The organism is Arthrobacter sp. Y3224055 (assembly GCF_059090825.1).
Genome location: NZ_JBNHGB010000005.1, coordinates 340,874 through 383,664 on the forward strand (window position 1 = coordinate 340,874; position 42,791 = coordinate 383,664).

Below are 42,791 nucleotides of genomic sequence, written 5' to 3' on the forward strand. Positions count from 1 at the left end.
CAACAGGGCCGCAGCGTCGGCGCCGTCTGCCCGGGGATCAAGGGTCACGGTGGTTCCGGCGGGCACGGTCACCGCCTGCTTCTCCCCCAGTCTGCCCTTCGGATCCACCGGCGTGATGTCCACCCGGGCGTCCCCCGACGGCGCGCTGAAGGCCATGCGGGAGCTGACACCGCCCGGCACGACCGCCAGATGATTGCTGCCGAGGCGGCCGGTCGCGGGTGACCATCCGAAGTCCACCGGTTCGCCCGCCTCGGTTCCCCTGCTGACCCGCGCGGCGGCAGCGATGGACACGTCGGCGCTGATTTCGACGGCATACGTGCCGGCCGGCAACGACTCCAGCGGCACCCTGGTGACGCTCCCGGCCGCCGCGGTGACGACGCCGCCGCCCGGGAGGCTGACCGGGCCGTCGGAACCGAAGACGCGCACTTCCAGGACCGCGTCGGTCACGCCGGGCACCGCCACGTCCAGCGCCGGCGCCGCGTCCTCATAACCGTCCTGGTCCCGGATGGCCCGTGCCGGTTTCTGGTCCTGGACGGTGATTCCCGTGACCACCTGCCGCGTGCCGGCCGGGGCCGACGCCTGCAGCAACTCGACGCCGCCGGGGGTCAGCTGGCGCAGGATGCTTTGCTGGATGAAGCCGGTCACCGGGCCGCCGGAGGACTGTACGCGCACGGCCAGGGATTCCTGGTTTGCGGCCACTCCCGCCAGCACGATGGAGCGTGACTCCCCGGGAGCGACCAGCAGCCCGCGGGTGCCGGCAGCCTGGACCTGCCCCTCGGACGAGACCAGTTCGAGGTCTACCGAGGAGGGTGTCTGGGAACTGTTGTGCAGTTTCAGCACGGACGTGGTTCCCACGGTGGTGGACGCGCCGAGCAGCCAGAAGTCATTGGCCGGTGCCATGCAGTTGGCAGCGGCCAGTCCGCGCAGGTCGCCGTCGGAGGCCCGGTAGGCCATCGCCGCGCCGGCCAGCGCGGTGGTCTCCCCCATCGGGGCGGCCCGCAGCACGGTGGGAGCGGACAGGTCCTGTCCGGACACCACGGACGCCACCATCTTGGTCTCGCCGGATGACTTTTCCGTCGGTTCCGCGATGCGCGCGAGCGGAGTGCCCGCGCCCAGTTCCGTCAGCTCGCTGCCGGGGACATTGCCGCCGAGGTCGCTGAGCACCAGGGCCCGCGCCCTGGTCTGCGCCGTAGTGGAGACCGGGCTGAACTGCGGATCGGTGTCTTCGGCGGCGCTGTCCAGCAGCCGCAGGGGCTCCGGGCAGACCGCGGTGTAGTCTCCGGCCGGAACGGCAGCGGACACGGGCGGCCGCTCGGCGGCCGCGCCCGGCACGTCCGCCAGGCTGCCGGCGGCTACCGCGGCTCCGGTCAGCAGCAGGAGGCCCGCCCCGGAGACGGCGCCCAGCGTCCGCCGGCCGCCGCGCTTCGGCGTGCCGCCGGCGGTGGAACTGCCGGAGCGTGCGGCAGGCTTGCCCGCGGCGGCATCGCGTGCGCGGTCCCGCCGCGCGGCACGCTTGGCGGCCTTGCGGTCGATCGGCTGCACGGGCTCGGCCGCGCTGTCCCGCTCCGGCTGCACGGGCTCGGCCGCGCTGTCCCGCTCCGGCTGCACGGGCTCGGCCGCGCTGTCCCGGTCCGGCTGCACGCCATCAGGTGCGGATGCGGCAGCGGCCGTTGGCCCAATCGCCGCCTCTGTCGCCCGCGGCTCCTCGCCGCGGCCACCCGTCTCGGTCATCGTTGCTGTCCTTTTCCGGCCAGGGCAACTGCGCCGCCGTCGGCCGGGTCTTCGAATGCCGCCCTGCGCAGTTCCGCGGGGCCGGCATCCGCCCCGGTGGTCTTGATGTGGTCGATGCGGCGCGGCACGAACCGCCGCCGGGCCGGGATCGGTATGGCGAGCAGGACGGTCAGTCCGATGGCGAGCACCTGGAGGATGCCGATCCACGGCGACCACGGGCTCGAATAACCGATCTTTACGGTACCCGCTGCTGCCGGCACTTCAAACGCCTGGGCCCAGCCGTCCTGCGAGGATTCCAGCGGCCGGCCGTTCAGGGTGGCGGTCCAGCCCGGGTCCGTCCGCTCGGCCAGGATCAGCCGACGTCCGGGCTCGCCGGCGGGAATCTCCCCGGCCGCCGCGGTCCAGCCGGACGGCACGGTTTGCAGCAGGTCGCCGTTGGCATCGACCAGGCGCACCCGGGCGGTCAGTTGGCCTGCCGCGGTGCCGTCCTTACCGGTCGCTCCGACCACCCGCCAGAGCCATCCGGAGTCGGTGCGTCCCACGGAGGTCAGTCCGGGCACGGCGTCGATCCGGCCGGCAAGCAGTTCGGCCGCCGTATCGGACTCCTGCAGCACCACGAAGTCCACGCCGAGCCTCACCAGGGACGGCCGCGGATCCACGCCGGTGCCCGCAACGATGACCGCCACGGTGTTCCGCAATTCTGCGTCGGCGTCGTCGTCGGAGCGCACCTGGGCTTCGGTGAGCGGACCGGCCAGGGCCCGCGCCGAGTAAATGGCCGAGAGTTGGTCCAGGGTGGTGCCGCTGCCATGCATCACGGCAGCGGTCACCGCGCCGCCGGTTCCCGCCGTCAACACGAGCGCACGGGCCTGTTCCGGCCCGGTCCCGCTGTCCGCAGAGGTGGCCGGCAGCGTGCGGCCGGCCCCGGGCGTTACCTTCAGCTGCGTACCGAAGTCCGTCAGGGTCCGCGCCTCGCTGGACGGTGTGTAGCCGGTGAACTGGGGCACCAGCCAGTGCGCCAGGCTCGCTGCCGGGCCCAGCGCCATCAGGACGGCGGCGGCCACGGCCACGGTGCGCCGCAGGCCCGAGGCCGGGCGCCCGGCTGCGGCAAGGTCGTGCCGCAGCCGGTCCCCGGCGATTAGTGCCGCGCCCAAAAGCAGGAACAGGGCCAGCGAGACAAAGGGACCCGTGAACGGTGTCACCACCGCTCCCGGTGCGACGGCGGTGGCCAGCAGCGATGAACCAAAGGAGGCCGCGAGGGTCAGGAACACGCCGAGCCAGAGCAACCGTGCGCGGCCGGCACCCTTGCCCGTGACCGCCCCGGCCACGGCCAGCGCCAGCACCGGCACGGCGACGACGAGCGCGTAGGCGAGCGCCCACGGACCCTGGGCCAGTTCCTCCAGCATCCCGGCCCCGGCCAGCCCGTCGGCGGGGCCGAAGGCGAGCGGGAAGCCCATCAGCTGCTGCCACAGCGGGGCGGCGTGGAAGGCCAGCGGCAGGCCGGGATCGCCCAGCAGCGCGCGCGGCTGGTCCAGCCCGGCGACGAGCATCGGCAGGGCGAGTGCCAGCGGCGGGATAAGCGCCCACCAGACGGTCTTGGCCCGGCGGCGCAAGGCCAGCATCAGGACGGCGATGAAGACGACGACCACCGGCAGCAGCGCCGGTGCCGACGCCGTGATGCCGGCCAGGCAGAGTCCCGCCGCTGCCGCCGCCGTCCAGGAGGGATTCCCGTTGATCCCGGGCTTGTGCACGGCTTCGTGCGGCAGCAGGGGCCGGTTGGCGTCGGCGCGTTGGACGGCGGAGCCGGTGGCGCGCAGCAGACCGAGCACGGCCCACGGGATCAGCAGGTGGGCGATCAGCGCGCCCAGGCGGCCCGTGCCCAACGCGACCTGGAACGCGGGAACGCTCGCCCAGAACATCGCGGCCCAGAAGCGCAGCCCGCGCCGCTGTGTGAAGGCCCCGGCAGCGAACCATGCGCCGGCGGCGGCCAACGGCATGGCCAGCAGCACCAGCGTCAGGACGGCGGCGGAACCGTTCCCCAAACCCAGCACGGCCAGGACCGCCAGCACGTAGCCAAAGGGGTCGCCGTGCCCGGGGACGCCGGAGCCAAGCGAGATCCACCAACTCGAAGCGTTGTGCCAGATTTCGGCGACGGTGGCCGAGACCGGCAGCAGTCCGCCGCCCACGAGCGCCGGCGCCCCGAAGAAGTCAAACATGCCCACCGTGGAGACGAGGGCCAGCACGACGGCGGCGGCCACCAGTCCCGTACCCACCCAGGTCCGGGCGGGCGCGGCGAGGGCCGCGAAGTCGTCGGATCCGCCGGTGGGCTGGTCGCTGCCGCCGGCATCCGATCCGGAGCCGTCGCCCACGACGCCGACGGCGAGCTCGGGCCGCAGCGACTCGGCCAGTGACCGCCGGTAGGCCCAGACCTCGCGCCTCGGGACCATCAGCGGGCGCACTATGGCCCGCGAGGTCCTGCGCGTCTTGGCGGCCTGCCGCCGGGACGCGAAAAAGCCCGCGGGTCGGAACAAGGCGGCAAGGGTGGCACCCAGCTGCCGCAGCCCGTGCATGGGGTCCTTGGCCACCACCGAGGCCAGGAAGCTGTACAGCCCGCCGAGCAGGGCCCCGATCCACAGGAACGGCACCTGCCACCAGGCCGCATGCTTGAGCCGGAGGTGGATCTGAGCCTTGCGGGCTGCCCTTGCGGTGCCGTGGTCGCCGGTCCGGGCGGCGTGGCGAACCCTCGCGGTGGGGACAACCACCACGCGGTGGCCGGCCAGCCGGTTCCGCCAGCACAGGTCCACGTCGTCACCGGTCCCGGGCAGGGCCGGATCGAACCCGCCCAGCTGGTCGAAGATGTCGCGGCGCACCAGCATGCCGGCGGAGTTGACGGCAAAGAAGTCGCTGCGGCCGTTGTACTGGCCCTGGTCCATCTCGTCGACGTCGATCATGGTCAGCCGTTCGGCCCAGCGGCTCACGGTCAGGCCCACGTCGACCAGCCGGCGCGGGTCGTCCCAGTCCACCTGTTTGCAACCGGCGATGGTTACCGACGGTGCCGTTTCCACGGCGAGCAGCAGTTCCTCGAGCGCATCAGGCTCCGGGGCGGAATCATCGTGGAGCAGCCACAGCCATTCCTGGGCCGGACCGTCGTCCGGGGTGTGCTTGGGCAGCTCGGCCAGCCCCACCCGGACCGCGGCGCCGAACCCGGCGCGGTGGGAAGCCGCGGCCACCGGGCTGCCGGCGGGCAGTTGCGCGCGCAGCAGGTCAGCGGACCCGTCGGACGATCCGGTGTCCACCCCGACGTGGGCATCGGCGGGTCTCGTCTGCCGGGCCAGGGCTGCCAGGGTTTGGGGCAGGCAGGAAGCGCCGTCGTGGGCTACCACAACGGCTGTGACGCGAACTTGCTGCTGAATCAGAGCGCTCTTTTCCGCAGCCGGCGGCGCTCGCGCTCCGACAGGCCTCCCCAAATGCCGAAACGCTCGTCATTGGCCAGCGCGTACTCCAGGCACTGCGAGCGCACCGTGCACGCGCCGCACACCTTCTTCGCGTCGCGGGTGGATCCGCCCTTCTCGGGGAAGAACGCTTCCGGGTCCGTCTGGGCGCACAGGGCATCGGCCTGCCAGCCGAGTTCTCCCTCGTCCTCATAGCCGACGCCGAGGCCCGGCAGCCCGATCCACTGCGGTTTCGGCGCCGGGTCGGCCTCGGCCGGTTCCCGGAGCAGGCGCGGAGCAGTCAGCTCCAATACCTCGGCCCCGGGTCCCTCCGCCAACGCTTCGTGCGCGGCGAGGAAGGCGGTGGCCGCGTCCTCGAGTGTCTGCTGGCTGGATTCGCGGAAGCGTTCTGCCGCCGTCGGATCTGCCGGATCCACATACCAGTCTGCCGGTACGCCGCGCGATCCGTGCGATGCCGAAGCCTGCGCTTCGAGCTCCCGCCGGTGCGCACTACGTTCTGCCTGCCCCATCAGCCCTCCCGGAGTTCCTGTACCAGCATGGTGTTAGATTCATGTGCAGCGCTGGATCTCAGCGCCGGACACAAGCATGCTGTTACACGTTTAATAACTAATTACATGGGTGTAATACGTTCAAGTCAAGCGCCGGCGGGAATCTTAGAGACCCGGCAGCGAAATCCGCGTACGCCACGCGAGGGCCCGCCCCCGTGATGTGCGTCACAAATACCGCGTGCAGGCGTCAGCCGGCCTCCGGCTGGGCCACGAACCCGACATTAAGGAGCACCGTGAGCACCCCCGCCACGATCACCGACCTGCTGGCCCGAATGCGCCCGGGCTCGTCCCCCTGCCTGGTCTGGTACGGCCCGGAGGGCGAACGCATCGAGCTGTCCGGGCGCGTGCTGGACAACTGGGTGGCCAAGACGGCGAACCTGCTGGCCGAGGAACTGGACGCCGCCGAGGGTACGAGCGTGGGTCTTCTGATGGACCCGCACTGGCGGTCGTTGGTCTGGGCGCTGGCCGCGTGGCAGGCCGGCGCCACCGTCCGGCTGGGCGAGGCCGCCCGGAGCGCCGACGTGGTAGTGGCCGCGGATCCGGCCCTTTTGGTGCGGGAAGGCAGCGGACACCAGGTCCTGGTCGCCCTGGGCGCGCTCCAGTTGCGCTGGCCCGGGGAACTGCCCAACGGCGTCCTCGACTACGCGGCCGAGGTCCGCTCCTACGCGGATGAATACCTGGGAATCGATTCCGTGGCGGCAAACGGCTTGGCCCTGGAGGACGACGGCGGAGCGCTGACCTTCGCCCGGCTTTTGGACCGGCCGACAGCGGCCAGGAACCTGCTGGTGCCGGCGCACACCCCCTGGCCGGACGTGCTTCGCGAAGCCCTGGCAACCTGGCAGGGCGGCGGCACGGTCGTGCTGGTGCACCCGGAGGTAGAGGTGACCCAGCGGTTGCTGGACAGCGAACGGGTCACCGTACAACTGTGAACCGGTGATCCGGCCCGGACCCCGCCTAGCCGCGCGCCGTGCCCGATGCCTGGGGGCCGTCGACCTCCGGCGCCGCGTCCGCGGGAGGCTGGTCGGCATTGTCCTCGGGGTGGCGCTCGAAGATCTTGCGGTCCTCGGCAAACTCCGGCTCGGCGTCCAGCTCAACGTTGAACACCAGGAACCGGTAGGCGAAGAAGCGCATCACGGTGGCCAGCACCGTGCCGACGATGCCCGCGAACAGCAGCATGGTCCGGTCCGTCACCTCCAGCGGGTAGCGGGCTATCCAGACGCAGCCTGCGGAGACCACCATGCCGATGACGTTGATGACGATGAACAGCACCAATTCGCGCAACACGTTCGCCTGGCGGCGATGACGGAACGTCCAATAGCGGTTGGCTACCCAGGAGAACAGTGTTGCCACGGAGGCGGAAACGAACCGCGCCTTCACCACGCTGTCGTCCATGGGCCCGTTGATCAGCCACCAGTACACGCCGTTGTCCACGATGAAGGCGATCCCGCCGACCGTGCCGAACTTCGCCACTTCCCGCCAAAAAAGGGAAACAATGGCGCGCAGGCGCTCGGAAATAGTTCGGTTCATGATCGAAGGTGGATCCCTTTCGCTCGGATGCCGGAGCAGAGCCGGCCGACGCACTATTGTATTGCGCCAGTCTGGGCGTTACCTAGGACGTACCCGCCGCGCGAAGTGCAATGCGACTCGTCCGGAGCCTGTTCGGTACCCTGACTAGGTGAGTTTTCCAGTGATCGGCGTAGTGGGCGGCGGCCAGCTTGCCCGAATGATGGCACCCTGTGCGGTAGAGCTCGGCTTTGAACTGCGTGTTCTGGCCGAGGCCGCCGATGTTTCCGCGGTCCCCGCCGTGGCCACGGCTCCCGTGGGCGACTACCGCGACCTGGAGGCGCTGCGGGGGTTCGCGAAGGGCCTGGACGTGATGACCTTCGATCACGAGCACGTCCCTACCGAACATCTGCAGGCCCTGATTGCCGAGGGCGTCAACGTGCAGCCGCATCCTGACGCGTTGATCCATGCGCAGGACAAGCTGGTCATGCGCGCGGTGGTGGACAGGCTGGGGCTGCCAAACCCGGTGTGGGCACCCGTCTCGGGCGTCGACGAGCTGGTTGCCTTCGGCGGCAGGATTGGCTGGCCGGTGGTGCTGAAGACGCCGCGGGGAGGCTACGACGGCAAGGGAGTGCGGATCATCCGCGATGCGGATGCTGCCGCCGAGGCGGCCGACTGGTTCACCGGCGGCGCGCTGCTGGTCGAAGAAAAAGTCGATTTCAGCCGGGAGCTCTCCGCGCTGGTAGCCAGGACTCCGTCCGGCGAAGCACGGGCCTGGCCGGTGGTGCACACCATCCAGGTGGACGGCGTCTGTGACGAAGTGATCGCGCCGGCACAGGACCTGCCGGCGGACGTCGCCGAGGCGGCCCAGCAGGCGGCGCTCCGGCTGGCCGACGAGCTGGGCGTCACCGGCGTGATGGCCGCCGAGTTGTTCGCCACCCCGGGACGCGGAGCAGGCTTCGTGATCAACGAACTGGCCATGCGCCCGCACAACACCGGCCACTGGACCCAGGACGGGTCGGTCACCAGCCAGTTCGAGCAGCACCTGCGGGCCATCCTGGATCTGCCGCTGGGCGATACGTCCCTGCTCGGCGGCGCCGTCGTCATGAAGAACTACCTGGGCGGCGCAAATACCGACCTGTTCTCGGCCTATCCGCGCGCGCTGGCCGCCGAACCGTCCGTCAAGCTGCATGGCTACGGCAAGTCTGTCCGTCCCGGCCGGAAGATCGGCCACGTCAATGTGGTGGGCCGCGACGCGTCCCAGGTGGAGGAACTGCGCCGGCGCGCGGACCGCGTCGCGGCGATTGTCCGCGACGGCGTGGACCCCCAGGAAGGCAAACCATGAGCAACAAGCCGATAGTCGGCGTGGTGATGGGCTCGGATTCCGACTGGCCCGTCATGGAGGCCGCCGCCCGGGCGCTGGAGGAATTCGGCGTCCCCTACGAGGCCGACGTCGTCTCCGCGCACCGCATGCCCGAGGACATGATCGGTTATGGCCGCGACGCTCACTCCCGGGGACTGCGGATCATTATCGCCGGCGCCGGCGGTGCCGCGCACCTGCCCGGCATGCTCGCCTCCGTAACCCCGCTGCCGGTGATCGGGGTGCCGGTGCCCCTGAAGTACCTGGACGGCATGGATTCCCTGCTCTCCATCGTGCAGATGCCCGCCGGGGTGCCGGTGGCCACGGTGTCCATCGGCGGAGCCCGCAATGCCGGGCTGCTGGCCGTGCGGATGCTGGCAGCCGGTGGCGACGAATTGGCCGGGCGGCTGCAGCCGGCCCTGCTCGAGTTCGCGTCCGGCCTGCGCCGGTCCGCCTACGACAAGGGAGCCGCGCTGCGTGAACGCGCCGCAGGCTCCGGCGAGGCCTAGGGCGGTGGGTCCCCAGCCGCCGAGGAAGCCGTCGGGGTCTTCGGCGCGCGGGGTGACCGATCCGGTCCGCTACCCCCAGCACGCTCCGGCGCCGGTGCGCACCAAGCGCGCCTTCGTCCTGCTGCTGCTGACCCTGCTCGTCCCGGGCAGCGCCCAGATCGTGGCAGGGGACCGCCGGCTGGGCCGGCGCGGCCTGGCCGTGACGCTGCTGACCTGGGCGGCCGTTGTGGCCGCGGCCGTCATGGCCCTGGTGAACTGGCCGCTGCTGGTGAACCTGGCCACCGACCGCTGGGGATCGCTGGCCCTCGTTGTGGTGTTGGCGGCGCTGGCGCTGTTCTGGGCGTTCCTGTTCCTGAACACCCTGCGCATCATCAGGCCCAACCTGCTGGCCCCGGGCGCCAAGCCGGCGGTGGCGGTGACGCTGGTTGCCCTGATGGTGCTCACCAGCGGCAGCCTGGGCTACGCCGCCTACCTGCTCAACGTGAGCCGCAACGCCTTCAGCTCCATCTTCGAAACCCGGCCCGCGTTCGACCCGGTGGACGGCCGCTACAATTTCCTGCTCATGGGCGGCGACGCCGGTGCCGGGCGGGTGGGGCTGCGCCCCGACAGCATCCAGGTGGTCAGCGTCGACGCGAAGACCGGCCAGACCGTCATGTTCGGCATCCCGCGCAACTTCCAAAACGCCCCGTTCCCGGCGGACTCGCCGATGCACGAGGTGTATCCGGAAGGCTTCAGCTGCGGTGACGAATGCATCATCAACGCCCTCTACGTCGACGTGGAGCAAAACCACGCCGACCGCTACCCTGATGCCAAGAACCCTGGCGCGGAGGCCATGAAGGACGCCGTGAGCGGGATCCTGGGCATCGAGATCCAGGCGTATGCCCTCGTGGACATGGACGGCTTCGAAGCCCTGGTGGACGCGATGGGCGGCATCACGGTCAAGGCCGGCGGCTGGGTGCCTATTTCCAACAGGACCATCCCCGGCACCAATCAGCATTACCCGCCGAAGGGCTGGATCGCCCCGGGCGTCCAGGAGCTCGACGGCTACCACGCCCTCTGGTACGCCCGCTCCCGCGAATTCGCCACCGACTACGACCGCGTCCAGCGCCAGCAGTGCGTGATGTCGGCGATGGTCAAGCAGCTGGACCCGGCAACGGTGCTGACCCGCTTCCAGCAGTTGGCCGAGGCCGGCGAACAGGTCGTCGAGACGGACATTCCCAGTTCGCAGCTGGGCAGCTTCGTCTCGCTGGCGCTGAAGGCCAAAGACCAGAAGGTGAAGCGGCTGACCATCGGACCGCCGGACTTCGGCACCGCCGCGGAGAATTTCGTCACCTACCCCGACTTCTCGGTGATTCATCCCCGCGTTCAGGAGATGTTCACCCAGGAAGAGCAGACTCGGCAGAAAGATCCCAAGGACGACGGCGGCGGCGCCGGCGGCGACGCCGGCTCCGGTGGCGGAGAAACCACCGCCGGTGAGGGCGGGGCCGGCCCCGCGGACGAGGCTGCACCGGATGCGGCCGACGCCCCGGAGGCGCCGGCGGAGCCCCAGGTCACCGCGGAGTATCTCCAGCAGCTGGCCGAGATCGGCGATACCGCCACGCTCGGCGCCCTGGTGGCCAACAACGGCAAGTGCTCGGTCCCCTGATCCCGGCCCGCTGCCACGCCGGTCCGGCGGCGTCCCCCCGGTGCGCGGCGGGTGCTGCCGGAATGCTGCAACGGCGCGGGGTCTGAGAGGATCGTGGGAACAAGGACGAGGAAGAGGCTTCACATGTATCGGTTGACGAATGTAGTGCGTCCCTATGCCTGGGGCTCGACGACGGCGATTGCCGAGCTGTTCGGGCGGGAACCGTCCGGCGGGCCGGAAGCCGAACTCTGGATCGGCGCGCACCCCGACTCCCCGTCACGGGTGCAGCTGGCCGGAGGCGAACGGCCGCTCGACGAGTTCATCAAGGAGAACCCCGGCGCCGCCCTGGGCGAGACGGTCCTGGGCCTGTTCGGCGCCACGCTGCCTTTCCTGACCAAGGTCCTGGCCGCCGACTCCGCGTTGTCGCTCCAGGTCCATCCCACGCTCGAGCAGGCCCGCGCAGGGTTCGCCGCGGAGAATGCGGCCGGCATCTCCTTCAACGACCCGCAGCGCAGCTACCGGGACGACAACCACAAGCCGGAGATGATCTTCGCGCTCAGCGACTTCCAGGCGCTGTGCGGTTTCCGCCCCCCGCGCGACGCGGCGCGGCTGCTGGCCGGGCTGAAACCACGGCTGGCGGACGCCGGCGCGGCCCTGGATCTCCTGGACGAGGTGCTGGAACTGTTGGGTGGCGGCGACGAGGAAGCGGCCCTCCGCGGTGCCTTCGTGGCGCTGCTGGACGGCGGGGAGCGCTCCACCCGGCTCGCGGCGGACACGGCCCGCCTGCTGGCGGCCACACCGGCCGGCAGCCTGGGCACCGAATATGCAGCGGTCGCCCGCCTGGGCGAACTGTATCCGGGCGACCCCGGCGCGTTGATCTCGCTGCTGCTGAACCTGGTCAAACTCTCCCCCGGCCAGGCACTGTGCCTGCCCGCCGGAAACATCCACGCCTACCTGCAGGGCCTCGGGGTGGAGGTCATGGCGGCCTCGGACAACGTGCTGCGCGGCGGCCTCACCCCGAAGTTCGTCAACTTGCCCGAACTGGTGAAGATTACGAACTTCCGGCCTATCGCCCCGCCCATGGTGGAACCGACCATCACCGATGCCGGCCAGGAACTGTACTGCCCGCCCTTTGCCGAGTTCCAGCTCCAGCGCATCGAACTGGCCGACGGCGGCAGCCCGGTGCCGCTGGCCCAGCACGGCCCCGCGATCGTGCTGGCCGTGTCCGGCAGCGTGCTGCTGGACTCCCCGAAGTCCGACCTGATGCTTGGCCGCGGCGAGGCCGCGTTCATCCCCGACACGGAACAACCGGTGAACGTGCACCCGGCCGGAGACACCGGAACCGGCGCGGTGCTGTTCGCGGTGACCACCTCGGGCGGCACACATGAATTCGATCAACAACGAACGGGAGCAACACTTTGACCGCTTCGATCCTGCAGTCTGCGCCCTGGGCCGACTTTCAACGCAGCCTGGGCAAACAGGTCTTCGAACGCAGCGGTGACGGCTGGAACTTCCTGGCCATCGCGGAGAAGACGCCCCTGGGCCGGTTCCTGTACGTCCCGTACGGCCCGGCCGCGGCAGATAACGCCGCCCTGATCCGCGCGCTGGCCGCCCTGCAGTCCCTGGCCGCGGAACAACGCGCCCATTACGTGCGGATCGAACCGGTCGGCACCGACCTCGGCCAGCGGCCGCAGGCGGCGCTGCAGTCGCTGGGCCTGGTCAAGGCACCGGTGGACGTCCAGCCGAAACTGACCTGGATGCTGGACCTGAGCCAGCCGGAAGAGGATCTGCTGGCCGCCATGCGCAGCACCAGCCGCAACCTGTACCGCAATATCCACAAGAAGGGCGTCACGTTCGATGTCTCCAGCGACCCGGCGGACATCGAAATCCTGCTGGGTTTCCTGCACGACGTCTCCGAGCGCGCGGAGTTCAAGGCCCAGTCCGACGATTACCTGCGGAACGCAGCCCGGACCCTGGTCCCGGCCGGCGCGGCCAAACTGTTCATCGCCCGGTTGGACGGGCAGCCGATCGCGGCCGCGCTGTCCTATGACACGGAGGCCACGCGGGTGTATGCGCACGCCGCGGCGGACGACGCCCACCGCAAGCTCAACGCCGGGATTCCGCTGGTGGTGACCATGATGATGGACGCCCGCGCCGCCGGCATCCGCCACTTCGATATGTGGGGCGTCAGTCCCGAGGACGAGCCCGACCACCCGTGGGCCGGTTTCTCCCGGTTCAAGCGCTCCTTCGGCGGCTACGAGGTCAGCTATCCGGGCAGCTGGGACCTGCCCGTCAACCAGCTCATGTACCGGGCCTACCTGCTCTCGCGCACGGCCCGGGAGTCCGTAACCCCCGCCGTGCACAAGGTCCGCGCCGCGGTGCTGCCGGCCGCCCGCAAGGCGCGCGCCGCCGTCGTGCCGGCCGTGCGCAAGCTGCGCGGCACGCTCCCCCGCTGACCGCCCGCGGATCCGTCCCGGAACGACAAGAGGAAAACCCCGCACCGGCTCGGGCCGGTGCGGGGTTTTCCTTCGCTGCAGGTGGCTAGAGCTTGCGCTCGAAGCGGTCCCACTTGTATTCCTGGTGCTCGCCCTCGACGAAGCGGATGGTGCCGGACTTGGACCGCATCACGATCGACTGCGTGAGGACCTTGTGGTTCTTGTAGCGGACGCCGCGCAGCAGGTCGCCGTCGGTGATGCCGGTGGCCACGAAGAAGCAGTTGTCGCTGGTGACCAGGTCATCGGTGGTCAGCACCCGGTCCAGGTCGTGGCCGGCGTCAATGGCCTTCTGCTTTTCCTCGTCGGTGGTGGGCCAGAGCCGGCCCTGGATCACGCCGCCCAAGGACTTGATGGCGCAGGCCGTCACAATGCCCTCCGGGGTGCCGCCGATGCCCATCAGGACGTCGACGTCGGTGCCCTCGCGGGCGGCCGCGATGCCGCCGGCGACGTCGCCGTCCATGATGAACTTGGTGCGTGCGCCGGCGGCGCGGATCTCCTCGACATACGGCTTGTGCCGGTCGCGGTCCAGGATCATCACGTTGATCTGGTTGATCTTCTTGTTCTTGGCCTTCGCGATCAGGTGCAGGTTCTGCTTGATGGGCAGCCGCAGGTCCACCAGGTCCGCCGCTTCGGGGCCGGTGACCAGCTTCTCCATGTAGAACACGGCCGAGGGGTCGAACATGGTGCCGCGCTCGGAGACCGCGAGCACGGAGAGCGCGTTGTTGATGCCCAGCGCCGTCAGCCGGGTGCCGTCGATCGGATCCACGGCGACGTCGCACTCGGCGCCGGTGCCGTCGCCGACCTTTTCGCCGTTGAACAGCATCGGGGCCTCGTCCTTTTCGCCCTCACCGATGACGACCACCCCGTTGAAGCTGACGGTGGACAGGAACGCGCGCATGGCGTCCACGGCGGCGCCGTCGGCACCGTTCTTGTCCCCGTAGCCGACCCAGTGGCCGCCGGCGATCGCCGCGGCTTCGGTGACGCGCACCAGTTCCAGCGCCAGGTTTCGGTCCGGCTCGTTGTCGCCGACGCGCATGGACGGCGGAAAGTTGGAAAAGGGGTCAGCCTGGGCTTCGTGGGACACTTCGACCTCATCTTCGAGTAGCTCTTCAGACAGCACCGGCTGCGGTGCCGTGATGGATGCATCTGCGGTGCGGACATCTTCCATTGCTTTCGATCATAGTCGTCGCCGCCCCGGGGGCCAGCGCGCGGACCGGCCGGCCCGCCCTCCGTTCCGGCGTCGCGGGCGTGTGCGCGCAGCGGCGGGCATCTGAGATCATGGAACCGTGAGTGAAGCGCGTCCCGAAGAATCGACCGAGTTGCCCGTCAAGCCAGTGCTGACGGCCAAGCAGGCCAACCGCGCGAAGGCTCCGGTGGTCGGCATGCTGATGGCCGTGGGGCTCTCCCTCGCCGTGCTGCTGCCGGTGATGTTCCTGAATCCGGGCAGCAAGCCCGGAGTCTACGAACGTAATATTGACGTCCCGGGGGTCGCCCTGCAGGCCGAGTCCACGGCCGGTTACCTGCCGCTCGCCGTCGACCTCCCGGCGGGCTGGACGTCCAACTACGCCCGGTGGAATACCGGGGGAACCGCGCAGGTGGCGGCGTGGGAAGTCGGCTACATCACGCCGGGCGAAGAGTACATCGGACTGATCCAGACCGACAAAGCCAACCCCACCTGGGTCGGCCAGGCAACCGACAACGCGCCGGTCACCGGCGAGCGCGAAGCGGGTGCCACCTGGGAACTGCGCGACGCCGGCGCGGGCGAGCGCAGCCTCGTGCTGGAGCACGGCGGATTCACCGTCATCCTGACCGGCACCGCGGAGCTGGACGAATTCGATGTCCTGGCCACCGCGATCGTGGAAGACCTGGACAGCGAGTAATCCCGCCCCGACACGGAAACCGGTGCACGGGCAGGGACGCACGAAGCAGTAAGGTTGCTTCGTGCCCACCTCATTGACTCCCGCCCAGGCCTGGCAAAAACTCATCGACGGCAACGCCCGCTTTGTGGCAGGTACGTCAGTCCACCCGAACCAGGACGCCGCCCGGCGCAGTTCGCTGGTCAACGAGCAGCATCCGTTCGCCATCATCTTCGGCTGTTCCGACTCCCGGCTGGCCGCCGAAATCATTTTCGATTTGGGACTCGGCGATGCGTTCGTGGTCCGCACCGCCGGCCACGTCCTCGGTGACGCGGTGATCGGATCGCTCGAGTACGGCGTGGATGTGCTCAACGTTCCGTTGATTGTCATCCTGGGCCACGACAGCTGCGGGGCCGTGACGGCGGCAAAGAACACGATTGACACCGGGGAAATGCCGCGCGGCGGCCTGCGGGACCTCGTGGAACGGATCACCCCGTCGGTGCTGGCCGCCCGGCGTGCCGGCCTCGAGGACCTCAACGACATGGTGATCGAAAACGTCCGGCAGTCCTCCGAACGCCTGCTGGACAGTTCGCGGGCCATCTCGGAGGCGGTCGAGGCCGGCCGCACGGCCGTCGTCGGCGTGGCCTACCGGCTCGCGGACGGCCGCGCCGAGCTCGTCGCAGGGCACGGGGCCCTCTAGCCGCGACCGGGGTCGGACGCCCCGCCCCGGGGGCCGCAGGCCCGCTCGGCGCCGCCTCATCCAAGCCGCCGCCGTGCCGCAACACAATTCGGAACCGGTGCGCCGCAGGCATAAGCTTGGAGCCATGACTTCTGCTGATTCTGCTGAATACCGCATCGAACACGACACCATGGGCGAGGTCCGCGTTCCGGTCAACGCCCTCTACCGTGCGCAGACCCAGCGCGCCGTCGAGAACTTCCCGATCTCCGGCAAGACGCTGGAGCGCGCCCACATCGAGGCCCTGGCCCGGATCAAGAAGGCTGCGGCCACCGCGAACGCCGAACTGGGCGTGCTCGACGGCGAGCTGGCCAAGGCCATCGCCGCGGCGGCGGACGAAGTAGCCACAGGCAAGTACGACGGCGACTTCCCGATCGACGTTTTCCAGACCGGTTCCGGCACCTCGTCGAACATGAACACGAACGAGGTCCTGGCCGAACTGGCCACCCGTGCGCTGCGCGGCGCCGGCAGCGACAAGACGGTTCACCCGAATGACCACGTCAACGCCTCGCAGTCCTCCAACGACGTCTTCCCGACCTCGGTGCACGTGGCCGCCACCTCGGCCTTGATCAACGAGCTGATCCCCGCGCTGGACTACCTGGCCGCTTCCCTGGAGCGCAAGGCCGAGGAGTTCAAGGATGTGGTGAAGTCCGGCCGCACCCACCTGATGGACGCGACGCCGGTCACCCTCGGGCAGGAATTCGGCGGCTACGCCGCCCAGGTGCGCTACGGCATCGAACGCATCGAGGCATCACTGCCGCGCGTGGCCGAGGTTCCGCTGGGCGGCACCGCCGTCGGCACCGGCATCAACACCCCGGCCGGCTTCCCGCAGCGCGTGATCGAACTGCTGGCCGCCGACACCGGCCTGCCGCTGACGGAGGCCCGCAACCACTTCGAGGCCCAGGCCAACCGCGACGGCCTGATCGAGGCCTCCGGGCAGCTGCGCAACATCGCCTACGCGTTCATGAAGATCAACAACGACCTGCGCTGGATGGGTTCGGGCCCGAACACCGGCTTGGGCGAGATCGCCATCCCCGACCTGCAGCCGGGTTCTTCGATCATGCCCGGCAAGGTCAACCCGGTGATCTGCGAGGCGGCGATCATGGTTGCCGCCCAGGTCGTCGGCAACGACACCACCATCGCCCTGTCCTCCACCAACGGCGCCTTTGAGCTGAACGTGGGCATCCCGGTGATGGCCGCCAACCTGCTCGAGTCCATCCGCCTGCTGGCGAACACTTCGCGCGTCATGGCGGACAAGATGATCGACGGGCTGACCGCCAACGTGGAGCGCGCCCGCTTCCTGGCCGAGGCCTCCCCCTCGATCGTGACCCCGCTGAACAAGTTCATCGGCTACGAAAACGCCGCCAAGATCGCCAAGCACTCGGTCCAGGAAGGCCTGACCGTGCGCGAGTCGGTTGTGGCCCTTGGCTTCCTGGAGCGCGGCGAACTGACCGAAGAGCAGCTGGATTCTGCCCTGGACGTGCTCTCGATGACCGTCCCGCCGCAGGCCAAGTAGCCGGCCGGTCCATCGCGGATTCTGAAGGGCGCTCTTGCTTCGGCGGGGGCGCCCTTCAGCGTGTACGGCGCCCCCGGCCGCCGCTCACCCGGGCCGGATCGGCGTCGGGACGGGGCTCTGCAGCCTTTTTTGGCCCCGACCGGCTGAAACGATTGCCTGGAGCTTGAACCGTCGGCCTCCGGGACTAGGATGAGGCGCACACGTCCCCGTGGACGGCGGATGAACGGCCCAGCCAGGGCTGCCTGCCGGCCCGTCGGGGACCCGGTGGAAGAGCGTCCAGGAGGTCTCCGTGATTGGCGATTCGCAGCCCCCGTCCCTGGCGACGGCCGACTATTCCGTGCCCGGGCAGCCGAAGACCACCGGACGCTTTATCGTCGTCTTTTACGGCCCATCCGACGAGTGTGCCGGCCTCCTGGCCGACGCCGCCGGCCTGTCGAATGTCGCGGACAGCCGCGATTTCGGCACCCGCGGGGTGGACCCGGACGCGGCCTCCGGCGCCGACGCAACGGTCTTCGCAAACCTGGGCATCGCCGTCGTCGCCGCCGGCCCGGACCAGATCAGTTCGCTCCAAGTCAGTACCGCTGCCCGGCACCGTGTCCTCTCGGTCTCGCCGGAACTCATCCACGACGTGCTCGGTCCGGCCGATGACTACGCCGCCGGCTACCGCGACGGAGTGACCGACCTGTCCGGCAGGCTCGCCGCGCGGCGGCACGAACGCTACGAAGCGGGCCCCGCACCGGCGGGCTTCGCCGACAACAACAACTTCACCTGGGGACAGCAGGCCACCAGGGCCGTCTCGTCGCCCTATTCGGGGCAAGGCGTGCGCGTAGCCGTGCTGGACACCGGGTTCGACGAGACGCATCCGGATTTCGCCGGACGCAGCATCACCAGCGCCTCCTTCATCCCGGGCGAGCCGCCGCAGGACGGACACGGCCACGGCACGCACTGCATCGGGACCGCGTGCGGCCCCAAGGCCCCCGGCACCGGCCCGCGCTACGGCGTGGCCCACGAAGCGGAGATCTTCGCCGGCAAGGTCCTCAGCAACGCCGGTTCGGGGACCGACGCCGGCATCCTCGCCGGGATCGACTGGGCCGTGGGCAACGGCTGTGCCGTCATCTCCATGTCCCTGGGAGCCGACGTCGCACAAATCCACCCGCCCTACACGGCCGCCGGGAGCCGGGCGCTGGAGCAGGGTTCCCTGATCATCGCCGCCGCGGGAAACAATGCCGACCGCCGGAAAGGCGAGTTCGGGTTCGTCGGCGCCCCGGCGAACAGCCCGTTCATCATGGGGGTGGCCGCGCTGGACCAGGCCCTGGAGGTCGCGTTCTTTTCCGCCCGCAGCCTCCCCCTGCGCGGCGGGCAGGTGGACTGCGCCGGTCCCGGGTTCCAGGTGTATTCGTCCTGGCCCATGCCGAAGCGTTACAACACCATCAGCGGCACCAGCATGGCGACGCCCCACGCCGCCGGCGTGGCGGCCCTGTGGTCAGAGGCTACCGGCCGGCGCGGCCTGGAACTGTGGGCCACGCTGGTGCAGGAAGCGGAGCGGCTGCCCGTGCCCTCCGTCGACGTCGGGGCAGGGCTGGTTCTTGCCCCGCAGTGACCCGCTTCCCCCGGGAGGGGCCGCCGGACCTATCATGGGGGTATGCAGATCACCGTGACGGTGCGCCACGACTACCTCTCCGATACCGGGCGGATTGCCGAGCAGTTGGCAGCCGGCGGCATGCGGGTGGAAAACGTGTTGTCATCCCTGGGCATGATTACCGGTTCATTGCCGGAGGGACAGCGTGCCGCTGTTGCCGGAATCGAGGGCGTCGAGTCCGTGGACGAAGACCGGCAGTTCGTCCTGCCCCCTCCCGACTCCGATATCCAATAGGCTCGGCGGACAAACCGGGACGCCCCGCGCGTCGTTGACCCGCGCTTCGCGGCTACGTCGGCAGCAGCAGCGCCGCCCACGTGCCGGCGATCATGAACGGCCCGAATGGAATGTCGCTGTGCAGCGTTCCGCGCCGCAGCACCACCAGCAACACCCCGTACGCGCCGCCAAGCAGGAAGGCCGCGAACGTGCCCAGCAGCAGGTGTTCAAACCCCAGGTAGCCCAGGTACATCCCCAGCACCCCGGCCAGTTTGACGTCGCCGAATCCCATGCCGGCCGGATAAATAAGCCGGACGGCGAAATAGAAGACCCAGAGCAGAGCGCCGCCGGCCGGCACCCGCCAGAACATGCCGGCTTCGTAGCCTGCGAGGGAGGCCGCGAGCAGCAGCACTCCGGACACCGCGTAGGCCGGGAAAATGATGCGGTTCGGCAGCCGGTGCGTCCTCAGGTCGATCCAGCTGAGCCGGGTTCCGATTACCAGCAGATAGCCGCCGGCGGCCAACAGCATCCAAAACGCGAATGCATGGCCGGGCCACAGCAGCGCCAGTTGCTCGACCATGGACCCAACCTACTGCACTCGCCTGATCCGCAGGAGCCGGCGGCTACACTGTGCATATGAACGGCGGGAGCGTGCTCAAGGCCGGCGACGCCGCCGGCAACGCGGAGACCTTCAGGTGCCTCTGCCGTTCTTCCCCGTGGAAGTGGGAATCGCTGCGGTTTGAGCTCCGGGCCGTCCACCCGGATGCGCCGGAGCCGGACGCTTCCGGCGGCATGCTGCGTGCGTGGACCCGGCGCCCCGGAGCGCTTCGGGTCGAGTCGGCCGACGGCAGGCTGCTGTACAGCACCACCGGCATTAACGACTCCCGGGACGGTTTCTACGTCAGCGCGACACGCAAGTCGTGGCTGTTGCCTCCGCATCTGGTCACTCCGGTATTCAACGACATCCATCTGGTGCGCCGCCGGCCCGAGGCCGCCTACGGTGAGCCGGTCTTCGGCAACGGGCGCTGGTCCGCGATGCTGGATCCGGTTGAGCTGGCCGGCAGCGCGCCGGTGGCCTATGAGGCGCCCTTCGCCAACCCCGTGGAGATCCATGAACTGCGGGAGGTCGAGCACCAGGGCCGGAAGGCGCTGGAGGCGGTCGTCTCGCCCAACCAGACGTATGTACCGTACGACGCCGGCCATCCGCTGCTTCCCGAGGGCCGCACCGAGGTGCGGGTCGACTGGCGGACCGGCGTCTGTGTTTCCGCCGTTGCCATGGACGGGCCTCAACAGGGCGGCGGTCATTCGTTGACCATCCTCGGAGTGGACGAATACATGCTCGACGACCTGTTCCTCGAGGTCAGCATGAACCTCACCGACGTGCGGGAGCACATTCCCTGGCCCGTGCGCCCGTATCCCGCCTGAGGGCGCGGCGGAGCGCGCCGGTGTGCACCGGCGTCACTACGCCCGGCCGCCTGGGGTGCAGCACGCCCAGTGGCTCTCCGGACGGTGCAGGGCGCGCGACCGGGCCCACGCCCGGTGGCTCTCCGGTCGTCCGGACGGTGCAGGGCGCGCGGCCGGGCCCTGGCGTTGAGGGGTGGGGCCAGGGCCCGGCGGCGTGCGCCCGGCCGGCCGTGAGGTGCAGCGCCGAAGCCACCGGGGTCACGTGTCCAGAGTCCCCATTCATCCTTGGAAAAAGCCGGTGCCGTCCCGGTCCCCCTCACATTAGGGGTATCGGCCCCCCTCAGGCGAGGCTGTCCCGCCGTCGGGGAGTCAGCGCACGATGGTAGTGCACTCATTGGGGGGTGCGTGCTGCGAGGGGGAATCGTGGAGCAATTGAGTGGATGGGCCATGCCCATGGCCGTGCAAATGATCGGAAATTTACGGATCCGTCGCGGCGAAACCGTGTTGACCGCCGACAAACTGGGCGGCCCAAAGCCGCGTCAGGTGCTGGAAATCTTGCTGTTGCACGTCGGTTCGCCGATGTCGAAGGACCGGCTGGTGCACCTCTTGTGGGGCGGCCGCGCCCCGGGTGAAGCGCTGGCCACCTTGGAGAGCTATGTCAGCATCCTGCGGCGCAACCTGCAGCCTGGCTGCGCAAAGACGGGGCCGCTGCGCACAGCCAACGGCGGTTACATGATCGACCGGGACATGGTCGACGTCGACCTGCACCGCTTCCAGGCCCTGGTGCGGGCCGCCGAGTTTGCCGAACCGCCGAGGGCCTACCCCTTGTTGGCCGAGGCGTTGTCACTCGCGTCGGAGCCGCTGCTGGGCGACGAGCTGACTCCCGATTGGGCGGAAGAGGCCCGTTCGGGCCATGCGGAAACGGTGCAGCACGCCCAACAATTGGCTGCGGAGGCCGCGCTGGCCTTGCATCGGCCCGACGACGCCGTGCTCTGGGCCCAGCGGTGCGTTGCTGCTTCTCCGCTGAATGAAGCGGCGTGGACAGTCCTGATCCGTGGCCTGGAGCTTTGCGGACGGCATGCCGACGGGTTGCAGGCCTACGAACGGTGCCGGCGGTTGTTCGGCCGCGACCTCGGTTGTGCCCCCGGCCCGGCCCTTCAGGAGATCCACGTGCGGCTGCTGAAGGCCACCGCTGACGCCCAGTCGGGCCTTTCGGAAGTCCTGGCGGCGCTGCTGCTGCTCAACGAACGGCTGACCCCGCCCGCAGCAAAGCACCGGAAGGAACACTTAACAGTCGACGCCACGGCCGGACCCCAGTACATGGCGGCGGGAGACATCGTCAGCTCGTTCCTGCGCAAGGCGCTCGCAGCCAGCTGAGGCCGGGTGACCCCGCCGGCCCCGATATGTACTTCCCGGCGCGCGCCGTGCATACTCAAGGTGGGGTCAAGTCCTTTGTGTCTTGAGTTGGGGAACTGGAGTGAGCTCTTTGGGGGAGCAAAAACTACGCATCGCCGTCGTGGATGATCACACGACCTTCGCGGAGTTGCTGTCTGATGCGCTGGACCGGGAAGCGGATCTGGTCAATGTGGGCAGCGCCGCCGGTGTGAGCGAGGCGGTTGCCTTGTGCCGCCGGGCCCGGCCCGACGTGGTCATCATGGACTACCACCTGCCCGACGGTGACGGGGTCGGCGCGGCCGAGCAAATCCTGCAGGCTGCCCCGGAGACCCGAATCATCTTGTTGACCGGTAACCCGTCGCTGAATGTACTGGCGCGCGCCGCCGCCTCGGGTCTTTGCGGCTTCCTGCCCAAAGACGGTTCCCTGTCAACGCTGCTTGAGGCGGTCCGGAACGCCAGGAGCGGCAGCATGTCGGTCAACCCGTCCGCGCTCACTCGATACGTCACCGCTCCACCGGCCACGGCAGTGGACAGGCCTGCCCTGACCAAACGCGAGCACCAGGTATTGGCCCTCATGGCAGCAGGCAACGACGTCCGCACGAATTCCCGGAGGCTGGGGATATCCCCGCACACGTGCCGGGGCTACGTGAAGTCGATCCTGGCCAAGCTAGGCGCACATTCACAGCTGGAAGCCGTCGCCACCGCCCAGCGGCTGGAACTGCTGGACGGCGGGCATGGTCGTTGACGTGGCTGCGCAGGACCGGCGCAGCATCCTCGCTGAAACACCCTCTGGGTCCCGCCGCCGGAAGCCCTCGGAAATGCAGGCGGCCCTGCGCCGCTTCGCACTGTCGGGGCTTGCGGCACTGATCATCGTCACGGTGCCGGTGATCATGGTCGCCCGCTCGCTGGCTGCCGACCATGCCCTCCTCCACGCCGCGGAACGCACCACACAAATCGTCGACCACCAATTCGCCCAGGACCTTACGGCGGATGCGCTGGCCGGGGTTCCGGAGGCCGTGGCCGAATTGGACAGCGAAGTGGACCCCATGATCGACGACGGCCACATTTTGCGGGTCACCGTCCGGGATCTCGGCGGCTCGATTGTCTATTCCGACGTCGATGAACTGATCGGACAGCAGATCGACCTCCCGGCCCAGCTCCTGGCCCGGTTGCAGGAGGATGCACCCGTCAGCGTCGTCGAAGGTCCCCCCGGCGGCAACATCTTCGGGCTGGGCCGCGCCGAGCTGGTCAACGTGTATGTTCGGGCACAGGCCGGAGATGGAAATGACTACATCTTCGAACTGTCTCACCCGGCGAACGAAATCAACCGCATGCAGGACGAGATGCTGGGCATCCTGCCCGTCATCCTCGTCGCGTTGGCCGTGCTGCAGTTGCTCCAGCTTGGACCGGCACTTCGAATGGCGCGCCGCATGCGGAAGGCCAGTGAAATCCGGCGTGGACTGCTGCAGAAATCGATCGCCGCCTCCGAGGAGGAACGCCGGCGTTTGGCCCGGACCCTCCACGACGGCGTCATCCAGGAGCTGGCGGGGCTGGCCTACAGCCTGGAAGCGCGCGAACAGCAGCAGACCGCCACGGACAGCGACTTTCATGCGCTGGCACGGAATATTGTGAAGGTCAGCATCGACAACTTGCGCCGGATCACGCTGACGCTGTACCCGCCGGACCTGTCGGCCGAGGGCCTGCCGGCTGCGCTCGACGGATTGGGTGTGCTGGTCCGCCAACGGGGAGCGGACTGGCAACTGGAAATTGACTTCCCCGAGCCTGCCGCCCTCGCCTGCCCCGATTTGCTCTACCGGGCGGCACGTGAAGCCGTGACCAATGCTTCCAAGCATGCTTCCGCCCGGCTGGTCAAGGTTTCACTGAGGCAGTCCAACGCTGCAGTGGTGCTGGAGGTCGTCGACGACGGCGTCGGCTTTACTCCTGAGGCCGCCCGGCGGGCCGAACACTTCGGCCTCCGGATCATGCGCGACACCGTCCGCGAGGCCGACGGTACGCTGCAGGTTGAATCCGCCCCCGGCGCCGGCACCCGGATCGTCATGACCTTTCCTGCCGGGCAGTAGTTGCATGGCGCCTGCCGGGGCGCGGCCGGCGGCAACCCCCGGTGCGGTGAGGCGACGATCGGCCGGCTGCCTTCGGCGGAAAGCGGGCCACGCTGCGGCAGCCCGCTTCCCGCCCCTGGACGCGAAGGCCGCAGGCTAGATCTCGGCGCCCTCCAGCAGCTCCGTGACAAGGGCCGCGATGGGCGAGCGCTCGGACCGTGTCAGCGTCACGTGACCGAAGAGCGGGTGTCCCTTGAGCGTTTCCACGACGGCGGCGATGCCATCGTGGCGCCCGACCCGTAGGTTGTCGCGCTGCGCCACGTCGTGGGTGAGGACGATCTTGGAGTTCTGGCCGATCCGGCTCATCACCGTCAGCAGCACGTTCTTCTCCAGCGATTGCGCCTCATCCACCACCACGAACGAGTCGTGCAGCGAGCGTCCGCGGATGTGGGTCAGCGGCAGCACTTCCAGCATGCCGCGGTCCATAACTTCCTCGACCACCTCGGTCGAAACCAAGGCGCCGAGCGTGTCGAACACCGCCTGGGCCCACGGATTCATTTTTTCGGCTTCCGAACCCGGGAGGTACCCGAGTTCCTGGCCGCCGACGGCGTACAGCGGGCGGAACACCACCACCTTCCGGTGCTCGCGCCGCTCCAGCACCGCCTCCAGCCCGGCGCACAGCGCCAGGGCGGACTTGCCGGTACCGGCCCGTCCGCCGAGGGAGACTATCCCTACCTCCGGGTCCATCAGCAGGTCGATGGCCAGCCGCTGTTCCGCGGAGCGTCCGTGCAAACCGAACACGTCGCGGTCGCCCTTGACCAGGCGCACCTGTTTGTCGGCCCCCACCCGGCCGAGGGCCGACCCGCGGGTGGACAGCAGCACCAGGCCCGTGTTGGCGGGCAACTCCGCCGCCTCCGGGATGAACACCGGCTCGTGTCCATACAGCGCGGTCACGTCGTCGTCGGCCACATCCAGCTCGGCCACGCCGGTCCAGCCGGAGTCTTTGACCAGTTCGTTGCGGTACTCGTCCGCGCGAAGCCCCAGCGCCGACGCTTTCACCCGCAGGGGCAGGTCCTTGGAGACCACGGTGACGTTGCGGCCCTCGACGGCCAGGTTCTTGGCCACGGCCAGGATTCTGCTGTCGTTGTCGCCGCCGCGGAATCCGGCCGGCAGCACGTCGGACGAAACATGGTTGAGCTCCACCCGCAGGGTGCCGCCCTCCGCCCCCAGCGGGATGGCCTGGTCCAGACCGCCGTGCTGTACGCGCAGGTCGTCCAGCAGGCGCAGTGCCTGGCGGGCGAAGTAGCCCAGCTCCGGGTCGTGCCGCTTGCCTTCCAACTCGGTGATCACCACCACCGGCAGGATCACCTCGTGCTCGGCGAAGCGCAGCAGTGCCCGCGGATCGGACAGCAGCACGGAAGTGTCCAGGACATACGACGCCCGGGTTGTTTCCGCTTCCCCGGCGGAAACAGAACGACCGGACGAGGTGGCAGCGGCGGGCTGCTTCCCGGGTCCGGTCGTGACGGCTGGGTGCGGATTCTTGGTGGCGGTCATGCTTGCTCCCGTCCGGAGCGCGACGGCTCCGACTGTGTGAAGCGGGGCGTGGACGGTAGGGCCACCAGGCCGGAACCGGCCTCCCCCGATGCGGCTTTCGCTGTGCGCATCAAACTGGTGGCCTCCCGATCAATCTGCGGTTTTGCCGACTGATAGTCCTAAATTACGCGGATGTAATTCACTAAGACAAGGGCGCGGAAGAAATCGTTTCAGTGAATTTTGCGTAACAGCAACGACGCCGGCCCGCCGCCCGCTCCGCCGGCCGCGTCAGGCGCCGAAACGGCGCTGCCGGCTGGCGTAGTCGCGTAGCGCGCGCAGGAAGTCCAGGCGCCGGAAATCCGGCCACAGGGCCTCGCAGAAGTAGTATTCGCTGTAGGCGCTTTGCCACATCAGGAAGCCGGAGAGCCGCTGTTCACCCGAGGTCCTGATGACCAGGTCCGGGTCCGGCTGGCCGCTGGTGTAGAGATAGCCGGAGATGTCCTCGACCGCCAGCGTATCCGCGACGTCTGCCAGGCTCTTGCCTTCGGCGTCGGCATGGCGGAGCAGGCCCTTGACCGCGTCAACGATTTCCCGGCGGCCGCCGTAGCCCACGGCCACGTTCACGTGGACGCCGTTAACCCCCGCGGTCTGCTCCCCCAGATCGCTGAGTTTGGCCGCGAGGTCGGCCGGGAGCGTCTCCAGCGCGCCGACGGGATGGACGCGCACGTTCTTGCCTTCGCCCAACCGGTCCAAGGTGTTGCCGATGACACCCAGCAGTTCGCGCAACTCGTCTTCCGAACGGCCCATGTTGTCCGTGGACAGCATGTAAAGCGTGACCACCTTGATGCCCAGGTCGCCGCACCAGCCCAGGAACTCCAGGATCTTGTCGGCTCCGGCCTGGTGCCCTTCCCGGGTGGGCGCCCCGGCCAGCCTGGCCCAGCGCCGATTACCGTCGACCACCACACCGATGTGGCCCGGGATACGGTCGGGCGCCAGCGAACGCTGCAGCCGCCGCTCATACAGGCGGTACAGGACGCCGGGAAGAGACACCGCACCCCGCCTTCCTGATCGCCCGTTCACGACTTAGAATTCTATCCCCCCGCCCGGCCGGTTCCGCGCCACTCCTTGTTACCGGCCGGTAACAAGGGGTGGCGGCGGCCGCTAGAATTACCGCATGAGTGAACACGGCGCCGCCTCCGGGCCCTCCGGTTACCGGGGCAGCTACGAGGATTCCCCCGCCCGGCGGGAGGCGACGGACGGCCCCATCGAGCGGGCCGTGGAGCAGGTAGCCGACGCGCTCAACATCAAGCCGAAGTTCCGCGGCTGGCTGCATGCAGGGGCCACCCCGCTGGCCCTGGTGTCCGGGATCGTCCTCGTGGCGCTGGCACCAACGGCAGCGGCCAAATGGGCCTGCGCGGTCTACGCCGTCACGGGCGTGCTGCTCTTCGGGGTCAGCGCCGTCTACCACCGCGGCAACTGGAGCCCGCACGTCAAGCTGGTGCTCAAGCGCCTGGACCACACCAACATCATGCTGGTCATCGCCGGAACGTACACGCCGCTGGCCTGGTCACTGTTGGAGCCGGCGAAGGCCACGTTGCTGCTGTGGCTGATCTGGGCCGGCGCCATCGCCGGCGTCGGGTTCCGGGTGTTGTGGCCCCACGCCCCGCGCTGGCTCTACGTCCCGGTTTATTGCGCACTCGGGCTGGCCGCGCTGTTCTACCTGCCCGACTTTTTCGCTGCCAGCGTGCCCGCGGCGGTCCTGATCTGCGCGGGAGGAGTCCTCTACATCGGCGGTGCAGTGGTGTACGGGATCAAGCGGCCGGATTTCTCTCCCACCTGGTTCGGCTTCCACGAGCTGTTCCATGCCTGCACCGTGGTGGCTTTCGCCTGCCATTACCTCGCCATCATGATCGCGGTGCTCGGCAACTCCGGTTGACTCTCACCACGGGCGTCCGGAAAAAGTGCCGGACTCAGCCTGCTCCCGCGCCCAGCTCGGCGAGCAGGCCGTCGACGGTTGCCACCGGCCGCCGGCACACCATCCCGCGGCACACGTAAGCCAGCGCACCTTCAGCCGGGGCGGGCTTATCAGCCAGCAGCGGCGGCGCCCCCTCCGGCGGCCGGGCCTCTCCGGAACGCGCGACAACCAGGCCCGGGCTGCCGGTTGCGCGCGCCGCGGCTATGAGTTCGGCGGCCGCGCCCGGAGCCCCCGTGACCGCCAGCTCTACCGGCCCCGCCGCCAGTGCCTGCGCAGCGGCCAGGCCCCACCCGGCGGCACGCGGGGCGCGCACGGCAATCCGCTCCAGGTAACCCAGCAGCCGGCCCGCCAACTCCCGGTGCCGGGCGGAGCCGCTGTAGGCGGCATAGGTGGCCAACGCGCCGGCCAACAGGCCGGTGCCGCTGGGAGTGGCGCTCTCCAGCGGATCCGCGGGCGGAACGGATCCGGCGGCGGCAGCCACCTGGGCGGCGGGGGCCGCCTGGTCGCTCAGCTGTCCCGCCTCCAAAAACAGCTCCTCCGCGCGCAGCACCAGCGCTTCCGCGGCGGCATACCAGCGGGGCTCCCCGGTGGCCGCATACAGCGAGAACAGCCCCTCCGCGCAGCCGGCGTAGTCCTCCAGCAAGCCTTCGAAGTGCTGGGCAGTGCCGTTGTGCGACACCCGGGCAAGCCGGCCGGAGCCGTCCAGGTGCACGGCCAGCAGGTAGTCCGCGGCGGCCACCGCGGCGGCGGTCAGCTCGGGCCGCCCCAGCAGCTCGCCGGCTTCGGCCAGCCCGGCCACGGCCAGGCCGTTCCACCCGGCGACGACTTTTTCATCCCGCTCCGGCTGCGGCCGTTCCTGCCGGGCGGCCAGCAGCACCGGACGCAGCCCTTCCCACCGCTGCCGCTCGTCCGGTTCCAGCAGTCGTCCCGGGTGCAAGGTCGAGCCGGTGGCGGTGACGTTGCCCCGCTCGCGCACGCCCATCACGGAGGCAACCCAGCCGCCGTCGTCGGCGCCGAGCAGCTCCCGCAGCTCTGCCGGAGACCACAGGTAGGTTGCGCCTTCGTGGTGGACACCGTCGACGACGGTGTCGGCGTCGAGCGAGGACGCAAACCCGCCGTGCGCCAACCGCAGCCGGCCCACCATCCAGTCCGCCGTGCCGGCCGTGACCGCGCGCCCCAGGTCCCTCTCGGCCCCGACCGAAGACTGGAAGGCCCATTGCGCATACACGCGCAGCAGCTGGACATTGTCGTAGAGCATTTTTTCGAAGTGCGGCACGGACCACTGACGGTCCACCGCGTAGCGGGCAAAGCCGCCCTCCACCTGGTCGTACAACGCGGACCCGGCCATGGCCTGCAACGTCCGGGACGATAGCGCGGCGGCCTGGCCAGCCGTGTCGGACCGCGAGGCCGCGGCATGCCGGAGCAGGAAGTGCAGCACGGCCGACGGCGGAAATTTGGGTGCCGCGCCAAACCCGCCGAAGACGGTGTCCTCCTGCCGCGCCAGGACCTCGACGGCCTGCTCGAGGACCGGGCGGCCCGCACCCCAGCCGCCCGTGGACACCTGCACGGGTCCCTGCCCGGGATCGCGGGACCGATCGGCGGCGTCGTCGGACCCCTGAGTGAGGTCCCCGAGGAGCTCACGGTTGGCTTCCCCCGCCTGCGCGAGGGCCTCGGCCAGCGAGCCGGCAGTGGTTTCAACGGCGTCCCGGCGCTGCTCCCAGGCTTCATGGACCGCCTGGAGCACCTGGCGGAAGGATGGCTGGCCCGGCAGCGGCCGCGGCGGGAAGTAGGTGCCGGCGTAGAAGGCCCGGCCGTCGGGCAGGGTAAAGACGCTCATCGGCCAGCCGCCCTGGCCGGTCATCAGCTGCGTGGCCGCCATGTAGACGTTGTCCACGTCCGGGCGTTCCTCCCGGTCCACCTTGACCGGAATGAAATGCTCGTTCAGGTACCGGGCCGTGACCTCGTCCTCGAAGGACTCACCGGCCATCACATGGCACCAGTGGCACGCCGCATAGCCGACCGAAACGAAAACAGGCACGTCGCGCAGACGTGCCTGTTCAAAGGCCTGGTCACCGAACGGCCACCAGTCCACCGGGTTCCCGGCATGCTGGCGCAAGTAGGCCGAAGCCTCCGAGCGCAGTCTGCCGGCCATGGTTACTCCCGGCGGTCCGGGCGGCCCGAGCGGCCGCTGCGTTCGTTAGTGCTCCCCGTTTCGGTGCCGCCGCCGTCGGCGTACCCGCCCCCGCCGGCGGGGCCCGCCTGCCCGGACGCTTCAGGCCCGGCCGCGGGCGAATCTTGGCCGCCGCTCTCCTCCACCTGTGCGCGGTAGCGCACCCGCCGGATGCGCCGGCTCATGTCCCAGATCAGGAAAACCACCACGGCCGCGAGGCCAAAGGTGAAGAAGAAGCCCCAAGGGCCGGGCGAAACCTGGTCAGCGTCAAGGCCGGGCCGGAGACTGGGTTCGCCGGCACCGGCGGCGACGGCGGCAAGGATCTGGATCAGGGGCAAGTTTCAGTCTCTTTCTGGCTGCGTCCCGGAAAATTCGGCTCCGGTGCTGGTTGGCTGCAAGGTCTATCTTATGCCCGCAAAAAAATCCGTTTCCGGCACGCTGGTCTCCACCCGGGCGTGGATCAGCGAGAAATCCTCCCACGGCCAGACGGTCCGCTGCATCTCCTCGGAGACCGCGAAGAAGAACCCGGTGGGCTCCACCTGGGTTCGATGCGCCAGCAGCGCGCGGTCGCGGTGGCGGAAAAAGTCGCCGCAGTCGATCTGCGTGGTGGTGCGGTGGTTCGGCATCGGCGGCTGATGCCCCTCGGCGTCGGCCTCCAGCCACGCCGCGAGGCGTGCGGCGTAGGGCGACTGCAGCCCGGCTTCCTCCAGGGCGTAGTGCAGTGCCCGGAACCGTTCCGGGTTGAACGCGCGGTCATAGTAGAGCTTGAGCGGCTCCCAGGGACTGCCCGCGTCCGGGTAGCGCTCCGGATCACCGGCAGCGTGGTAGGCCTCCACCGCCACCTTGTGGGCCATGATGTGGTCCGGGTGCGGGTAGCCGCCGTTCTCGTCGTAGCTGATCACCACATGCGGGCGGAACTCGCGGACCAGCCTCACCAGCGGAGCCGCCGCCCGCTCGAGGGGCTGGGTGGCGAAGCTGCCGAACGGCAGCGGCGGCAGCGGATCCCCTTCCGGCAGGCCCGAATCTGCGAACCCCAGCCAGCGATGCTGCACGCCCAGCTCCGCCGCCGCCCGGGCCATCTCCACCCGCCGCAAACCGGCCAGGTCCCGGTGCGCCTGCGGATCGGACGCGGCCTCCGCGTTGAGGATGTCTCCGCGTTCACCGCCGGTGCAGGTGGCGACGAGCACCTGGACGCCTTCGGCGGCATAACGCGCCATGGACGCGGCGCCCTTGCTGGATTCGTCGTCCGGATGGGCGTGGACCGCCAGCAGGCGCAGTCCCTCACTCTGCGCCGGCTGGGCTGCATCGAAGCTCACGTGGCTGCTCCTGGGAAATCTTGCGTGGGTGGGTGGGAAGCTAAACTTGAGGGCGTGAGCACCTCCGGCCCCCGAACCCCTCAGACTCCCCCCAGCTTAACGGTTTCCGAACGTTACGGCACACCGCGGCGGACGCTGTCCCGCCGCAGCAAACTGGCACTGGCCGGCGGGGCTTTGGGCGTGGCCATCATCGGCGCCGGTTTCTTTGCCCTGGGCCAGGACGGGCCGCAGATCGAGAGCAAGGACGTTGGCTTTGCCGTGGCCGACGCCGGCCACATCACCGTGGACTTCCAAGTCACCAAGGATCCCGAGGCCACCGTCCATTGCGCCGTTCAGGCCCTCAGTGAGAACTACGCCGTCGTCGGCTGGAAGGTCGCCACGATCGGGCCCGCCGCCGAAGGGGCTACCGCCCAGACCACGGCGCACCGCGTCCAGCTCCGGACCGAATCCCTGGCCGTTTCCGGCGGCGTGGACAGCTGCTGGCCCGCCGGCACCGGCGGCTGACCCTCCCGCCGGGCGCACCCGCGGCGTGCCTTTCCAGGCTGCCGCGGTTCTTTTGCCATCGAGTTATTGGGAAAACCGGCGGCGGCTGACTACAATTGAGCAAATACATTGCCCCGCCCCCCGGTGAACTGGGAACTCCCAGAACGAATGATTCACCTTCACGGCGGGGTCTTTGCATGGAGTGGCCGCCACCTTGGCGGCCTTTTGTGCAAAGAGCCACCGTGCCGGCCCGCCTCCAGCGGTACCGGCAGCAATTAAGGAGAACTACGTGTCCACTTCCAGCGCACCCGTCGCCTGGCTCACTCAGGAAGCCTACGACCGCCTGAAGGCTGAACTGGATCACCTTTCGGGCCCCGGCCGGGCAGAGATTGTCGACCGCATCGAACAGGCCCGCTCGGAGGGGGATCTCAAGGAAAACGGCGGTTACCACGCCGCCAAGGAAGAACAGGGCAAGGCCGAGGCCCGGATCCGTCAGCTCACCGACTTGCTGCGCAACGCCCACGTGGGCGAGGCACCCGCCGACGACGGCATCGTGGAGCCGGGCATGGTCATCGAAGCGAAGATCGCAGGCGACCCCGAGCGCTTCCTGTTGGGCAGCCGCGAGGTCGCCGGCGAATCCGAACTGGACGTGTACAGCGAAAAGTCTCCGCTGGGTGCGGCCATCCACGGCCTGCGGGCGGGAGAATCCACCACCTATGCCGCGCCTAACGGCAAGCAGATCAGTGTGGAGATCATTTCCGCCAAGCCTTACGCCGGCTGATTACGCACCATCATCGTCGAAGGCGGGCTCCTGCGGGAGCCCGCCTTCGGCGTATGCGGCAGCAGGCGTCGGCCCGCGCACGCCGGGAACGGGTTCAGCGCAGGCCCCGCCTGCGGCGCAGCAGCACGGCGGCGGCGACTCCCCCGGCCGCCCCGAACAGGTGCGCCTGCCAGGAGATCCCGGGCAGCGCCGTCGGCAGGACTCCCCACAACACCGAACCGTAGAAAAGAAAGATGACCGCGGCCAGCAGGATCTGGCGCCAGCTGTGATTGTAGAAGCCGCGCACCAACAAGTAGGCCAACAGCCCGAAGACCAGGCCCGAGGCGCCGATGGTCAGGCCCGCACCGGTCAGCCAGACCCCCAGCCCGGAGGCCAGCCAACTGCAGGCGAGCACCACGCAAAACCGCCGGATTCCCTCCAGCAGCGTCAGGAACGCGAGTACCAGCAGCGGGACCGTGTTGCTCAACAGGTGGCCGGTGTCGGCGTGCAGCAGCGGCGCGAACACCACACCGTCAAGCCCGTCGAGCCGCCGTGGCGCGATGCCCAGCAGCAGGCTGAAGTACCCGCCGGCGAGGATGTTGACCAGGAAGACCACCCAGAGCAATGCCGCCAGTGCTCCGGCACCGGCCAGCGCCGGGGCGGGGCGCAGTCCACGGCTTCCGGCGGCCACGGTCAGTGGACGACGATGGGCTGGAAGCCAGCGGCGCGGAGGCTGCCGAGCACCAGTTCGCAATGCTCGTGGCCCTTTGTCTCGATGTCGATGGTGATGGCAACATCGCCCATGCTGATGGACCCGCCGATGCGGGTATGGTCCACGCGCGTGACGTTGGCGTCCGATTCGGCGATGATGCGCGAGATCGTGGCCAGCGAGCCGGGTCGGTCGTCAAGCATGATCCGCACGGACATGAACCGGCCGGAAGCGTACAGCCCCCGCTGGATCACCTTCAGCATCAGCATCGGATCTATGTTTCCGCCGGAGAGGATCACCGCCGTAGTGCCAGGGTCCGGGATGACACCCTCCATGAGCGCGGCGACGCCGACGGCACCGGCGGGTTCGACCACCAGCTTGGACCGTTCCACCAGGAAGATCAGTGCGCGGGCCAGGGCGTCCTCGCTAACCGTGACCACGTCGTCGACCAGTTCCCGGATGATGGAGAACGGCAACTGCCCGGGACGGCCGACGGCGATGCCGTCGGCCATGGTGGAGACCTTCTGCAGCGGCACCAGCGCATCGGCGGCCAGGGAGGGAGGGTAGGCGGCCGCATTCTCCGCCTGCACGCCGATTACCCTGATCTCGCGGCCCAGTTCCTTCGCCCTGGCCTTGACGGCCGTGGCGACGCCGGCCAGCAGTCCCCCGCCGCCGACGCCCATGACGATGGTCTCGACGTTGGGGACCTGCTCCAGGATCTCGAGCCCCAGCGTGCCCTGCCCGGCGATGATGTCCGGGTTGTCGAACGGATGCACGAAGACCGCTCCGGTCTCGTCCGCGTAGCGCTGCGCCTCGGCGAGTGCCTCGTCCACATTGTGGCCGTGCAACACGACTTCGGCGCCGTGGCCCCGGGTGGCCGCCAGCTTCGGCAGGGCGACACCGAGCGGCATGAAAATGCGGGCCTTGATGCCCAGGCGGGCCGCCGCCACCGCCACGCCTTGCGCGTGGTTGCCGGCGGAGGCAGCCACGACGCCGCGTGCCTTCTCCGCATCGGACAGCCCGGCCATCCGCACGTAGGCACCCCGGACCTTGAACGACCCGGCCCGCTGCAGGTTCTCGCATTTGAAGAACACGTCGGAGCCGACCATCCGGCCCAGGGCGCGCGATTGTTCGATCGGCGTCTTGGCGATGATGCCGTCGAGGGTTTTCCGGGCGGCCTGGATATCGTCGAGCGTGACGGGAAGCTGGGCGGTGACTGTCACTTGTCGGTCTCTTTTCTGTGCAGCAGGACGCGGCGTCGGCGGGAGGGTTCCCGGTCTGAGGGCTCGGGCGGATTTCCGGGACCCGGCGAAGCCAGTGCCGGTTCCCGCGCCCGGTAGGGCTCTTCCGCCGGTGGCGGCGCGCCCAAGGCCGGGTCGGTTTCCCACCCGCGGGCGGCGATGTACTTCACGACCGCGTTGAGGATCGCCAGCAGGGGGACGGCAAAGAGTGCGCCGGCGACGCCCGCGACCATCGAGCCGCCGGCCACGGCCAGCACGACGGCCAGGGGATGCAGCGAGACTGCCTTGCCCATGATCAGCGGCTGGAGCACGTGGCCCTCCAGCTGCTGAACCCCCAGCACGATGGCGAGCATGATCAGCGCGTTGACCCAGCCGTTGGCCACCAGCGCCAGGAGGACGGCGACGAACCCGGTGAGCAGGGCGCCGACGATCGGGACGAAGGAGCCAAGGAATACCAGGACGCCCAGCGGAAGTGCCAGTGGCACGCCGATGATGGCCGCGCCCGCGCCGATGCCGACGGCGTCGACGAAAGCGACGAACATCTGGACCCGGATGTAGTGGACCATGGAGGTCCACCCCTGGCGGCCGGCGCCATAGCCGGCCGCCCTCGCCTTCTTGGGCAGCAGGCCGACCATGAAACGCCAGATCCGGTCGCCGTCGTAGAGGAAGAAAATCAGCGCGAAGATGGTCAGCAGCAGTCCGGTAACCAGGTGCCCGGCGGTGGACCCGACGCTCAGGGCGCTGGAGAAGATCGCGCTGCTGTTGTTCTGCAGCTGGTCCAGGCCTTCGTTCAGGTAGTCGTTGAGTTGTTCGTTGGTCAGGCGGAGCGGCCCGTCCGTCAGCCAGCCCTGGACCTGGCCGATGCCTTGCATCACCTGGTCCCACAGCTCGCTGAAGCCGATGTAGAGCTGCCGGCCGACCAGGGAGAGCGCCCCGCCAATCAGCCCCAGGAAGCCCAGGATGGTGATGACGACGGCCAGGCTCTTGGGAACCTTGGCCTTGAGCAGGAACCGGACGACGGGTGAAATCAAGGCGGCGATCAGGGCCGCGACCATCAACGGGATGATCAGCAGCGAGACGAAACTGAGCAGCCAGACCAACAGTCCGCCCACCACCAGGATCAATCCCACCCGCCACGCCCAGGCCGCACTGATCCGCAGCGCATAGGGAACGTCCTCGCGAACGTGGTGTTGGCCGTCAACTCCGGCCAAACGTCCGGCCGGCAGCGGACGGTTTTCGGGGAAGGACCGGTTCATACACCCAATAGTTTCATACTGTGACCCAGCCGTGCGTTCAGTGAAGCTGCGCCGTAATGCCCCAGCTCCCGCCGAACGTTGCACCGGGCTCCAGCCATTGAAGCCCCAAGCCGGAATTGAAGCTGTTGGCGGGTGCCGTCATCGGTTCCACCGCGACGGCGCGGTCCCGGCCCGGATATTTTGTGGTCACGAGGACATGGACGTAGGGGAAGGTTTCGTCCTGCCACAGCGCGACCGCCGACCCGCTCTCCGAGGCGAGCGTGGTCACCGCGCGGCCACCCGGGCCGGCGGACAGGGCGGTGTAGCCGTGATCGAGGTCCAGCTCCGCCAGCCGGCTTCCGCCGCGCAGGTCGCACTGGCCGGTGACCGGCACATCCGCCGTCGGAATCATGGTCTGCCGGTCCGTCGGAAAGTACCGCGCCGCCGGCACGGTCAAGGTCAGCCGGTCGGCGGGTTCGTCTCCGAGCCGGATGAAGGGATGCGCGCCCAGTGCGACCGGTGCGGCGGCCGCGGACAGGTTTTGCAGTTCCTGCCGGACGGTCAGGTCGCCGGCCTGGTCCAGGGAGTATTCGGCAACATGGCTAAGCCGGAAGGGGTAGCCGTGCTGGGGAAAGATCTCTGCCTGAAGCACCACCGCTGACCCGTTGCGGTCGACCAACCGGTAGCCGGTGTTGCGCAGCAGCCCGTGGATGGCATGGCCGCGGCCCGGTTCGGTGATGTCCAGTTGCTGGACGGCGCCGTCGAGTTCCCAACGGCCCCCGTCCACCCGGTTGGGCCAGGGCGCCAGCAGGATGCCCGAGGCCGAGGGTGGGATGCGGTCGTCGCCGAAGGTCTCGGTCAACTGCACGCCCTGTTTTTCGAAGAGCCGCAGGCAGCCCGCCAGTTCGGTGACCACGGCCCGCGACCCGGCGCGCCGCAGTTCAAACTGCTCGCCGGTCGCTGCCCGGCTGCGATGGCCCGTCATGGTTCAACCGTAGCGGGTCGCCGCTTAAACAGCCGACCCCGGCGCAGGGGCCGGGGTCGGTTGGTTGGTAAGGAGAACCGCTGGTTACTCGTCGCCGCGGAGGATGGCGAGCAGGCGGAGGATCTCCACATAGAGCCAGACCAGGGTCACGGTCAGGCCGAAGGCGGCCGTCCAGGAGTACTTGCGGTCCACGCCCTGCCGGACGCCCTGCTCGATTGAGGTGAAGTCGACGATCAGGGAGAACGCGGCCAGCCCGATGGCCAGCAGGCCGATGATGACACCCAGCGGGATGCCCATGATCTCAACGCCGCGCATGCCCCACTGGTTGTCCAGCACGCCGAACCACATCAGGCCCAGGTTGACCAAGGAGAAGAGCGCGTAGCCGATCAGCGCGATCATGAAGAAGCGCATGGCCTTGGGGGTGGCGCGCACCTTGCCGCTCTTGAACAGGGCCAGCGTGACGGCGAAGACGCACACGGTGCCCAGCACGGCCTGCGGGGCCACGCCGGGGTACATGGAGTCGATGACCATGGACAGCGCGCCGACGAACAGGCCCTCGGCGGCGGCGTAGGCCAGGATAAGGCCCTTGGACGGTTCCCGCTTGAAGGCGTTGACCAGCCCGAGCACCAGGCCGGCGATCATGCCCGGAATCAGCAGGATCGGGAACATCCAGCCGATCGCACCGCCGACGACTACCAGGGACAGGCATGCCAGGGTCTTGAGGATGACGTCGTCATAGGTCATCCGGCCGGTCTGGGCCGGGCCCGCCGACGGCTGGTTGTACAGATCCTGCAGCTGCTGGCTGGAAAGCTGGGTCTGGCCGGCGAGCACGGCGGAGCCGGCTCCGGCAGGGCCCGCGGGCGAGCCGCGGAACGCCTTCGGGTTGTTGAAAACCGGATTTCCTCCGATTGCCATCTTGTTGTCCTCCATCGTCAGGGGGCGAGCTATTGCTTAGACTACCAATCCCAACGAACAACACGGCAGAAAATTCCTTGACCGGCCGGTGAACCCGGGTCGGGCCCCGGCGCCGCCCTCCGGCGGCCTTCCTGGGCAGTAAACCTGCGTCGGCAGCAGCGCCGCCCTGCGGCAGCATCGCGGCCGACGCGCCTGCTGCCCCGCGGCCGGGCCCGCCTGCCCGGGTAGAATGCTGGAGTGACGTCCCGCAGTCCTTCCAACGCGCCCCGCTCCTCCGCCCGCGCCAAGCTGCCCCTGCGCATGCTCCATGACCGCATCCTCGTGGCTCCGGACCAGGACAGCAGCGAGCGCCGTTCGTCCTCGGGAATCGTCATTCCGGCCACCGCCGTCATGGGCAAGCGCCTCGCGTGGGCCGAGGTAGTCGCCGCCGGCCCGCACGTGCGCCAGGTAGCGGTCGGCGATCGCGTGCTCTTCGACCCCGAGGACCGCGCGGAAGTCGAAGTCAACGCCGCCGACTACACCCTGCTCCGCGAGCGCGACGTCCATGCCGTCTCCCAGCCCGAGGAAGCGGACAGCGGCACGGGGCTCTACCTGTAGATCTCTACCTGTAAATTCGGGGCCCTTCCTGCCGTTCCCGGGCGCCCTGCCTGAAGCTTCCCGCAGGGACCCCTCTGGTTTTCCGCGGGGTTGCCGGCATCCGGTAGCCCGCCTGTTCCCAGAGGCCGATACGTTTCATCGATGCTAAACGACGGCTTCACAGTTGTTACCTGATCGCGACAGAACGCACCTTCCCGCCGCCCGTGACGCAGGTAACATAAACGACACGTCCGTGATTTCCGTCACAGACGCTGTCAGCGCCTGCCGGTGATCCGGCGGACCACACCCCCCACTGTGGAGGTTCATATCTTGATCGCGATGCCGAAGCTCGTTCGGCCATTGGGGACATTGCTCGCCTTACTGGCGATCATCGCGGGCATTATCTTGTCCGCGCCACCCTCACTGGCTTCGACCACCTCACCTGAGCCCACCCCCGGCGCGACGACGACGGGGACCGCGCCGGCGGAACCCTTCCGCGACACGATCAGCGGCGTCCTGCGCAATGCCGACGGCCCCGTCGTGGGGGTGCGGATCACGGCGACGGGCGAAGGATTCACCGGCGAGGCGACCACCGGCGAAAACGGGTCTTGGTCGATCGGTGTCCCGAAACGTGGAACGTACCAAGTCGAAGTGGACGTCTCGACCTTCCCGGAGGGAGTGGAGCTCGCCGAAGGCACGCCGAATCCGCGGGAAGTCACCTTCACGAACACTTCCAACGCCGCGGCCATCTTTCCGCTCGGTGAAGGCATTGTGCTCCAGGGCGCCGGTTTCGGGGAGATCTTCGTCGAGCGCCTCATTGCGGGCCTGAGCTTCGGCCTGCTGCTGGCCCTGGCCTCGGTGGGGTTGTCTCTTATCTACGGCACCACCGGCCTCACCAACTTCGCGCACGGCGAGATGGTCACCGCCGGCGCGGTGCTGATGTTCGGCTTCGCGCTTGTCGGCCTTCCGGTGTGGCTGGCAATGCTGTTGGCCATTGTCCTGGGCGGCGCGTTCGGCTGGGCACAGGACGCCTGGCTGTGGAAGCCGCTGCGTCATCGGGGTACCGGGCTGATCCCCATGATGATCATCAGCATCGGCCTGGCCCTGGCTGCCCGCTATGTCATCCAGTTCAACTTCGGCGGCGCCACGCAGCAGCTGCCGCAGGCCCGAAGCCCCATCCTGGAATTTGGCGAGATTTCGATCAGCCGCAACACGCTGCTCTCATTGATCGTCAGCCTGATAGTGATCATCCTGATTGCCATGCTGTTGCTGAAGACCCGGCTGGGCAAGGCCACCCGGGCGGTCGCGGACAACCCCGCGCTGGCGGCGGCCTCCGGTATCGATGTTGACGGCGTCATCCGCATCGTCTGGACGGTCGGCGGGGTGCTGGCCGCGCTGGGCGGCATCCTCTGGGCGTATTACCGCCCCGGCGTCACGTTCAACATGGGCCAGCAGATCCTGCTGCTCGTCTTTGCCGGCGTCATCCTCGGCGGCCTGGGCACCGTGTTCGGCGCCCTGGTCGGCTCGGTGATCGTCGGCATGTTCGTCGAACTGTCGACGCTCTGGCTGGAAGCGGACCTGAAATACGTGGGCGCCCTGCTGATCATGATCGTCGTCCTGCTGTTCCGGCCACAGGGCATCCTGGGCCGTCGAGAGCGCGTGGGTTAGGAGGCAACACCATGGATTTCCTGAATATATTCACCAACGCCTTGGGCGAAATCATCAGCCCGACGACGGCCGCCTACGCCCTGGCGGCACTCGGGCTGGCCGTCCACTTCGGCTATTCCGGCCTGCTGAACTTCGGCCAAGCCGGTTTCATGGCTATCGGTGCCTACGGCTTCGCCATCCCCACGCTCGAATGGGGCGTGCCGTTCTTTGTCGGCGTCTTGATAGCCCTGATCGGCTCGGTGATTTTTGCGCTCCTGCTGGGCATCCCCACGCTTCGGCTCCGGGCGGATTATCTGGCCATCGTCACGATCGCCGCGGCGGAGATCATCCGGTACGTGGTCACCACCAACGACCTGACGGACATCACCGGTTCGGCCAACGGCCTGGCTGCCTTCGAAGGCGGGTTCTTCGCCCTGAACCCGTTCCCGCAGGGGGCCTACAATTTCGGCCTGGTGACCCTGAACGAACGCGGCCTCTGGATCCGCGTCGTCGGCTGGGGCCTGGTGGTCATCTGCTGCCTGCTGGTGTTCCTGCTGATGCGCAGCCCGTGGGGCCGGATCCTGAAAGGCATCCGCGAGGACGAGAACGCGGTGCGGGCCTTGGGCAAGAACGTGTACTCGTACAAGATGCAGGCCCTCATCATCGGAGGCCTGTTCGGAACAATGGCCGGCATGGTGTTCACGCTTCCCCGCGGAGCGGTGCAACCAGCCAACTACCAGACGGAGCTGACGTTTTTCCTCTGGACCTGCGTGCTGCTGGGCGGCATGGCCACCGTCCTCGGCCCGGTTATCGGCGCCATGCTCTTCTGGGTAGTCCTCTCGCTGACCCAGGGACTGCTCTACGGTGCCATCGAGGCGGACTACATCACCTTCCTGACAACCACGCAGGCAGGACAGCTCCGCTACATCCTTGTTGGCATCGCCTTGATGCTGCTGATGATCTTCAGGCCCCAAGGCGTGCTGGGCAATAAGAAAGAACTGGCATTCACATGAGCGAACAAGACCGCACCACCGCTGCCGGGGCCACCGCCGTCCCGGAACAGGCAGACCAGCCGGTCACGGACTACATGACGGACACGCGTCCCATTGCTGCCGACGAACCGGGCCCGGGCTGCCGGAAACGGGATCCCATCCTCGTCGCCAAAAACGTGACCCGGCAATTCGGCGGCGTCAACGCCGTGGACGTGGAATATCTCGAGATCCCGCGGCACCAAATTACGGCGCTGATCGGACCCAACGGGGCGGGCAAGACCACCCTGTTCAATTTGCTCACCGGGTTCGATATCCCGCAGAGCGGCGAGTGGTCCTTCGAGGGGCATTCCCTCGCCGGAGTGCCGTCCTACAAGGTGGCCCGCATGGGCATGGTGCGCACATTCCAGTTGACCAAGGTTATGGGAAAGCTCTCCGTCATGGAGAACATGCGCCTGGGTGCCACCGGGCAGTCCGGCGAAAACCTCTTCAAGGCCCTCTTCAAGAACATCTGGGGGCCCAAGGAACGGGAGATCACGGATCAGGCCGACGTCTTGCTGGCCAAGTTCAAGCTCGACACCAAACGGGACGACTACGCGGCATCGCTCTCGGGTGGCCAGCGCAAGCTGCTGGAAATGGCCCGCGCCCTGATGGTCCGGCCCAAGCTGGTCATGCTCGATGAGCCGATGGCCGGCGTCAATCCCGCCCTGACGCAGTCGCTGCTGGAGCATGTCAGAAACCTGAAGGCCGAGGGCATGACCGTGCTGTTCGTCGAACACGACATGCACATGGTCCGCCACATTGCCGACTGGGTGGTGGTCATGGCCGAAGGCCGGATCGTGGCGGAAGGTCCGCCCGGCGTCGTCATGAAGGATCCCGCTGTGATCGACGCGTACCTGGGCGCCCATCACGACGTCGACCTGGGCGACGCCGAAGGCGTCGAAGCGCTGGAGGAAGAGCTGGCGCAGGACGCGGAGTCGGTTGTAGGCACGGATGCCGAGGGCGTCCTGGGCCGCCACATCAGCGAGCAGGATTCCAGCGCGGACGAAGCAGGCAACGCCGACCGCGGAACCAGAAGGAAGGACCGGCCATGAATGCGCGCCGCATGGAAACGACCCCGAAAGCCGTGGCGCCGGGGGAACCGGTGGTCACCGTGACGGATTTGGTGGCCGGCTATCTGCCCGGCGTCAATATCCTCAACGGCTGCAGCATCGAGGCCCGCCAGGGCGAATTGATCGGCATCATCGGCCCGAACGGTGCCGGCAAGTCAACCCTGCTCAAGGCGATGTTCGGCCTGGTCAAGGTCCATTCCGGCACCGTAGTGGTGCGCGGCCAGGACCTGACCGGGCTGAAAGCGAACAAGCTCGTCAGCCGCGGCATCGGGTTCGTCCCGCAGAACAACAACGTCTTTTCGACGCTGACCATCGAAGAAAACATGGAAATGGGCATGTTCCAACGGCCCAAGGACTTCAAAAAACGCTTCGAGTTCGTGGCGGGTATCTTCCCGGAACTGGCCAAGCGCCGTGCGCAGCGGGCGGGCTCGCTCTCCGGCGGTGAACGCCAAATGGTGGCGATGGGACGGGCCCTGATGATGGACCCGGCGGTGCTGCTCCTGGACGAGCCTTCCGCCGGCCTCTCTCCGGTCAAGCAGGACGAGACGTTCCTGCGGGTGCACGAAATCAACCGGGCCGGTGTTTCTGTGATCATGGTGGAACAGAACGCGCGCCGCTGCCTGCAGATCTGCGACCGCGGTTACGTCCTGGACCAGGGCAAGGACGCCTACACCGGAACCGGCCGCGAACTGCTGAAGGATCCGAAGGTCATCCAGCTCTACCTGGGCACGCTCGCGGACACCGCCTGAGACCCAGCCTCACCGCGACGGCGGCGCCTGTCCCCAGGGGCGGGCGCCGCCCTCGTGTTTGCCCACTCCCCTCAGGGCGCCGCCCGCTGCGCCCAAGCCGGGTGTCCCCGCCGCGTGTGCTGCCCCCTGGCGGGCCCAGGCGGCATGCTCGTCCCCCAACGCCCCGCCCGGCCCGGTCCCAGCGGACCTCTCATGCCGGCACCGCCTTCGCAGCCCGCTCCGGAACGTCCGGCCCGGGAGCACGGCAGAGGGCCCCGGCCGGTGAACTGGGCCCCGAAAGTTGGACTGGCTAAATAAGAGACTAGGCCGCGAGGGCCTGAGCACGGTACTGCACCGGGCTTAGGCCCTCGAGCTTTGT

Annotated in this window: 39 protein-coding genes (1 of these 39 cut by a window edge); 23 read left to right on the forward strand and 16 right to left on the reverse strand. The window is 68.7% G+C overall.

Going from position 1 to position 42,791, the window contains the following annotated elements; all coding sequences use genetic code 11:
* The 3 genes in view from AC5RTY_RS13905 to AC5RTY_RS13915 are tightly spaced (at most 29 nt apart) and all read right to left on the reverse strand, a layout consistent with a single transcriptional unit that may run on beyond the window.
* A protein-coding gene (locus tag AC5RTY_RS13905) for a DUF5719 family protein (RefSeq protein ID WP_494139699.1) crosses the window boundary here: on the reverse strand, positions 1–1,731 show its 5' portion. It extends 132 nt beyond the left edge of the window; only the first 1,731 of its 1,863 coding nucleotides appear in the window; it begins with the start codon at positions 1,729–1,731; its stop codon lies beyond the left edge, outside the window.
* The gene (locus tag AC5RTY_RS13910) at positions 1,728–5,111 is read right to left on the reverse strand and encodes a glycosyltransferase (RefSeq protein ID WP_494139700.1); all 3,384 of its coding nucleotides are present in this window, start codon (positions 5,109–5,111) and stop codon (positions 1,728–1,730) included. Before AC5RTY_RS13910 ends, AC5RTY_RS13905 begins: the two co-directional genes overlap by 4 nt.
* Before the next feature lie 29 nt (positions 5,112–5,140).
* Positions 5,141–5,689 carry a WhiB family transcriptional regulator gene (locus tag AC5RTY_RS13915; protein WP_494139701.1) on the reverse strand — a complete coding sequence of 183 codons (549 nt, stop codon included), beginning with the start codon at positions 5,687–5,689 and terminating at the stop codon, positions 5,141–5,143.
* Positions 5,690–5,961: 272 nt separating this feature from the next.
* Between AC5RTY_RS13915 and AC5RTY_RS13920 the strand changes: the two genes are divergently transcribed.
* Entirely contained in the window at positions 5,962–6,657 is a 696-nt protein-coding gene (locus tag AC5RTY_RS13920) for a TIGR03089 family protein (protein WP_494139702.1), read from the forward strand.
* A gap of 25 nt (positions 6,658–6,682) precedes the next feature.
* Here AC5RTY_RS13920 and AC5RTY_RS13925 read toward each other — a convergent pair whose 3' ends face one another.
* The gene (locus AC5RTY_RS13925) at positions 6,683–7,255 is read right to left on the reverse strand and encodes a GtrA family protein (RefSeq protein WP_494026469.1); all 573 of its coding nucleotides are present in this window, start codon (positions 7,253–7,255) and stop codon (positions 6,683–6,685) included.
* Positions 7,256–7,451: 196 nt separating this feature from the next.
* On the opposite strand from AC5RTY_RS13925, the gene AC5RTY_RS13930 reads away from it, so the two are divergent.
* From AC5RTY_RS13930 to AC5RTY_RS13950, 5 genes are all read left to right on the forward strand, one after another.
* Complete coding sequence (locus AC5RTY_RS13930; protein WP_494001867.1) at positions 7,452–8,576, forward strand: 5-(carboxyamino)imidazole ribonucleotide synthase; 1,125 nt, start codon at positions 7,452–7,454, stop codon at positions 8,574–8,576.
* Positions 8,573–9,100, forward strand: a complete 528-nt coding sequence (gene purE, locus AC5RTY_RS13935) for a 5-(carboxyamino)imidazole ribonucleotide mutase (RefSeq protein ID WP_494001448.1) — start codon at positions 8,573–8,575, stop codon at positions 9,098–9,100. Before AC5RTY_RS13930 ends, purE begins: the two co-directional genes overlap by 4 nt.
* A gap of 52 nt (positions 9,101–9,152) precedes the next feature.
* On the forward strand, positions 9,153–10,745 hold the full coding sequence (locus AC5RTY_RS13940; protein WP_494139703.1) for an LCP family protein: 1,593 nt from the start codon (positions 9,153–9,155) through the stop codon (positions 10,743–10,745).
* Between the two features lie 123 nt (positions 10,746–10,868).
* Complete coding sequence (gene manA / locus AC5RTY_RS13945) at positions 10,869–12,146, forward strand: mannose-6-phosphate isomerase, class I (protein ID WP_494139704.1); 1,278 nt, start codon at positions 10,869–10,871, stop codon at positions 12,144–12,146.
* On the forward strand, positions 12,143–13,180 hold the full coding sequence (locus tag AC5RTY_RS13950) for a lipid II:glycine glycyltransferase FemX (RefSeq protein ID WP_494139705.1): 1,038 nt from the start codon (positions 12,143–12,145) through the stop codon (positions 13,178–13,180). Before manA ends, AC5RTY_RS13950 begins: the two co-directional genes overlap by 4 nt.
* An 85-nt stretch (positions 13,181–13,265) precedes the next feature.
* Here the strand turns inward: AC5RTY_RS13950 and glpX are convergent, their stop codons facing one another.
* Positions 13,266–14,255, reverse strand: coding sequence for a class II fructose-bisphosphatase (gene glpX, locus AC5RTY_RS13955; protein ID WP_494001868.1), 990 nt, complete (start codon positions 14,253–14,255; stop codon positions 13,266–13,268).
* 250 nt (positions 14,256–14,505) lie between these two features.
* Between glpX and AC5RTY_RS13960 the strand changes: the two genes are divergently transcribed.
* The 5 genes from AC5RTY_RS13960 (at position 14,506) to AC5RTY_RS13980 (ending at position 19,200) form a co-directional block, all read left to right on the forward strand.
* A complete protein-coding gene (locus AC5RTY_RS13960; RefSeq protein ID WP_494139706.1) occupies positions 14,506–15,099 on the forward strand; it encodes a DUF4245 domain-containing protein in 594 nt (197 codons plus the stop codon).
* A 61-nt stretch (positions 15,100–15,160) separates the two neighbouring features.
* Positions 15,161–15,775, forward strand: coding sequence for a carbonic anhydrase (locus AC5RTY_RS13965; protein WP_493978642.1), 615 nt, complete (start codon positions 15,161–15,163; stop codon positions 15,773–15,775).
* A 124-nt stretch (positions 15,776–15,899) separates the two neighbouring features.
* A complete protein-coding gene (locus AC5RTY_RS13970) occupies positions 15,900–17,327 on the forward strand; it encodes a class II fumarate hydratase (RefSeq protein ID WP_494139707.1) in 1,428 nt (475 codons plus the stop codon).
* A gap of 289 nt (positions 17,328–17,616) precedes the next feature.
* On the forward strand, positions 17,617–18,927 hold the full coding sequence (locus AC5RTY_RS13975) for a S8 family serine peptidase (RefSeq protein ID WP_494139708.1): 1,311 nt from the start codon (positions 17,617–17,619) through the stop codon (positions 18,925–18,927).
* Between the two features lie 42 nt (positions 18,928–18,969).
* Positions 18,970–19,200, forward strand: a complete 231-nt coding sequence (locus AC5RTY_RS13980; protein WP_494001455.1) for a hypothetical protein — start codon at positions 18,970–18,972, stop codon at positions 19,198–19,200.
* Positions 19,201–19,252: 52 nt separating this feature from the next.
* On the opposite strand, the gene AC5RTY_RS13985 is transcribed toward AC5RTY_RS13980, so the two are convergent.
* Positions 19,253–19,759 (reverse strand): prepilin peptidase, encoded by a 507-nt coding sequence (locus tag AC5RTY_RS13985; protein WP_494023650.1) that lies wholly within the window; start codon positions 19,757–19,759, stop codon positions 19,253–19,255.
* A 56-nt stretch (positions 19,760–19,815) separates the two neighbouring features.
* On the opposite strand from AC5RTY_RS13985, the gene AC5RTY_RS13990 reads away from it, so the two are divergent.
* The 4 genes from AC5RTY_RS13990 (at position 19,816) to AC5RTY_RS14005 (ending at position 24,059) form a co-directional block, all read left to right on the forward strand.
* Positions 19,816–20,604: a hypothetical protein gene (locus AC5RTY_RS13990; RefSeq protein WP_494139709.1), complete on the forward strand. Its 789-nt coding sequence runs from the start codon at positions 19,816–19,818 to the stop codon at positions 20,602–20,604.
* A 402-nt stretch (positions 20,605–21,006) separates the two neighbouring features.
* Positions 21,007–21,960, forward strand: a complete 954-nt coding sequence (locus AC5RTY_RS13995; RefSeq protein WP_494139710.1) for an AfsR/SARP family transcriptional regulator — start codon at positions 21,007–21,009, stop codon at positions 21,958–21,960.
* Positions 21,961–22,060: 100 nt separating this feature from the next.
* Positions 22,061–22,723, forward strand: coding sequence for a response regulator transcription factor (locus tag AC5RTY_RS14000; RefSeq protein ID WP_494139711.1), 663 nt, complete (start codon positions 22,061–22,063; stop codon positions 22,721–22,723).
* Positions 22,713–24,059, forward strand: coding sequence for a sensor histidine kinase (locus AC5RTY_RS14005; RefSeq protein ID WP_494139712.1), 1,347 nt, complete (start codon positions 22,713–22,715; stop codon positions 24,057–24,059). The genes AC5RTY_RS14000 and AC5RTY_RS14005 overlap by 11 nt, the downstream gene beginning before the upstream one ends.
* 135 nt (positions 24,060–24,194) lie before the next feature.
* On the opposite strand, the gene phoH2 is transcribed toward AC5RTY_RS14005, so the two are convergent.
* Together phoH2 and AC5RTY_RS14015 are read right to left on the reverse strand one after the other, a co-directional pair.
* The gene (gene phoH2, locus AC5RTY_RS14010; protein WP_494139713.1) at positions 24,195–25,592 is read right to left on the reverse strand and encodes an RNA 5'-3' helicase PhoH2; all 1,398 of its coding nucleotides are present in this window, start codon (positions 25,590–25,592) and stop codon (positions 24,195–24,197) included.
* Positions 25,593–25,859: 267 nt separating this feature from the next.
* Positions 25,860–26,621 carry an isoprenyl transferase gene (locus AC5RTY_RS14015; protein ID WP_494001462.1) on the reverse strand — a complete coding sequence of 254 codons (762 nt, stop codon included), beginning with the start codon at positions 26,619–26,621 and terminating at the stop codon, positions 25,860–25,862.
* Positions 26,622–26,745: 124 nt separating this feature from the next.
* Between AC5RTY_RS14015 and trhA the strand changes: the two genes are divergently transcribed.
* The gene (gene trhA / locus AC5RTY_RS14020) at positions 26,746–27,507 is read left to right on the forward strand and encodes a PAQR family membrane homeostasis protein TrhA (RefSeq protein WP_494139714.1); all 762 of its coding nucleotides are present in this window, start codon (positions 26,746–26,748) and stop codon (positions 27,505–27,507) included.
* A 34-nt stretch (positions 27,508–27,541) separates the two neighbouring features.
* Here trhA and AC5RTY_RS14025 read toward each other — a convergent pair whose 3' ends face one another.
* From AC5RTY_RS14025 to mca, 3 genes are all read right to left on the reverse strand, one after another.
* The gene (locus AC5RTY_RS14025) at positions 27,542–29,698 is read right to left on the reverse strand and encodes a thioredoxin domain-containing protein (protein WP_494139715.1); all 2,157 of its coding nucleotides are present in this window, start codon (positions 29,696–29,698) and stop codon (positions 27,542–27,544) included.
* A gap of 2 nt (positions 29,699–29,700) precedes the next feature.
* Positions 29,701–30,054: a hypothetical protein gene (locus AC5RTY_RS14030; protein WP_494026081.1), complete on the reverse strand. Its 354-nt coding sequence runs from the start codon at positions 30,052–30,054 to the stop codon at positions 29,701–29,703.
* Between the two features lie 63 nt (positions 30,055–30,117).
* On the reverse strand, positions 30,118–31,032 hold the full coding sequence (gene mca / locus AC5RTY_RS14035) for a mycothiol conjugate amidase Mca (protein WP_494001466.1): 915 nt from the start codon (positions 31,030–31,032) through the stop codon (positions 30,118–30,120).
* A gap of 54 nt (positions 31,033–31,086) precedes the next feature.
* On the opposite strand from mca, the gene AC5RTY_RS14040 reads away from it, so the two are divergent.
* Both AC5RTY_RS14040 and greA read left to right on the forward strand, forming a co-directional pair.
* A complete protein-coding gene (locus AC5RTY_RS14040) occupies positions 31,087–31,536 on the forward strand; it encodes a DUF4307 domain-containing protein (protein WP_494014376.1) in 450 nt (149 codons plus the stop codon).
* 268 nt (positions 31,537–31,804) lie between these two features.
* Positions 31,805–32,296: a transcription elongation factor GreA gene (gene greA, locus AC5RTY_RS14045; protein ID WP_494139716.1), complete on the forward strand. Its 492-nt coding sequence runs from the start codon at positions 31,805–31,807 to the stop codon at positions 32,294–32,296.
* Positions 32,297–32,390: 94 nt separating this feature from the next.
* On the opposite strand, the gene AC5RTY_RS14050 is transcribed toward greA, so the two are convergent.
* The 5 genes from AC5RTY_RS14050 to AC5RTY_RS14070 form a co-directional block, all read right to left on the reverse strand.
* Complete coding sequence (locus AC5RTY_RS14050) at positions 32,391–32,966, reverse strand: rhomboid family intramembrane serine protease (RefSeq protein WP_494023642.1); 576 nt, start codon at positions 32,964–32,966, stop codon at positions 32,391–32,393.
* A gap of 2 nt (positions 32,967–32,968) precedes the next feature.
* Positions 32,969–34,207: a threonine ammonia-lyase gene (gene ilvA / locus AC5RTY_RS14055; protein WP_494001470.1), complete on the reverse strand. Its 1,239-nt coding sequence runs from the start codon at positions 34,205–34,207 to the stop codon at positions 32,969–32,971.
* On the reverse strand, positions 34,204–35,481 hold the full coding sequence (locus AC5RTY_RS14060; RefSeq protein WP_494139717.1) for an AI-2E family transporter: 1,278 nt from the start codon (positions 35,479–35,481) through the stop codon (positions 34,204–34,206). The genes ilvA and AC5RTY_RS14060 overlap by 4 nt, the downstream gene beginning before the upstream one ends.
* Positions 35,482–35,518: 37 nt before the next feature.
* Positions 35,519–36,445 carry an aldose 1-epimerase family protein gene (locus tag AC5RTY_RS14065; RefSeq protein WP_494139718.1) on the reverse strand — a complete coding sequence of 309 codons (927 nt, stop codon included), beginning with the start codon at positions 36,443–36,445 and terminating at the stop codon, positions 35,519–35,521.
* A gap of 84 nt (positions 36,446–36,529) precedes the next feature.
* The gene (locus tag AC5RTY_RS14070) at positions 36,530–37,360 is read right to left on the reverse strand and encodes a Bax inhibitor-1/YccA family protein (RefSeq protein WP_493978622.1); all 831 of its coding nucleotides are present in this window, start codon (positions 37,358–37,360) and stop codon (positions 36,530–36,532) included.
* A 300-nt stretch (positions 37,361–37,660) separates the two neighbouring features.
* Between AC5RTY_RS14070 and AC5RTY_RS14075 the strand changes: the two genes are divergently transcribed.
* The 5 genes from AC5RTY_RS14075 to AC5RTY_RS14095 all read left to right on the forward strand — a co-directional run bounded on the left by AC5RTY_RS14075 (position 37,661) and on the right by AC5RTY_RS14095 (position 42,433).
* The gene (locus AC5RTY_RS14075) at positions 37,661–37,957 is read left to right on the forward strand and encodes a GroES family chaperonin (RefSeq protein ID WP_493978707.1); all 297 of its coding nucleotides are present in this window, start codon (positions 37,661–37,663) and stop codon (positions 37,955–37,957) included.
* A 318-nt stretch (positions 37,958–38,275) separates the two neighbouring features.
* A complete protein-coding gene (locus tag AC5RTY_RS14080; RefSeq protein WP_494014380.1) occupies positions 38,276–39,604 on the forward strand; it encodes a branched-chain amino acid ABC transporter permease in 1,329 nt (442 codons plus the stop codon).
* A gap of 11 nt (positions 39,605–39,615) precedes the next feature.
* Positions 39,616–40,596, forward strand: a complete 981-nt coding sequence (locus AC5RTY_RS14085; protein ID WP_494001474.1) for a branched-chain amino acid ABC transporter permease — start codon at positions 39,616–39,618, stop codon at positions 40,594–40,596.
* A 74-nt stretch (positions 40,597–40,670) separates the two neighbouring features.
* Complete coding sequence (locus AC5RTY_RS14090) at positions 40,671–41,666, forward strand: ABC transporter ATP-binding protein (protein ID WP_494014394.1); 996 nt, start codon at positions 40,671–40,673, stop codon at positions 41,664–41,666.
* Complete coding sequence (locus tag AC5RTY_RS14095) at positions 41,663–42,433, forward strand: ABC transporter ATP-binding protein (RefSeq protein WP_494109916.1); 771 nt, start codon at positions 41,663–41,665, stop codon at positions 42,431–42,433. The genes AC5RTY_RS14090 and AC5RTY_RS14095 overlap by 4 nt, the downstream gene beginning before the upstream one ends.
* Positions 42,434–42,791: the final 358 nt, after the last annotated feature.

Coding starts and splice junctions, on each gene's coding strand:
- trhA (WP_494139714.1), top strand. CDS start 26,746: ATGAGTGAACACGGCGCCGCCTCCGGGCCCTCCGGTTACCGGGGCAGC.
- glpX (WP_494001868.1), bottom strand. CDS start 14,255: ATGCGCGTCGGCGACAACGAGCCGGACCGAAACCTGGCGCTGGAACTG.
- AC5RTY_RS14075 (WP_493978707.1), top strand. CDS start 37,661: ATGCTCCATGACCGCATCCTCGTGGCTCCGGACCAGGACAGCAGCGAG.
- AC5RTY_RS14080 (WP_494014380.1), top strand. CDS start 38,276: ATGCCGAAGCTCGTTCGGCCATTGGGGACATTGCTCGCCTTACTGGCG.
- AC5RTY_RS14085 (WP_494001474.1), top strand. CDS start 39,616: ATGGATTTCCTGAATATATTCACCAACGCCTTGGGCGAAATCATCAGC.
- AC5RTY_RS13970 (WP_494139707.1), top strand. CDS start 15,900: ATGACTTCTGCTGATTCTGCTGAATACCGCATCGAACACGACACCATG.
- AC5RTY_RS13930 (WP_494001867.1), top strand. CDS start 7,452: ATGATGGCACCCTGTGCGGTAGAGCTCGGCTTTGAACTGCGTGTTCTG.
- AC5RTY_RS14060 (WP_494139717.1), bottom strand. CDS start 35,481: ATGAACCGGTCCTTCCCCGAAAACCGTCCGCTGCCGGCCGGACGTTTG.
- AC5RTY_RS14025 (WP_494139715.1), bottom strand. CDS start 29,698: ATGGCCGGCAGACTGCGCTCGGAGGCTTCGGCCTACTTGCGCCAGCAT.
- AC5RTY_RS14090 (WP_494014394.1), top strand. CDS start 40,671: ATGACGGACACGCGTCCCATTGCTGCCGACGAACCGGGCCCGGGCTGC.
- AC5RTY_RS13925 (WP_494026469.1), bottom strand. CDS start 7,255: ATGAACCGAACTATTTCCGAGCGCCTGCGCGCCATTGTTTCCCTTTTT.
- AC5RTY_RS14070 (WP_493978622.1), bottom strand. CDS start 37,360: ATGGCAATCGGAGGAAATCCGGTTTTCAACAACCCGAAGGCGTTCCGC.
- AC5RTY_RS13915 (WP_494139701.1), bottom strand. CDS start 5,689: ATGGGGCAGGCAGAACGTAGTGCGCACCGGCGGGAGCTCGAAGCGCAG.
- AC5RTY_RS14005 (WP_494139712.1), top strand. CDS start 22,713: ATGGTCGTTGACGTGGCTGCGCAGGACCGGCGCAGCATCCTCGCTGAA.
- AC5RTY_RS13980 (WP_494001455.1), top strand. CDS start 18,970: ATGCAGATCACCGTGACGGTGCGCCACGACTACCTCTCCGATACCGGG.
- AC5RTY_RS14065 (WP_494139718.1), bottom strand. CDS start 36,445: ATGACGGGCCATCGCAGCCGGGCAGCGACCGGCGAGCAGTTTGAACTG.
- AC5RTY_RS14095 (WP_494109916.1), top strand. CDS start 41,663: ATGAATGCGCGCCGCATGGAAACGACCCCGAAAGCCGTGGCGCCGGGG.
- AC5RTY_RS13990 (WP_494139709.1), top strand. CDS start 19,816: ATGAACGGCGGGAGCGTGCTCAAGGCCGGCGACGCCGCCGGCAACGCG.
- manA (WP_494139704.1), top strand. CDS start 10,869: ATGTATCGGTTGACGAATGTAGTGCGTCCCTATGCCTGGGGCTCGACG.
- purE (WP_494001448.1), top strand. CDS start 8,573: ATGAGCAACAAGCCGATAGTCGGCGTGGTGATGGGCTCGGATTCCGAC.
- phoH2 (WP_494139713.1), bottom strand. CDS start 25,592: ATGACCGCCACCAAGAATCCGCACCCAGCCGTCACGACCGGACCCGGG.
- AC5RTY_RS13985 (WP_494023650.1), bottom strand. CDS start 19,759: ATGGTCGAGCAACTGGCGCTGCTGTGGCCCGGCCATGCATTCGCGTTT.